Here is a 56,980-nt window from a genome sequence, read left to right as displayed (position 1 = left end):
ACGGCGTCCTGGCTGTTTCCCACTACGGCCTGGACCACACGTCCGCACTGAGCGACAACCTCGCGAAGAACGTCATCGGGCTGGCGATGGCGAGCCTGTTCCGCTTTTGGGCCTACCGGACCTGGGTGTTCCGGCCGTCCGCCGAATCCGCGGTGCGGCAGCCCGAACCGGCCAACTCCTCCGCGCCCGGCCACTGAGCGGAATGCGGACCCGGTCCCCGACCACAGCGCACTCCGGCGCATTCCACCTCCGTCCGGCGCGCAGGGCCCGCGCTATTCCCTTCCGCGCGCCGGCTCCGGCGGCCGGGACCACCGGCCGCCGGCCCACCCGGTGTTCGAGGTCGCACCGCGCAGGACACGGGTCTCCCGGCGCGAAGCCGGGGTGTTCCGCGCATGGTCGGCGAGACGGGCGAACAAGGCCGGGGGAACCCGAGAACCGGGCATTCCGCAAGGCCGCCGGACGGACAACGGCTGAAACCCTCCACGCCCTCCGAGCCCTTACCCGATCAGGTGGCGGCTCTGTCTGTTTTCTCGGGTGATCGAATGGGGAGAGCCCCGGTAGGCTGGTCCAAACGTTGGCCTTGTGGAGCGGAAGTAGGTGTGTACTTTGCCGACTGGCAAGGTCAAGTGGTTCAACAGCGAGAAGGGCTTCGGCTTCCTCTCCCGCGATGACGGCGGCGACGTCTTCGTCCACTCCTCCGTACTGCCCGACGGGGTCGACGCCCTCAAGCCGGGCCAGCGCGTCGAGTTCGGCGTCGTGGCCGGTCAACGCGGCGATCAGGCCCTGTCCGTGACGATCCTCGACCCGACCCCGTCCGTGGCCGCCGCGCAGCGCCGCAAGCCGGACGAACTGGCCTCGATCGTGCAGGACCTGACCACCCTGCTGGAGAACATCACCCCGATGCTGGAGAAGGGGCGCTACCCGGACAAGGCGTCCGGTGCCCAGATCGCCGGACTGCTGCGGGCGGTCGCCGACCAACTCGACGTCTGACCGACCCACTCGACGCCCCGCCGACTCCGGTCAGCTCCGGTCGACTCCGGTCAGGGGAACGCCAGCGCGTCCGGGCCGAGGGGCGGTACGAGTCCCTCGGCCGCCGCACGCGTCAGCAGCGCCCGTACCGCCGCGTACCCCTCGTCCCCCAGGTCGGCGGTGAACTCGTTGACGTACAGCCCGATGTGCTGGTCGGCGACGGTCGGATCCATCTCCTGTGCGTGCGCGAGGACGTAGTCACGGGACGCCGACGGGTCGTCCCAGGCGGCGCGCACGGAGGCCCGGGCGCTCTCGGCGAGGCGGCGCAGCACCGCACCGCCGAGCGCACGCTTGGCGATGATCGCGCCGAGCGGGATCGGGAGCCCGGTCGTCGCCTCCCAGTGCTCGCCCAGGTCGACCGCGGCGTGCAGCCCGTAGTTCCGGTAGGTGAAGCGGGCCTCGTGGATGACGAGCCCCGCGTCGACCTCGCCGTCCCGCACCGCCGGCATGATCCGGTCGAACGGCATCACCACGACCTCGCCCACCCCGCCGGGCACCTGCTCCGCCGCCCAGAGCCGGAACAGCAGGTACGCCGTCGAACGTTCGCTCGGCACCGCGACGGTGCGCCCCGCGAGGTCCGTACCCGGCTCCCGGGTCAGCACCAGCGGACCGCAACCCCGGCCCAACGCCCCGCCGCACGGCAGCAGCGCGTACTCGTCCAGCACCCACGGCAGCACCGCGTACGACACCTTCAGCACGTCCGACTCGCCGCGCTCGGCCATGCCGTTGGTGATGTCGATGTCGGCGAACGTGACGTCCAGGGCGGGGGCGTCCGGCAGCCTGTCGTGCGCCCAGGCGTCGAAGACGAAGGTGTCGTTGGGGCAGGGGGAGTAGGCGATCCGCAGCGGTACGGGGCCCGTCGATCCCGTCGGTGCCGGGTCGGCGGGGTGCGTGATACCAGTCGTCATGCCCGTTCCCAACGCTCCAGGGCCGGCGCGCATTTCCCGAACGCCGTCGTCAGCGCGGCCAGCGCGTCCCCGATCCGCCAGGCGTCCCGGTCTCGCGGGCCCACCGGGTTGGAGACCGCGCGGACCTCCAGGACCGGACGGCCGTGCGCGGCGGCGGCCTCGGCGACCCCGAAGCCCTCCATGGCCTCGGCCAGCGCCCCGGGGTGCCGGGCGCGCAGGGCGGCGGCCCGACCGGTGGACCCGGTGACCGTGGACACCGTCAGCACGGTCCCCGCGGGGCAGCCGATCGCGGCGGCGGCCTCCCGGACCAGGTGCGCGGGCGGCACGTGGGTGACCGTGCCGAAGCCCAGCGCGGTCACCGGCAGGAAGCCGTCGGGATCGTCGTCGCCGCCCTGGGCCCCGAGGTCCGCGACGGTGATCGCATCGGCGACGACCAGGGAGCCCACCGGGGCCAGCGGGGCGAAACCGCCCGCGATCCCGGCCGACACCACCAGGTCGTAGGGGGCGCCGTCGAGGTCGGCGGCGGTCAGCGCCGAGGCGGCGCCGGTCGCGGCGGCGGCCGGGCCGACGCCCGCGGCCAGCAGGTCCCAGCGGGCGCCCGCGGTGGTGATCCGCCGCAGGTCGACGCCCGGCACCCGGACCTCGCGCTGCTCGGACAGGAACGCGAGGGCCACCGCGTCCCGCTCGGCGGGTACCGCGGTGGCGACCAGGACGCGGACGGGCCGGGTCATCGTGTTGACGTCGTCACTCGGCCTTCTTGAGGCGGAACGACCACAGCCCGGTCACCTTGTTCTCGCCGCCCTGGGCGATGCTCACGGTGGTCGAGGTGCCGCCGCTGGCGCCGTACTGCTCGTTGAAGAAGACGCTGCCGGGGACGGCGAGGTACGTCTTCTTGGTGTAGTCGGTCAGCCGCTGGCCGTCCAGGAGGACCGTCCACTCCTTGTCGGCGATGCCCACGTCCACGCCAAAGCGGACGGTCTCGTCCGGGTCGACGGTGATGGACTTGACGTCCTTGTCCTTGAGGCAGTCCGCCACCTCGGCGGGCTTGATCGCCTTGCCGTCCTGGTAGCAGACCGCTTCCGAGTTCACGGACTCGTCCCCGACGGTGACGGTGGCGACGGCGGTCGGCTTCTCACAGGCCGACAGGACCAGCAGGCCGGCACAGACGACGCCGGTGACGGCGACGGCCCGGCGGTACCGACGGGGGCGCTCGGCGGCCGGGGCTGACTTCAGGTGCGGCTCAGCCGCGGACAGGGACGTCATGGCGGAAAGGCTAGCGGGCGACCCGTACGCGTGTGTGACGCGGGTACGGCGCGCCGTACCGGTGCCGGGTGGTGCTGGTGGGGCCAGTGGGGGTCGGTGGGGCCGGATCAGGCGACGCGGGGCCGGGGCGCGCCGCCCCGGCGGGCCGCGTCGAGCAGCCCCCGCGCCGTCGACAACCAGCCGACGGCGACGATCCCGGCGGCGACGAAGAGCCCCAGCGTCCCGTTCAGCGGCAGACAGATCCCGATGGCGCCGCCCACCACCCACGCCATCTGGAGCAGGGTCTCCGAACGGGCGAACGCCGAGGTGCGGACGAACTCGGGCACGTCCCGCTGGATCAACGCGTCGAGCGACAGCTTGGACAGGGCCTGGGCGAAGCCGGCGACCGCCGCGAGACACGCCACCAGCACCGCACCGAAGAACACGGCCGCCGTGATCGCCATGGTGAGCACCCCCGCGATCACCGTGACGATGATGACCTCCGGCGCCCGGGTCCGCAGCCACGCCCCCACCGTGGTGCCCAGCGCGTTGCCCGCCCCCGCGGCGACCCCCACGATCCCCAGGGACACCGCGGCGCTCTGCCCCGTCATGGGGTGCTCGCGCAGCAGGAACGCCAGGAAGAAGATGAGGAACCCGGACAGGCACCGCAGGGAGGCGTTCGCCGCCAGGGCGTGCGTCACCGCGGGGCCGACGGTGCGCAGGCCCGGCCGGCGGTCCTTGCGGTACGGGTGCCGCAGCCGCTCCGGGTCCGCGGTGAGCAGCGCCCGCGCCTCGCCCTTGGCCGAGTCGACCTTGGGCGGCATCCGGAAGGACAGGAACGTGCCCGCGACGAACAGCACGAACGCCCCGTACAGCGGCCAGCGCGGGCCGACGAGCTGGAGCCCCGCGCCGATCGGGGCGGCGATGCCGGTGGCGAGCAGCCCGCCGAGGGTGACGCGTGAGTTGGCGCGCACCAGCGAGAAGTGCGGTGGCAGCAGCCGGGGCACCACGGCGCTGCGCACCACCCCGTACGCCTTCGACGCGACGAGCACCCCGAGCGCCGCCGGATACAGCTCCAGACCGCCCGTGATGACCGCCCCCGACAGCAGCAGCGCGAGGACCGCACGGGCCAGCATCGCCCCCGCCATCGCCGCGCGCCGTCCGTGCGGGAGCCGGTCCAGGAGCGGGCCGATCACCGGGGCGAGCAGGGTGAAGGGGGCCATCGTGATCGCCAGGTAGAGGGCCACCCGGCCGCGGGCCTCGTCGGTGGGGACGGCGAAGAAGACCGTGGAGGCGAGCGCCACGGTGATCATCACGTCGCCCGCGCCGTTCACCGCGTGCAGTTCGATCAGTTTGCCGAGCCCGGACTCGCCGGCGCCGTGCGCGTGGGTGGCCTTGCGGATGCCCCGAGCGGTGCCCGTGAACGGGAGGTGCAGCGCACGACCCACCGCGCGCCCGGCCCGTCGCACGGGGCCGGGCTCGCCCGGACCACGGGACGACCTGGCTGCTGCCACCCCGTCATAGTGCCCCCAACAGGGTGCGCGTAGTGCGGATACGGCGTCCACCGGACGTGGCGTGGCCCACGTGTCGCCCTGATCGGCGGGGGGTACCGGAGGCGGTCGTGACGGTGCGCGGCGCGGCCGGGCGGGGCGCACGGAGGTCTCGGCCCGGGAACGAACGCGTGCCGCACCGTACGCCGGTGTGGGCGCGGGCCGCCGGAGAGGGTAGCGTGCGTTACGCGCCTGCGGTGATTGGTCCTGGCCGCGCGCCTCTCGCTCATCACGCAGAATGGATGACACAGGTGCGCCCGGGTGGCCGGGCGCGGACGTCGACGCGGCCCACAGGTCCGCTCCGTCCGCGTTCCCGGTGGAACCGGTCCGCCGCCCGACAGGAGGGCGCACCCGTCAGTCGGCGTAGGAGAGAAGCGATACCCGTGACCGCAGCGACAACGCGAAGCCGCACCCCCGACCGTCAGTGCGCCGAGGCGGTCGACCTCGCCCGCATCGCCGCCGAGGAGGCCGCCGCGCCGGGAGTGGTCGGCGAGCACGTCGGGACGGTCGTCGAGGGCGACCGGGTGCTCACTCACCTGTTCGAGTGCAAGGACCCCGGCTACCGGGGCTGGCGCTGGGCGGTCACGGTGGCCCGCGCGTCCCGTGCCCGGATCGTGACGATCGACGAGACGGTGCTGCTGCCCGGCCCGGACTCGCTGCTGGCACCCGAATGGCTCCCCTGGAGCGAGCGGCTGCGCCCCGGTGACCTCGGCCCCGGTGACCTCCTGCCGACGGAGGACGACGACCGGCGGCTGGAGCCCGGGGTCCCCGAAGCGGTCGGGACCGAGCCGGAGGCCCCCGCCGAGGAGGCGCCCGGGGCGGCCGGTGACCCGCGGCTCGCCGGTGGGTGGACCGGGGCGGACGAACCCGCGCCGAACTCCGTCCGCTCGGCGGACGCCGAGGAACTCGCGGCGGCCGAGGACGCGGCCCGGGCCGCGGGCGGCGTCGACGGACCGCCGCCCGCCGTGCCGGTGGAGCCCTCGCGGGCCGCCGTCGCCTCGGTCGCGAGGGAGCTGGGGCTCGGACGGGCGCGGGTGCTGTCGCAGTACGGGTTGCGGGAGGCCGCGGAGCGGTGGGACCTGGCGTTCGGCTCGGCCACGCCGATGGCGCAGGCCGCGCCCGCGAACTGCGGTAGCTGTGGTTTCCTCGCCCCGCTGGGCGGGGCGCTCGGTCAGGCGTTCGGCGTGTGTGCGAACGAGTTCGCTCCTGCGGACGGGCGGCTGGTGTCCCTCGCGTACGGGTGCGGGGCGCATTCCGAGGCGGCGGTCGTTCCGCGGAGTACCCGGGTGGGTACGCCGGTGCTGGACGAGACGATGGTCGAGGCGTTCCCCCTCCACCCCGCCGCGGAAGACGTCGGCCACTCGTAGCGCGATGCCCGTGCGGGGTGCGATGCCCGTGCGGGTGCGCTCCGCTGCACGTGCGCTATTCCTGTGCGGGTGCGCTGTGGTTGCTCGCGCAGTTCCCCGCGCCCCCTTCGGGTGCGCTCCGGTGCACGTGTGCTGTTCCTGTGCGGGTGCGCTGCGGCTTTGCGCAGTTCCCCGCGCCCCTATCGGGCGCGGTCTGGTGGGCGTCTGGTGTTTCCTGCGGGTGGGCTGTGGCTGGTCGCGCCGTTCCCCGCGCCCCCTTCGGGGCGCGACCTGGTGGGCGGGTCGCGGCGGGCGGATCTGCTCCGGCGAGACGCGCCCCGATAGGGGCGCGGGGAACTGCGCAAAGCGACAGCGCACCCGCACAGGGCCAGCGCACGCCCGCCAGGACGCCCCCGATAGGGGCGCGGGGAACTGCGCAAGACCACCGCACACCCGCACAGGGACAGCGCAGGCGCAGCGGAACGCACCCGAAGGGGGCGCGGGGAACTGCGCGAGCAACCACAGCGCAGCGCACCGTACCCCCCTGAGGGCCCCCGCCCCAGGGAAGACGGTACGTTCGGGCCCGCACGCCCGGAGCCACTGGCCGCGGGCCGAAGGACCAAGGACAAGGAGCCCCCCGTGACCCCGTTCGCGAGCCCCGCCGCCCCGGGACCCGGAGCCCCGGACCCCTTCGGCACGACCCGCCTCCGCCAGGAGGTCCTCACCGCGTGGCGCACCACGCCCACCCGCTTCCGCGAGGACGCCAACGCGGAAGAAGACCTCGCCCTCGGCGGCCACCGCGACCGCCTCATCGTGGAACTCGCCCAGAACGCCGCCGACGCCGCCGCCCGCACCGGCGCCCCCGGCCGCCTCCGCCTCACCCTCCACGACGACGGCACCCCGCACGGCGCCCTCGCCGCCGCGAACACCGGCGCCCCCCTGGACGAGGCGGGCGCCCTCTCGCTGTCCACCCTGCGGGCCTCCGCGAAGCGCGACACCCCCGCGGACACCCCCGCATCCGGCGCCGTCGGCCGCTTCGGCGTCGGCTTCGCCGCCGTGCTCACCGTCACCGACGAACCCGCCGTGCTCAGCCGCACCGGCAGCGTCCGCTGGTCCCTCGTCCAGGCCCGTGCCCTCACCGAGGACACCGCCGCCGGCGACACCGCCCCCGGCACCCTCGCCGACGAACTCCACCGCCGCGAGGGCCACGTACCGCTGCTGCGCCTGCCGTTCCCGGCGGAGGGCTCCGCACCCGAGCCGTACGACACGGTGATCCTGCTGCCGCTGCGGGACGCCGCCGCCCGGGAGCTCACCGAACGCCTGCTGGCCGGGGTCGACGCGGCCCTGCTGCTCACCCTCCCCGGCCTGGCCGAGGTCGTCGTGGAAACCCCGGACGGCACCGTCCGCACCCTCACCCGCCGCGCCGAGGCCCCGTACACGGTGATCGAGGACTCCCGTGACGGCACCACCCGCTGGCGCACCGTCAGCCGTGGCGGCGCGCTGACCCCCGCCCTGCTGACCGGGCGCCCCGTCGAGGAACGACTGCGCCCGCACTGGTCCGTCACCTGGGCCGTTCCGGTGGACGACGAGGGCGCCCCCCGACCGCCCCGCACCGCGCCGGTGGTCCACGCGCCCACCCCCAGTGACGAGCCCCTCGGCATCCCGGCCCTGCTCATCGCCTCGTTCCCGATGGACCCGACCCGCCGGCACACCGCCCCGGGGCCGCTGACGGACTTCCTCACCACCCGCGCCGCCGACGCCTACGCGGAACTGCTGGCCGCCTGGCGCCCGGTGGGCCCCGGCGTCATCGACCTGGTGCCCGGCCCGCTCGGCCGCGCCGAACTCGACGGGGCGCTGCGCGCGGCGATCCTGGAGCGGCTGCCCCGCACCGCGTTCCTGCCGCCGGTCGCCCGGACCGCCCCCGTCCCCGATCTCGCCCTGGACGAGTGGGGCGGCGACGGCGAACGGGCCCCGGAGGACGGGCACGCCCTGCGCCCCCGGGACGCCGAACTGGTCGAGGGCGCCGGCTCCGACACCGTCCGGGTGCTGGCCGAGGTGCTGCCGACCCTGCTCCCGGCCGGCCTGGAACGCCGGGCGGAACTGCGCACCCTCGGGGTGGCGCGGGTGGCCCTCACGGACGCCGTCGACCGGCTGGCCGGCCTGGAACGCGACCCCGCGTGGTGGTGGCGGCTCTACGACAGCCTCGCCGGAGTCGACCCGGACCGGCTGACGGGCCTCCCGGTGCCGCTCGCGGACGGCCGGACGACGATCGGGCCCCGGCAGATCCTGCTGCCCGCACCCGGCCAGGGTGCCGGCCCCGTCGAGGGACCGGACACGCCCGCCGCGCTGGCCCGACTGGGCCTCAAGGTGGTCCACCCCGATGCCGCCCACCCGCTCCTGGAGAAGCTGGGGGCCCTGCCCGCGACCCCGCGCGCCGTCCTCACCACCCCGCAGGTCAGGGCCGCGGTCGCCGCCTCCCTGGACGACGAGGCGTGGGACGACCCGTACCCGCTGGACGACCCCGCGGACGGTACGGGGGCCGACGGGCCGTGGGGCGCGGAGCAACTCGCCGAACTGGTCCTCGGGCTGGTCCGGGACGCCAACCTGGCGCCGGGCGACGAACCGTGGCTCGGCGCACTGGCCCTCACCGACGAGGACGGCGAACCGGCCCCGGCCGGCGAACTCGTCTTGCCCGACAGCCCGTTCGCCCAGGTCATCCGGGAGGGCGAGCTGGCCGCCGTCGACGCGGAACTCGTCGAGCGGTGGGGCGAGCAGCCACTGACCGCCTGCGGGGTCCTCGCCGACTTCGCCCTCGTCCGGGCCACCGACGTGGTGCTCGACCCGGACGAATTGGAGCCCCGTGACGGGGACTTCGCCGAGCCGGACGACGCGGGTCTGCTGGACGCGGTCGACGTGTGGTGCGAGGACGTCCTCGACCGGCTCCCGCACACCCCGGTCCCGCCGGTGGCCACCGAACTCATCGCGGTGCGGGACCTCGACCTGGTCGACGACGACCGCTGGCCGCAGGCCCTCGCCCTGCTGTCCCGCCCGCCGCTGCGCGACGCGCTCACCCAGCCGGTGCGCGTCCTGCTGCCGGACGGCACCACCGAGTCCGTCCGTCCGTACACGGCCTGGTGGCTGCGCGGGCACCCGGTGCTGGAGGGCCGGCGCCCGGCGGGACTGCGCGCGGCCGGTTCGGACCCGCTGCTCGCCGGTCTCTACGAGTCGGCCGACGCGACGGGCTTCGAGGACGCCCAGGTGCTGCGGGCCCTCGGGGTGCGGACCTCGGTGGCCGCGCTGCTCGACGAGCCGGGCGGCGCCGCCGAACTCCTCGACCGGCTGGCGGACCCGGAACGGGACGTCACCGCGGCCCAGTTGCACGCCCTCTACCGTGCGTTGGCGGAGCTCGACCCGGGGCAGGTGACCCTTCCCGAGGAGCTGCGCGCGGTGGTCGACGGCCGGGTGACCGTGGTGGACGCGACGGACGCGGTCGTCGCTGACGCCCCGGACCTGCTGCCGCTGGCCGCCGGGTTGCCGCTGCTGCCGGTCCCCCCGGCCGGCGCCGCCGCGCTCGCCGAACTGCTCCAAGTGCGGCTGTTGGGCGCGGTGGTCGAGGCCGGGGTGCCGGACGACGGGGTGGTGCGGACGGTGCCGGAGTCGGTCCGTACGCTGCTCGGCACGGCGACCCCGACCACGTACACGGAGCACGAGGAACTGACCGTCGGGGGTGCGGAGGTCGACTGGCGCCGCACGTCGGACGGGACCGTGCACGCGGCGACCCTGGAGGGCGTGGCGGCGGGTCTCGCCTGGGCGGCGGGCCAGTGGCCGCGACGGTTCGAGGTCGCCGCGCTGTTGGAGGACCCCTCGCGGACGGACGAGTTGGCGCGGGACCGCTGGTTCGACTAGACCGGTACGCCCCGTCTTGCACTGATTCGCCGGGCGGGGCTCGGGCGAGAAATTCTTGTTAACGCGGCTCACACGGGAAAAAAGTGTGGACGACTGCAACCGTTTAATGGCATGGTGTGTGTTGTCAGTTGAGCCGACCGGCTCCGCAGACCAAGACGAAGTCGGGCTCCCGCAAGGCCCCGCGCCCCAGGATTGGGGGGTGGCGTGGAAGGCCCCGGGAGCCCCTGAACACCTGGGGAATCCATGCGTAAGCGCGTATCCGCCGCCGTGGCCACCGGCGCACTCGCCCTGACCGGCCTGGCCATTCCGGCCGCGCACGCCGCTCCGGCCGAAGAGGAGATCAAGCTCAGCAACATCAAGGTCAACGGCGGCAAGGACGTCGCGATCGGCACCGGCAACAAGAAGTTCACGCTCACGTTCGACGCCAGCCACAGCTCGAACATCGAGGCCAACCCGTCGATCTCGGCGTGGAAGGGCTCGTCGGGCATCCTCCTGCCGGACGGGTTCCTGCGCGACCAGTGCAAGGAAGTCTCCGCCACCAAGTCCTCCTGCACGGCGACGTTCAACGTCAACCCGCAGGACTACGACATCGACAACAGCGAGGCCGGGACCTGGAGCACTGAGGTCTTCATCAGCGCGCAGTACCCCAGCTCGGCGTACCTCGACAAGAGCAACATCAAGAGCTTCAAGGTCCTGCGGGCGGCGAAGCTGACGACCAACGCCGCGCCGGAGCCGATCAAGAAGGGCAAGACCCTCACGGTCACCGGCGCCCTGACCCGCGCCAACTGGGACACGTTCAAGTACGGGGGCTACACCGCCCAGTCGGTGAAGCTCCAGTTCAAGAAGCAGGGCGCCGCGACCTACACCGATGTGAAGACGGTCAAGTCGGACAGCCGTGGCAACCTGAAGACCACGGTCAAGGCCACCGTTGACGGTTCGTACCGTTACAGCTTCGCCGGCACCTCGACCACTCCGGCGGTCAACGCGTCCGGCGACGCCGTGAACGTGACCTGATCTGATCTGACTCGGGGGTGATCGATCCGGCGGCGTGGGCAAGCATCGGCCCGCCCCGCCGGGACGGTTCCCCTCCGGAACGGTGACACCGGGCGCCGTCGCGGTGCCGCCCCCGGCTCCGGCCGGTGGCGGGGAGCACCCGCGGCGGCGCTCCCACCGGTGAGGTACCCGCGGGCCGAACGGGTGCACGAATTCGCACAACCATTCTCCCAGGTGGTGGGTCTGTTGGGGTGGAGTCATCGGACTCCGCGACCGACCGGGCCTTCGGGAGGCGGCGCGCCCCGTGATGTGGGGGGTTGGTGTGCCGCACCGCTGGCCTATGAGCAAGTGGGGAAAACATATGCGCATCCGTGCCTCTGTCGCCGTGGTCACCGGCGCTCTGGCCCTTTCCGCCCTCTCCGTCCCGTCCGCGCAGGCCGCGGACGGCGGAGTGGACCTGCCGAAGGCCCAGGACATCGTCAAGTCCCTCGGCCCGTCCGCCTTCAGCTCGGGCGCCGGCAAGATCACCAAGGTCACCATCAACGGTGGCAAGAACATCGCCGTCGGCACCGCCAAGAAGAAGTTCAGCGTCGAGATCAGCGCTACCGACAAGAAGGGCGTCGAGTTCGCCCTCGGCTTCCTGTGGCGCGGCAACACCCTGGAGAACGCCACGGCCATGCTGGGCCCCGAGGAGCCCACGAGCGACCCGTGCAAGTACACGGCGACCACCGCCACGTGCAAGTTCACCTACGTGGCGGACCCCAAGGCCGACCTGACCAACAAGGACGCCGGCACCTGGAAGTTGCTGGCCATGGCCTTCCGCCCCACGGACCCCTCGAACCCCGATGACGACGGTCTCATCGCGGCGGAGGAGAACTTCAAGTCGGCCAAGGTCCTGCGGGCGTCGAAGCTGACGGCCAAGGCGACGCCGGACCCGATCAAGAAGGGCAAGACCCTGACCATCGGTGGCGCCCTGACCCGCGCCAACTGGGACAACCTGAAGTACGCGGGCTACACCGCCCAGCCGGTGAAGCTCCAGTTCCAGAAGAAGGGCACCACCACCTGGACCACGGTGAAGACGATCAAGTCGGACAGCCGTGGCAACCTGAAGACCACGGTCAAGGCCGAGCGTGACGGTTCGTTCCGTTACAGCTTCGCCGGAACCTCGACCACTCCGGCGATCAACTCGTCCGCCGACGCCGTGGACGTGCGCTGACCTAGCGGCACCGGGCGCCGTCACAGTGCGCCCCGGGCTCCGGCCCGGGGCGGGGAGCACTGCGGCGGCGCTCACGTGTGTCCGACACCTGTCGGGAAAAAGATGCATGAACTACTACAACCTTTTTCCGGGGTGCGGGTCTGTTGGGGTGGAGTCATCGGACTCCGCGACCGACCGGGCCTGCGGGAGGTGGTGCGCCCCGTGATGTGGGGGTGGTGCGCCACATCGCTGGCCTATGAGCAAGTGGGGAAACACATGCGTATCCGTGCCTCCGTCGCCGTGGTCACCGGCGCTCTGGCCCTTTCCGCCCTCTCCGTCCCGTCCGCGCAGGCCGCGGACGGTGGTCTGGACTTCCCGGGAACCTCCGGCCCGTCCGCCTACAGCTCGGGCGCCGGCAAGATCACCAAGGTCACCGTCAACGGTGGCAAGAACGTCGTGGTCGGCCTCGGCAAGAAGAAGTTCACCGTCGAGGTCAGCGCCTCCAGCAAGGGTGGCGTCGCATTCGCCCTCGCCATGCTGTGGCGCGGCAGCAACGCGGACGTCCCCGCGAACTACCTGAACTACGAGCCGCTGACGTCCGACCCGTGCAAGTACACCCGGACGACCGCCACCTGCAAGTACACCGTCGTCGCTGACCCGAAGACTGAACTCGCCAACGAGGACGCGGGCAAGTGGAAGGTCTACGCGGCCGCCGCCGACGAGGACATGATGGTGGTCGCCGAGAAGGAGAACTACAAGACGGTCAAGGTCCAGCGGGCGGCGAAGGCGACGGTCAACGCGTCGCCGGAGCCGGTCAAGAAGGGCAAGACCCTGACGGTCACCGGTTCGGTGACACGTGCAAGCTGGGACAACAACAAGTACAACGGATTCGCGAGCGGTTCGGTGAACTTGCAGTACAAGAAGCTGGGCACCAGCCGGTGGAAGACGCTGAAGACGGTGTCCGCTGACAGCCGCGGCAAGATCAAGACGACCACCAAGGCGACGAGCGACGGTTACTACCGCTTCCAGTACGCCGGTTCGACCACCACGGGTTACGCGGCCTCCGTCGCTGACAAGATCGACGTGCGTTGATGCTCGCCCACGCGGGTTGAGTGGCCCGTGACGGAGGGTTCCGTCAGGGTGGAGTGAAGCCGAGCGCTGTTCGGGGCGGGGCCTTCTGTGGGGGACCTCTGCCCGCCCCGGGCGGCGCTCCGGCGTATCCAGAGGGCGCGTACAACCATTGCGTGCGCCGGTGCGTCTACCCCGCGGAGCCCCTGGCTCCACTCTCAAGTCTTCGGCCCCCGCGGTCGCACGCCCCCGGTCCCCGGGAACTGCGTGCGCTGCGTTTCGTGGGCCCACAGTGACAGGAACATGCATGAGAACTCGTGCCTTCGTCGCGCTGACGACCGGCGCCCTCGCGCTCACCGCCGTGACCGTTCCGGCCGCGCACGCCGCTGGCGGGTCCACCGGCCCGAAGATCAGCAACGTCTCGGTGAACGGCGGCAAGGACGTGGTGGTGGGCGTCTCCAAGAAGACGTTCACGGTCAAGTTCACCGTGAAGCACAGCTCCCCCATCTACGACGCCCTTGCGGCCATGTGGCGCGGCCCCAATGAGGCCGTGCCCGAGCGGATGATGTTCCCGGACATGGGCCTGGAGCACCCGTGCAAGAAGGTCAACAGCACCACCTCCACGTGCTCCTTCAAGCTGGTCGCCAACCCGAAGGCATCGTTCCCCGAGGGCGACCTCAAGAACGTGGACACGGGCCGTTGGAACCTCATGGCCATGGCGTCGGACTCCAAGCACGAAACCCAGAAGATGAAGGCCGCGACCGCCCTCGTGAAGCGGGCGGCGAAGGCGACGGTCAACGCGTCGCCGGAGCCGGTCAAGAAGGGCAAGACCCTCACGATCACCGGCGCCCTGACCCGCGCCAGCTGGGACACCAACAAGTACGGCGGCTTCGCGAGCGGTGCGGTGAAGCTCCAGTTCAAGAAGAAGGGCACCAGCCGGTGGACGCCGGTCAAGACGGTGTCCGCGGACAGTCGGGGCAAGGTCAAGACCTCGGTCAAGGCGTCGGCGGACGGTAGCTACCGCTTCACCTACGGCGGTTCGGCCTCCACCGGTTCCGCCACCTCCACCGGGGACTTCGTCGACGTCCGTTGACGCCCACTGCTGCGGTGACGTGAGTCGGGCGCCGTTCGGGGCGGGACCTCTTCGGGGGACCTCTGCCCGCCCGGGCGGCGCTCCGGCGTATCCGGGAGGCGCGCGTGCAACCATTGCGCCCCCTGGGATGTCTGTATCTACGGAGTCTCGACTCCGCTGTTTCAGACCATTGGGCCGCCGCGACCGCACACCTCAAACTGCCGGGGGGCAGCGTGCGTTCGTCGCGATGACGGCCCCACAATGACGGGAAATCCATGCGAACTCGTGCCTTCGTCGCTCTGACGACTGGTGCCCTGGCGCTCACCGCCGTGGCCGTTCCGGCGGCGCACGCCGATGACCGCCCCACCGGGTCGGCCCTGCCGTTCAGCTCCGCGTCCGCTGCTGCGGCGCCGGGCGGCCCGAAGATCAGCAACGTCTCCGTCAACGGGGGCAAGACCGTGACCGCGGGCGTCTCCAAGAAGACGTTCAACATCAAGTTCACCGCGAAGGACCCGCAGGGGATCGACTTCGGCATCGCGGCCCTCTGGCGCGGCGGCCCCAACGCCGACCGGGCCGAGAAGCTGCTGTCCATCGCCGATCACACCAACCTCGACAACCTGTGCAAGCGGGTCGACTCGACGACCTCCACGTGCACGATCAAGGTGCTCGCCGACCCGAAGGCTCCGATCCCCGAGGGCGACCTCGACAACGCGAACGCGGGTCGCTGGAACATCGCCGTCTACGCGGAGGACAAGCGCGGCAATGGGACGGAGAACCAGAGGTACGGGACGCACTACGTGAAGCGTGCGGCCAAGGCGACGGCCAAGGCGACGCCGGACCCGATCAAGAAGGGCAAGACCCTGACAGTCGCGGGTTCGCTGACCCGTGCGAACTGGGACACCAACAAGTACGCGGGTTTCGCCGGCCAGTCGGTGAAGCTCCAGTACAAGAAGAAGGGCACCGACACCTGGACGACCGTCAAGACGGTCTCCTCGAACAGCCGGGGCAAGGTCGAGGCGACGACCAAGGCATCGGCCGACGGTAGCTACCGCTTCACGTACGGCGGTTCGACCTCGACGGGTTCCGTGTCGTCCAAGGCCGACGCCGTCAACGTGACCTGATTGTCGCGGTGGTGTGAGCCGAGCGCTGTCCGGGGCGGGACCTCTTCGGGGGACCTCTGCCCGCCCCGGGCGGCGCTCCGGCGTATCCGGGAGGGGCGCGTGCAACCGATGCGCCCCCTGGGATGTCTGTTCTTATGGAGCCTCGTCTCCGCTGTTTCAGACCATTGGGCCGCCGTGACCGCACAGTTCAAGCTGCCGGGGGGCAGCGTGCGTTCGTCGCGATGACGGCCCCGCACTGACAGGAACATCTCATGAAGGCTCGTGCCTTAATCGCTTTGACGACTGGTGCCTTGGCGCTCACCGCCTTTGCTGTTCCGGCCGCCCACGCCGATTACCAGCCCACCGGATCGGCCGCCGCCGCCGCGCCGAGTGGCCCGAAGATCAGCAACGTCTCCGTGAACGGCGGCAAGGACGTGACGGTGGGCGTCACCTACGGGACGTTCACGGTCAAGTTCACCTTGCAGGACCCCGACGGGGTCAAGGGGGGCATGGCGGCCCTGTGGCGTGGTGGCCCCGATGCCTATCGGTCGCACAAGCTGCTGGCTCCCGGGGAGTACTTCACCCCGGAGAGCCTGTGCAAGCGGGTCGACGCCACCACCTCCAACTGCACCGTCAGGGTGCTCGCCGACACGGACGCTCCGCCCGAGATGCCCGATGACAACCTCCAGAACGCGGACGCGGGTCGCTGGAACCTCTACGTCTACGGGGAGGACCGGAACGGAAAGAAGACCGAGAACCACAAGGTCACGACCCATCTCGTGAAGCGTGCGGCGAAGGCGACGGCCAAGGCGTCGCCGGACCCGATCAAGAAGGGGAAGACCCTGACGGTCGCGGGTTCGCTGACCCGTGCGAACTGGGACACCAACAAGTACGCGGGTTTCGCCGGCCAGTCGGTGAAGCTCCAGTTCAAGAAGAACGGCGCCACGCGCTGGGAGACCGTCAAGACGGTGTCCGCGGACAGCCGGGGCAAGGTCAAGGCGACGATCAAGGCATCGGCCGACGGTAGCTACCGCTTCACGTACGGCGGTTCGACCTCGACGGGTTCCGTGTCGTCCAAGGCCGACGCCGTCAACGTGACCTGATCGTCGCGGTGGTGTGAGCCGAGCGCTGTCCGGGGCGGGACCTCTTCGGGGGACCTCTGCCCGTCCCGGGCGGCGCCCTTCGTGCGCCCCTGCACTCCTGCACCTCTCAACCATCGTGGCCCCCGCGGGGTCTTGGGACATGGAGCCGTCCGGCTCCCTGACTCGACCGTCGGCCCCGGCCGTACGCCCCGGAGCGGGGGGTGGCGTACGTCCCCGGTGGCCTGCACCGACAGGGGAAGAACGATGAGAAGCCGCGCCTTACTCGCACTGACGACGACCGCACTGGCGCTGACGGCCGTGGCCGTACCGGCCGCGCACGCCAACGACGGCCCCGCCGCAGTTCCGGCGCCGGGCGAACCGCAGCTCACCGACGTGTCCGCGAACGGCGGCCAGGAACTCGTGGTCGGCCTCACCCGCAAGACGTTCGACGTCACCCTCACCGCCACGGACGACTCCGGCATCGCCTACGGGCAGGGGGCCGCTCTGTGGTTCGACGCGGGCAGCCTGTACCGGCTGCTCATGCCGTACGGTGTCCGGCCGGTCTGCACGGAGGTCAATGCGACCACCTCCACGTGCGTCACCCGCAACATCGCCGACCCGAACCATCCCGATGACCGGCGTGACCTGACCAACGAGTTGGCGGGACGCTGGGACGTGTACGCCGCTGCGCAGGGTCGCGACGGCGGCGTGACCGAGAACCCGCAGGCCGCCACCGTGACGTTCAAACGGGAGGCGAAGCTGAGTGTGGACGCCTCGCCGGAGCCGGCGGGGCCCGGGGAGGTCCTGACGGTCACCGGTTCGCTGACCCGCGCGGACTGGGACGCCAACAAGTTCCGCGGCTTCGCCAGTAGCGCGGTGAACCTTGAGTACCGGAAGAAGGGCACGGACGTCTGGACCACGGTGAAGACCGTCCAGGCCGATGCGCAGGGCAAGCTCACGACGACGGTCAGCGCGTCGGAGGACGGCTACTACCGTTACGTCTACGGTGGTTCGCGGACCACCGGCGCGGTGATTTCACCCGCCGACTTCGTCGACGTCACCTGACCCGTCCCCCAGGGTGCGTTCACCTGGCGGTGGGCCGGTCCTGTGCGGGTGCGTCGTGGTTGCTCGCGCAGTTCCCCGCGCCCCTGGGGTACGCCCCCGTGGACGTGCCCCGTGGACGTGCCCCGTGGACGTGCCCCGTTAGGGGCGCGGGGAACTGCGCGAGCAACCACAGCGCACCCGCAGGGAACCCGCACCCAAGAACAGCGCACCGCGCCTACTTCGGGAACCGTCGGTCGACCCACCGCCAGGTCCCCTCCAGCACCGCCGCCGCGACCCCCGCGACCCCCACCGCGGCCCACGGCATGGCCACCCCCACCAGGTCCAACGCGAAGAACCGCTGGAGCCAGGGCACCACGAGCACCAGCCCGAACCCGCTCGCCATCGCGACGACCAGCGCCACCCGCCACCAGGTGTACGGCCGGGCGATGATCGCCAGCACCCACAGCGAGATCAGGAAGAGCGTCAGCGTCGCCGCACTGGTCTCGGCCTCCAAGGACCCCGCCCCGGTGTAGTAGCTCCGGGCCAACAGGTACGTCACGAAGGTGGCCGTCGCCGCGATGATCCCGCCCGGGATCGCGTACCGCATGACCCGCCGGACGAAGTGCGGCCTGGCCCGTTCCGTGTTGGGCGCGAGCGCGAGGAAGAAGGCGGGGACGCCGATGGTGAGCGTGGACAGCAGCGTCAAGTGCCGGGGCAGGAAGGGGTACTCGACCTGCGAGACCACCACCAGGATCGCGAGCAGTACCGAGTACACGGTCTTGACCAGGAACAACGTGGCGACCCTGGTGATGTTGCCGATGACCCGGCGGCCCTCCGCGACGACGGACGGCAGCGTCGCGAAGCTGTTGTTCAGCAGGACGATCTGCGCGACCGCCCGGGTGGCCTCCGAACCGGACCCCATGGCGACGCCGATGTCCGCGTCCTTGAGGGCCAGCACGTCGTTCACGCCGTCGCCGGTCATCGCCACGGTGTGACCGCGGGACTGGAGCGCGCCGACCATCTCCCGCTTCTGCTGCGGGGTGACCCGTCCGAACACGGTGTGCTCGTCCAGCGCCGAGGCCATCGCGTCCCGTTCGGCGGGCAACGTCCGGGCGTCCACCGTGGCGTCGGCGCCCGCGAGCCCCAGCTTGCCGGCGACCGCGCCGACCGACACCGCGTTGTCCCCGGAGATGACCTTCGCCCGGACGTCCTGTTCGGCGAAGTACCGCAGGGTGTCGGCGGCGTCCGGCCGCAGCCGCTGTTCCAGGACGACCAACGCGGTGGGCCGGGCCCCTTCGGTGACCGCTCCGTCCTCCAGGGCGTCCAGTTCGCGGACGGCCTTGACCAGCAGCAACACCCGTAGGCCCTGCCGGTTCAGCTCCTCGGTGGCGGCGAGCGAGGGATCGCCGGTCGGCAACAGCACGTCGGGCGCGCCCAGCAGCCAGGTACTGGACTCGCCGTCCGCCTCGTCGAAGCTCGCCCCGCTGAACTTCCGGGCCGACGAGAACGGCAGGGACCGGGTGCAGCGCCAGCCCGCGGGCACCGGATGGGCCGCGATGATCGCCTGGAGGGAGGCATTGGGCCGCGGGTCGGACTCGCCGAGCGCACCGAGCACCCGACGCACGTACGCCGGGTCGGCGCCGCCCAGCACCCGCAGTTCCGTGACGTCCATGCCGCCCTCGGTGAGCGTGCCGGTCTTGTCCAGGCAGACCGTGTCGACCCGGGCCAGCCCTTCGATCGCCGGCAACTCCTGGACGAGGCACTGCTTGCGGCCCAGCCGGATCACGCCGATCGCGAAGGCCACCGAGGTCAGCAGCACCAGCCCTTCGGGGACCATCGGCACGATCCCGCCGACCGTCCGGGCCACCGAGTCCTTGAAGTCGTGGTTCCGTACGACGAGTTGGCTGATGATCAACCCGGTCGCGGTCGGGATCATCATCCACGTCACGTACTTGAGGATCGTGGAGATCCCGGAGCGCAGTTCGGAGTGGACCAGGGTGAAGCGGGACGCCTCCTCGGCGAGCTGCGCCGCGTACGCCTCCCGCCCGACCTTGGTCGCCGTGAACGCGCCGCCGCCCGCGACGACGAAGCTGCCGGACAGCACCGCGTCCCCGGGCCGCTTCACCACCGGGTCCGCCTCCCCGGTCAGCAGCGACTCGTCGATCTCAAGACCGTCGGCCTCGACGCACGTCCCGTCCACCACGACCTTGTCCCCGGGCCCCACTTCGATGAGGTCCCCGAGCACGATCCCCGAGGTCGGCACCTCGACCGCGGCCCCGTCCCGGCGGACCGTGGGCCGGGCCTCCCCGATCACGGCGAGCGAGTCCAGGGTGCGTTTGGCCCGCAGCTCCTGGACGATCCCGATGCCGGTGTTCGCGAGGATCACGAAGCCGAACAGGCTGTCCTGGATGGGCGCGACCACCAGCATGATCGCCCACAGCACCCCGATGATCGCGTTGAAGCGGGTGAGGACGTTCGCCCGGACGATCTCCGCGAGCGAGCGGCTGCTGCGCACCGGGACGTCGTTGACCTCGCCCCGGGCCACCCGTTCGGACACCTCGGCCGAGGTCAGTCCGCCGGCCCGGACCCCGCCCGGGAGCGGAACGGGGTGCACCGGGTCGAGTTCGGCGCCCGCATCGATGTGCGTCATGGTCCGACGGTACGGAAGGAAGGCGCTCCGCACCCGTCGGGCACGGCAAAGGGCCGAGAACGATCCGCGGTCCGGCCCACCGGGTCGGTGCGGGCCGGGGGCCTCGGAACCGCGGGGGCGTGCGTCACGGACCTACGGGGTACGGGGGCGTGCGCGCCGGTGGGTCAGCCCTGATCGTCCTGCGCGGGGGTCCCCGGCGCAGCGGCCCCCGGTACTGCGGCCTGCCCTGCCGCGTGCTGCTTGAGCGCGGCGTCCCGCTTGCGCACGTACCAGATGCCGATGAGTCCGAGGCCGGCGCCGGCCAGGCACGTCCACAGCCACCACAGATGGCCGTGCTCGTCGAACCAGCCGTAGAAGGGAAGCTGCACCAGGAAGAGGACGAACCACAGGATCGTGCCGCCCGTGATGGTGCCGACCACGGGGCCCTCCAGGGGCTCCGGAGCCTCGCGCTTGGGGGAACCCGCAGAAGGATCGGACATGCGGGGAGTTTATCGGGGGCGCGGCGGCACGGGCCGGGGCGTCCGGGGCGTCGTCCGGGGACGGGGAGCGGGTAGGGCCCTACGGGTGGCCACCAGGTTGTCTACGCGCGGAGATAGCGTTCATGTGCCTCATATGTTCATACTGAAACGGTTCTCGACCGGCCCGTTTTGTTCGTAGGAATCTACAACTGAGGTCCCGTATGTCCCCCTCGGCCACCGCTCAGGTCGACGCGTCCGGAGATTCTCCGGCCCCCAAGCCGCCGACCAACGGCCTTGACCGCTACTTCCGGATCTCGGAGCGCGGTTCCAGCCTGCCGCGCGAGATCCGCGGCGGCTTCGCCACCTTCTTCGCGATGGCCTACATCATCGTGCTGAACCCGATCATCCTGGGCAGCGCGAAGGACATGTACGGCCACCAGCTCGACAACGGCCAGCTGGTCACCGCGACCGCGCTCACCGCCGCCTTCACCACCCTGCTGATGGGGGTCATCGGCAACGTCCCGATCGCGCTGGCCGCCGGGCTCGGCGTCAACACGGTCGTCGCCCTCCAGCTCGCGCCCCGGATGTCCTGGCCGGACGCGATGGGCATGGTCGTCCTCGCCGGCTTCCTGGTGATGCTGCTGGTCGCCACCGGTCTGCGGGAGCGCGTGATGAGCGCCGTGCCGCTCGGGCTGCGCAAGGGCATCGCCATCGGCATCGGCCTGTTCATCATGCTGATCGGCCTGGTCGACGCCGGCTTCGTGTCCCGCATCCCGGACATCGCCCAGACCACCGTCCCGCTCACGCTCGGCAGCGGTGGCCACCTCACGGGCTGGCCGGTCCTGGTCTTCGCGCTCGGTGCGCTGCTCACCCTGGTGCTGATCGTGCGCAAGGTGCCCGGGGCGATCCTCATCTCGATCGTGACGATGACCGTCGTCGCCGTGATCATCGAAGCGGTCGCGGAGGTCCCCTCCTGGGGCCTCACCACCCCGAAGTGGCCCGGCAACCCGGTCTCCACCCCCGACTTCGGGCTGATCGGCGAGGTCAGCCTGTTCGGCGGGTTCGAGAAGGTCGGCATCCTCACCGGCGTGCTCTTCGTCTTCACCGTGCTGCTGTCGTGCTTCTTCGACGCGATGGGCACGATCATGGGCGTCGGCGACGAGGCCAAGCTGACCGACTCCAAGGGCAACCTCCCCGGCATCAACAAGGTCCTGTTCGTGGACGGCATCGCGGTCGCGGCCGGGGGCGCCTCGTCCTCCTCGGCCACCACCTGCTTCGTGGAGTCCACGGCCGGGGTCGGCGAGGGGGCGCGCACCGGGTTCGCGAACGTCGTCACGGGCAGCCTGTTCGGCCTGGCGCTGTTCCTGACCCCCATCGCCACGATGGTGCCGTCCCAGGCGGCCACCCCGGCGCTGCTGGCGGTCGGGTTCCTGATCCTGTCGGGCTCGATCCGGTCGATCGACTGGGACGACTACACGATCGCCATCCCCGCGTTCGTGACCATGATGATGATGCCGTTCACCTACTCGATCACCAACGGCATCGGGATGGGCTTCATCACCTTCACCGTGCTGCGGGTGGCCGCGGGGCGCGCCCGTGAGGTCCCGGTCGCGATGTACGCGGTGTCCGGCGTCTTCGTCTTCTACTACCTGATGCCCGCGCTCGGGCTGCTCTGATTCGGTTCCGTCCGTGCGGGACGGTAGAGGCCGGTGGTCGCCCTGGTGGCACCACCGGCCCCGTTCGTTCCGGGGGCGTTCCGGGCGGCGGGGTTGCGCAGGGCGGTGAGCGGCCCGCCCGTTCCCGTGCCGCTGACGGTTCCGCCGTTCGCGCGGGGGGCGGTGTCCGGCGGGTCGGCGGCCCCGGTCGTCCTCGTGGGACGGGTCCCCGTGGGGTGCGTGCTCGCGGAGGCGGTGCCCGGGGCGGACCCGGCGCGTGGGACGGAAGCGGTGTCCGTGGCGGACCCGGTGGCGGGTCTCGCTCCCGCGCCCGCGGTCGGCCCTCTGCGCGGGGCGGACTCCCTGTCCGGGGCGGACCCCGTACCCCGGGTGGACCCCGTACTCCTGGCGGACCCGGCGTCCGCGGTCGATCCGGGACCCGGGTTCGATTCGGCACCCGGGTTCGGTCCGGGAACCGGGACGGGTTCGTGCCGCGCGGCGGAACCGACACCCGGGGTGGCGCCGGGATCAGGGGTGGCGCCGGAGTAGAACCGTTCCGTCTCTTCCACCGCCGAGCGGAACCTTTCGTCGAAGTCGTCGCGCACGAGCGTCCCCATCACGTAGTCCTGAACGCTCATGCCCCGCTTCGCCGCATGGCCCCGGAGCCGCTCCAGGAGCTCCCCGTCTATCCGCAGGCTCAGTACGTGTGTCCCCATGGTGTGAGGGTCCGGGCCGAGGGGGTAGGTTGTATCACTTTCCGGCATCCGCTCACCCGTACGGGTGACGAGTGGGCGGCGTGTCCGGGATCACCGTGTAGACAGTGGTGTTTAGGTAAGGTAATGAGTTACGCTAACAACATGCCTGACCTTACCCATGGCGACGATGCAGCGGCGGTCAACGCCCTCCGCTCGTCGGTCATGCGACTGTCCCGGCGGCTCAAACACCAGCGGGTCGACGAGTCGCTCAGTCCGACGGAGATGTCGGTGCTGGGCACCCTCGCCCGCTGCGGATCCGCCACCCCCGGCGAGCTGGCCCGCAAGGAGCACGTCCAGCCGCCCTCGATGACCCGCATCGTGGCGCTCCTGGAGGCCAAGGGCCTGGTCAGGCTGGAGCCACACCCCGACGACCGCCGCCAGAAGGTGGTCACCCAGACCGAACAGGCCGAGGCCATGCTCGAAGAGAGCCGCCGCCGGCGCAACGCCTGGCTGGCCGGTCTGGTCGAGGACCTGGACGAGGACGAACGAGCCAAGCTGCGCGCCGCCGCCCCCGTACTGGAGAAGCTCGCACACCTGTAGTACCGAGCCGAGGAGGCGAATCTTTTTGAGTACGGGATCCGGAGCAGACTCCGCCCCCGCACCGCACACCCACTCCGACCCCGCCGCTCCTGACGGCACCCGACGCACCCCCGCCCGCGCGGGCAGGTTCGGGTTCCGGATCCGGCGACCGTTTCGCCGGCCCGCCGCCGGACGACTCATACCCCGTACCGTCCCCGCCCCCCGCTCGCAGCGGCCCGCTGCCGATGCGGCCGACGGGGCACCCGTGTCCCTGGCCAAGGCCACCGACACCACGGGGACCACCCACATCACCGATACCCCTGTTACCCCTGATATCTCTGACACCTCTGGAACCACCGGGACCGACAGCGGTCGGGGCGGCACCTTCTCCTCCCTGGCCATCCGCAACTACCGGCTGTTCGCCATGGGCGCCGTCGTCGCCAACGTCGGCGTCTGGATGGCCCGCATCACCCAGGACTGGCTGGTCCTCAGCCTCACCGGCTCCTCGACCGCCGTCGGGATCACCACGGCGATGCAGTTCCTGCCGATGCTGCTGTTCGGCCTCTACGGCGGGGTCATCGCCGACCGCTTCCCCAAGCGGACCCTGCTCTTCCTCACCCAGGGCGCGATGGGGATCGGCGGACTGTTCCTCGCCGCCCTCACGCTGAGCGGACACGTCCAGGTGTGGCACGTGTACATGACGGCGCTGTTCACCGGACTGGTGACCGTCGTCGACAACCCGACCCGGCAGTCGTTCGTCTCCGAGATGGTCGGCCCCGGGCAGGTCCGCAACGCCGTCGGCCTGAACTCCGCGAACTTCCAGTCCGCGCGACTGGTCGGCCCCGCGGTCGCCGGCGTGGTGACGGCCGCCTTCGGTCCCGGCTGGGCGTTCCTCGCCAACGGCCTGATGTTCCTCGCCCCGCTCCTCGGACTGGCGCTGATGCGCACCTCCGAACTGCACCCCACCCCGCGCCGGCCGCGCGGCAAGGGCGAACTCCGCGAGGGCCTGCGGTACGTCTCGCGCAACCCGGAGTTGATCTGGCCGATCGTGCTGATCGGCTTCGTCGGAACGTTCGGCTTCAACTTCCCGATCTGGCTGAGTGCCTATGCGCACGACGTCTACGACGGCGGCTCGGGCATGTACGGACTGTTCAACACCCTGATGGCGTTCGGCTCGCTGGTCGGCGCGCTGCTCGCGGCCCGGCGCGCCAGCACCCGGCTGCGGATGCTCGTCGCGGCGGCGGTGCTCTTCGGCGCCCTCCAGATCGTGACGGCGTTCGCCCCGTCGCTGTGGACGTTCCTGCTGCTCCTGGTGCCGATCAGCATGCTGGGCCTGACCGTGAACGTCACGGCCAACTCGTTCGTGCAGCTCGCCACCGACCCCGAGATGCGGGGCCGGGTGATGAGCCTGTACATGATGGTCTTCGTCGGCGGCACCCCGCTGGGCGGCCCGCTGTTCGGCTGGCTCACGGACGCGTACGGGGTGCGGTTCAGCTTCGCGGTCGGCGGCCTCGTCTGCGCGGTGTCCGCGCTGTTCGTCGGGCTGATGCTGGCCCGTGCCGCCGGGCTGCGCGTCCAGGTCGACCTGCGCCGGGGCCACCAGCACGTCCGGTTCGTGCCCCGACGGGAGCTGGCCACCGCGGCCTGAGCGGCCGTTCCGGAGGCGGGCCGGGCGGGTGACACTGGGGCGCATGAGACTCTACGCCGGCGTACTGCCCCCGCCCTCCGTGAACGACGAGCTCGGCCGGGCGGTCGACGCGCTGCGGGACCTGCCCGGGTACGAGTCGCTGCGCTGGACGGGACGGCCCGGCTGGCACCTCACCCTCGCGTTCTACGGTGAGGTGCCCGAGGAGTCCGTCCCCGAGCTGACGGAACGGCTCGCCCGGGGCGCACACCGCTCGGAACCGTTCACCCTGGCGCTCACCGGGTCCGGCACCTTCGGCGGACGGTCCCTGTGGGCCGGGGTGAGCGGCGACACCCGGGCGCTGCGGCTGTTGGCCGACCGGGCGGAGGCGGCGGGGCGCCGGGCCGGGCTGTCGCTACGGGAGCACCGGCGGTTCCGCCCCCACCTCTCGCTCGCCCGGAACCGGGACAGCGCCGCCGCCTCGGGCGTCGACCTCGCCCCGTACCTCGACGGGCTCGCCGACTTCGCCGGTGCGGCGTGGACGGTGCGCGAGCTGACGCTGGTCCGCAGCAACCTGCCCACCGGTGGGGTGCGCGGGGCGCGGCCCCGGTACGAGACGGTCGCCGCCCTGCCGCTGGGCGCCGCCGGTTAGGCTCGGGGGTGTGGACCCGAAGACCCGAAACCGGATCATGGCCGGTGTGCTCGTAGTGATGTTCCTCGTCGTCGCCGTCGCCTCGGCGGTCGGCGGGTAACGAGCGGTGCCCCGGTGGTGGCCGCCCGTGCGGGGTTGCGCGCGGGCGGCTCCGGCGTGCGCGGGGCGCGGTGACGGGTCAGGCACGGTGATCGTCTACCCGACAACGTGAATATCGGCGTCCCCGCATGGACGGCCGACCCTGCTCCTCCGTACCTTCGGGGCACCACTCACAGCCCAGGGGGTAGCACCATGGCGCGCGAGGAACTGATCCGACTCACGGGCAACGGCAATGGCAACGGCAACGGCGGACCCTGCGGGAAGGACGACTGCCCGAACGTCTACCGCACCCCGTCCGGTTCCCTCCTCGTCCAAGGGGATGCGTCCGACGCCTTTCGGCCCCCGGCGGGAGAAGCACTTGTGGAGATCCCCGAGAGCGTCCTGAGGGAGGCCGCCCGTGCTCTTGGCTGGTGAGCAGTGGGCGGCACGGTTCGAGGGTTTCCGGCGGGAGGCCTGGCGCCTGGAGACCCTGCCGCAGTACCTCATGCCGCAGGAGGAAGGCGAGCTCGCAGCGTTCCGTGCCGGTGTTCGCATCGATGCCCGTACGGTCTCGAACGAATACACCGACCGGCTCCGCCGACAAGCCGCGGAGGGTCGGCCGCAGGGACGTGTGCACATCGTGACCAGGCCGCTGTCCGAGTACCTGAGGTTTGAGTTCTCCCAGTACTACGCACCGCACGCGCTGGCGGGAGAACGGATCCGGATCCTTGACGTGACCGACCGGGAGAACCCCCTCGAAGGGGTCCAGGACTTCTGGATGTTCGACCGTACCGAGGTGGTGCTCATGAACTACCACCCGGACGGGAGGCAGATCAATCGAGAGGTCCACGAAGGGGACGTGTCCCCGTTCGTCGAGTACCAGCGAATCGCGGTGGCCGAGTCGGTGCCCATTGAGGAGTACGTGAAGGGCCTTGACGTTTGAGCCCGGACGGCTGGGTCAATCCAGGTCGGACCTGGCCGAAGCGCTGAGGGGCGAGCGCTTGCGAGCCGGGAAGACGCAAACCTGGCTCGCTCGGCGTTGCAACATGTCCCAAACCAAGGTGAGCAACATTGAGGGTGGCAGGCTCACGCCCTCGCTGGTCGACGTCGAATTGATGCTCGATGCCCTGGGGGTGGACGGGCCGTTCGCTGCGAGGGTTTCCGCGCTGGCGAGGACTGCACATACGGAATGGCAGGACCACTGGTCCTCGCCCTGCCCATCGAGGGTGCCGTGTTTCGTAGTGCATGTGGTGGCAACACGCACCCTGACGGCGAGTCTTGCGTGACGCTTGCCTGCATCGGCGCGGACACGTGGGCCCTGGGGGACAGCAAGCGCCCCGGGGGCGAGCCGTTGCGGTTCAGTACAACCGAACTTGACGCCGCCGGCATCGACCCCGCCCGGTTCGGTTTGCGCGTCTGATCTCCGTACCCGCTCTGCAGCGGCCCTCGGCCCGTCCTCTCGGGCCGGGGGCCGCTCTCAGCTCGCAGGAAGAGCGTTCGTTGCACATCCATGGCTACCTGTGGGTCGGACCCAAGGCGCACTTCGACGACGAGGGGCTCAGACGCCCGCCGCATCCTGAACCACCGCCACCCCCGGCGGGCACGGAGGACAAGGACGGACAACGGCTGATCGAGCGCTACCGGCAAGTGGTGGCCGAGTTCCCCCTGACTGGCATCCCCCCGATCCAGACGGCGCACTGGCTCATCAAGCAGCCCAACCTGATCAGGGGCACCTGGCAAGATCCGAAGGAAGCGGAGCAATGGCTCGGATGCCAACTTGCTGTGTACGCACCTCGGTTCGCCTCGGAGCAGGATCGTGATGGTGTGCGGCTGGCCGCATGTAGAGCGTTCGCAGTCGAGACTTTGGGCCGGGGTGGGGACGTGTCCTTCGGCTACTTCCTCACGCGTCCGACGTTCCTGTCCCTGGCCCTGGTGGTGTGCTCACCGAACCGTGCCGCACCCGAACTGTCGTGCCCGATCAAGTAGATCCGAACGGGCTTCGAAGCGGCGGGTAACGAGCGGTGCCCCGGTGGTGGCCGCCCGTGCGGGGTTGCGCGCGGGCGGCTCCGGCGTGCGCGGGGCGCGGTGAGCGTTACCAGGCGAAGGCTTCCGGGGACGGGCCCGGGCCGGGGAACAGGGACTCCAGGGACTCCAGCAGGTCGTCCGGGAGTTCCAACGACACCGCCCGCAGCGCGGAGACGAGCTGTTCGGAGGTGCGGGGGCCGATGATCGGGCCGGTGACCCCGGGGCGGGTCAACAGCCAGGCGAGGGCCGTGTCACCCGGCTCCAGACCGTGCTTGTCGACCAGGTCCTCGTACGCCCCGATCCGCTCCCGCACCGTCGGGTCCGCGAGGGCCTGCGCCGCCGTGCCGGACACCCGGCGCCCGCCGTCGGCCTCCTTGCGCAGCACCCCGCCGAGCAGCCCGCCGTGCAGCGGCGACCAGGGGACGACCCCGAGGCCGTACTCCCGGGCCGCCGGCAGGACCTCCATCTCGGCGCGCCGCTCGTACAGGTTGTAGAGGCACTGCTCGCTGACGAGCCCGAGGCGGCCGTGGCGGTCCGCGGTCTCGTTGGCCTGGGCGATCTTGTAGCCCGGGAAGTTGGACGAACCCGCGTACAGGATCTTGCCCTGGGTCACCAGGACGTCGATGGCCTGCCAGATCTCCTCGAACGGGGTGTTCCGGTCGATGTGGTGGAACTGGTAGAGGTCCAGGTAGTCGGTCTGGAGGCGCTTCAGGCTGGCGTCCACGGCGCGCCGGATATTGAGCGCGGACAGCTTGTCGTGGTTGGGCCACGCGGTGCCGGGGTCCTGGCTCATGTTCCCGTAGACCTTGGTCGCGAGGACGACCTTGTCCCGGCGGTCCCCGCCCTTCGCGAACCAGTTGCCGATGATGCTCTCGGTGCGGCCCCTGGGCTCGCGGCCGTACGCGTTGGCCGTGTCGAAGAAGTTGACGCCCGCGTCCAACGCGGCGTCCATGAGGGCGTGGCTGTCGGCCTCGTCCGTGTAGGGGCCGAAGTTCATCGTGCCGAGGACCAGCCTGCTGACCTTGAGTCCCGTGCGTCCGAGCTGCGTGTACTCCATGGTTCCCCAGCCAACGCGGTCGGGGCCGCTCCACGCAAGGGCGCCGTGCGGCGGGGCGTCGACGTACCGCCTTCCGGGGGCATTCGGTGGCTGGCGTCACGCTCCGCAGAAGTACCGTTCTTGGCAGAGGAAGGGACGGGCGCCATGGCCGGGGACGGACGCGGTGGAGTCGGGCGGCGGGTGCACGAGCTGCGGTTGCTGCGCGGCCACACCCTGCGGGAGCTGGGCCGAAGAGCGGCCGTGTCCCCGTCGATGTTGTCCCGCATCGAGACCGGCGAACGGGGCCCGAGCGCGCAGGTCGTGGCCGCGTTGGCGCGGGCGCTCGGCGTGACCGTCTCGGTGCTGCACGGCCAGCCTTACATCGAGCAGTTGCGCAGGGACCAACTCGACCGGCTCATCTCCCCCCTGGGCACCGCCCTCGACAACTGGGGCATCCCGCCGGACGAGGACGACCCCGTTCCGCGCGGGCTGCCGCTGCTGGGTTCCGACGTTGCGGAGGTCCGGCGGCTGCGGACGGACTCCGCGTACGCGGCGCTGGCGGAGTTGCTTCCCGGGCTGCTGGGGGAGTTGTCCCACGCCACGATGGTGCACTCGGCGGGCGGCGACTGCGAACGGGCGCACTGGCTCCAGGCCGAGGCGGCCTTGGGCGTGTTCAGCGTCGCGTACAAGTTCGGCTACATGGACCTCGCCCGGCTGGCGCTGAGCCGGATGGCGATGGCCGCGGCCCGGTCCGGGGACCCGCGCCAGGTGGCCGCCGAACGGGTGAAGCGCGCGCAGCTCAGTGCGGACGGGCCGGCGATGGAGCAGGGGCTGCGTCTCGTCCGCCAAGGGCTGCGCGACCTGGACGACGACGGGACGCCCGAGACCCGTGCCGTGCGGGGCGGGCTGATCCTGAAGGGCGTCCAGATGCACGGGCTGCTCGGCCGGGGCGACGAGACGAACACCTGGCTGGACGAGGCGCGGGGCCTCGCCCGCGAGTTGGGCGAGACCAACCACTACACGTTCGTCTTCGGTCCGACGAACACGGAACAGCACGCGATGGCCGCCGCCGGGGACCGGGACGAGCACGGTGAGGCGGTGGCGATCGGTGAACGGGTCCGGCTGCCGGACGGCTACCCCGCGGCGCGGGCCGGGGCCTACTGGATCGACCGGGCGCGTTCGTTGGCCCTCGTCGCCCGGTCCGAGGACGCGTTGGCCGCGCTCCAGGAGGCCCGTCGGGTGTCACCCCAGCAGGCTCGCTACCACCCGACGACGCACGCCACGGTCGGCGTGCTGCTGAGGGCTCGACCCTCCGTCCCGGAGCGGCTGCGTACGTTCGCCCAGTGGAGCGATGGGTAACCAACGGGGGCTTTTCGCCCGGGACTCGGGCTCGCCGCACCGCCGCGGTGTGACGTTCCGTAGGAGTACCGTTACTGGCGAGAGGGATCGGAGGGGCCCATGTCCCAGCAGGAGGAACGCGTCGGCGCGCGGATCGCGTCGAACCGGAAACTGGCGGGGTACACACAGGCGGGGTTGGCCACCGAGGCGCACGTTTCCCTGGGGGCGGTGCGCAAGGTGGAGCGGGGGGAGCGGTTGCCCACGCACGGGTTCCTGATCGCGGTGGCCCGCGCGCTGCGGGTCCCGGTCGAGGAGCTGACCGGACAGCCGTACCGGGCCGAAACGCCCACGGAGCAACGTACGCACGCGCCCGTCCAGGGCATCCGCACGGCGGTGCGCAGGTTCGACCTACCGGCGGACTGGTACACGGAGCCGAGGCCGATGGAGGAACTGGCACGGGACGTGCAGACCGCCGCCGCCCATCGCACAGCGGCGCGGTACGCCCAGCTCGGTGCCGTGCTCCCGGGTCTGCTTGAGGAACTGACCGCCGGGGTACATCTGACCACCGGACGGCAACGGCGACTGCACGCGCGGCTGTTGGCCTCCGCTTACTACATGGCGCACGGGCTGGCCCATCGGCTCGGGTACAGCGATCTGATCGGACAGCTCGAAGACCGGATGCGGTGGGCCGCGGGGCTGTCGGAGGATTCGCTGATGCGGGCGCTGGCCGAGTGGACGCGTTCCTACTCGTTCGACGCGTTCGGCGACTACGACGGTGGGCTGCGCGTACTGGCGGCGGCCCGAGCGGAGTTGGAGGACGCTGCGGGCGTGGCGGGAGGCGCCGAGCTCCCGCGGATCGCGCTGTTGGGCAGCCTGCACCTGCGTGAGTCCACGTTCGCTTCGCTGGCGCGCGATGAGGCGGGCACCGAGTACCACCTGGCCGAGGCGCGCCGGTTGGGCGAACTGGTACCCGGTGGGCGGGACCAACTCCACTACCACATGACCTTCGGGCCGGCGAACGTCGCGGTGCACGACGTCGCCGCTTCGGTCGAGCTGAAGCGGCCCGAGGAGGCGGTGCGCAAGGCCCGGGGGCTGCGCTTCCCCTCGGACATGGCGCGTACTCGGCAGGGTCACCATCATGTGGCGGTGGCTCGCGCCCATGTGGACCTGGACCGGCGGGAGGACGCGTTGAGGCACCTCCAGAAGGCGCGACGCCTCGCCCCCGAGCTGACCCGCGTCCACCCGACGGCCCGGGAGACCGCTCGCGTCCTCACGCACAAGTACCGCCGCACGACTGAGGAACTGCGCAGCCTCGCCACCTGGTTCGGGGTCCAGAAGTAGCGGTCGACGTCAAGGCGGTAGCGGGTACCCCAGTGCGGGGTACTTGCGCCCTTTCCGTGACGGCATCCTTACGGTCAGTAAGGAACCCCCGCGACCGTGCGACCGGTCCGGGGGCGTGGTCATCAACAAAGGGGAGTCGACGACATGGCTCAAGGTACCGGGGAAGCGGACGGCGCGGGCGCGGGTGAGGGGGCGCGGTTCGTGCGGCTGTTGCCGTGGAGCACCGAGGAGGGCAAGCCCTGTTTCCTGGTGAGCGATGAGGGCGGGGCCGCGGGCGACGGGCGGGGCGGGTTGCGCCGGATCGCGGACGAGATGGAGCGGACGCAGTTGGGGCAGGCGGTCACGTTGCTGGAGCGGGCCGGTTGCCTGGTCGCCGATGAGCGGTCGGGGGAGCGGGAACTGCGGTTCGTGGTGGAGCAGTTGTGCACGTCGTTGCGGGAGGTGTCCCGGGTCGCGGAGAGCCGGGGCGCGCGGTTGGCGGCGGTGCGGGACCTCAGTGCGGGGTAGCCGTCCCGGCCGGGGTAGCCGTCCCGGCCCGGCCGGCCGCGCGGACCGTGCCGGAGCCGTCACCACCCCGAGTGACCCCAGTGCTCCGCGTGGCCGGAGTACCCCGTGCTCCCCGCGCCGCGGGACTCCTCGGCGGACTCGTACGACTCGCCCCAGCCCCACTCCTCGTGCAGGGCGCGGGCGAAGGCGGCGGCCAGTTTGTGTGCGCCGGAGGCGCCCGGGTGGGTGCCGTCGTGGGTGTCGGTGGCCAGGTCGTAGTCGGTGGGCGGCGCGGCGAGCAGGACGGGGGAGCGGGGGGTGTCCAGGTCGGCGGCGGTCTTCGCGAGGAGTTCGTTGAAGTGGGCGAGCTCGGCCCCGAAGGGGGTGTCCGTCTGTGCGCGGACGTTCGGGACGACGGGCAGGATCAGGAACCGTACGCGCGGGTTCGCGGCGCGGGCCTCGGTGACGAAGGCGCGGACGTTCGCCGCGGTCTGGCCGGCGTCGGTGTAGAAGCCGAGGTCGATCAGGCCGAGCGAGACGAGCAGGACGCCCGGGCGGTGCGCGGTGACCGCCTCGCGGATCAGCGGGGCCATGTGCAGCCAGCCCTCGCCCCAGCCGGCGAGGTGCGCCCGGGGGAAGGCGGGGGCGGTGTCCGGGGGGTACTCCAGGGAGACGGGGGCGTCCTGCGCCGTGTCGTACAGGGTCTCGCGGGGGCCCACGAACCGGAACGGTGCGTCGAGGGTGTCCCGCAGGTGTTCCCACAGGCGGTAGCGCCAGGTGTGTTCGCCGGCGCTCCCGATGGTCTGCGAATCTCCGACGCACATGAACCTGAGCATCCGCTCATCATCGCCGATGGGCAGGTGGGGCGGGGTGTGAGGTCCGGCACCCGGGCGGTGTACCGGGACGGTGTTTGCCGGTGGCCGGAGTGAACCGCCCTGCGGGGTGGCAGTCTTGAGGGCATGCGTTCGTTTTCGTCGGTGGCCGGTGCCGCCTGCCTCGCCGTCCTGACCACCGTGCTCACCGCCGGACCCGTCTCCGCCGCCGGACCCGCCTCGGCGGGGGACATCGGTGCCGACGGGTTCACCATCGAGGACCCTCGGATCAAGGAGTCCAGCGGGCTGGCCGCGTCCCGCCAGCACCCGGGGATCTACTGGACGCACAACGACAGCGACGACGGTGCGTTCCTGTACGCGGTGGACGCCCGCAGCGGCAAGACCGTCGCCACGCTCACCCTGACCGGGGTCGGCCGCCCGCGGGACGTGGAGGCGATCTCGCTGGGCCCGGACGGGAACCTGTACGTCGGCGACATCGGGGACAACCTCGGCGGCACCTGGAACCACGTGTGGGTGTACAAGGTGCCGGAGCCGAAGAAGCTGGTCGACCGGACGGTGAAGGCCACGCAGTACGTGGTCAAGTACGCGGACGGGCCCCGGGACGCCGAGGCGCTGATGGTCCACCCGAAGACGGGGCGGGTCTACATCACGGACAAGAAGGACGACGGGGCCACCCTGTACGCGGGACCGGCGAAGCTGTCGCCCTCGGGCACCAACGTCTTCCGCCGGGTCTCGGACATCGACCTGTGGGTCACCGACGGGGCCTTCTCGCCGGACGGTCGACAACTGGCCCTGCGCGGCTACCTCGGCGGCGTCCTCTACGACTGGAAGGGCGACAAGCCCAAGCGCGTGGACCGGCTCCGCATCCCGCTCCAGCGTCAGGGCGAGTCCCTGACCTGGACCCCGGACGGCAAGACCCTGTTGTACGGGTCCGAGGGGCTGGGCAGCGACGTGGAGCCGCGGAAGGCGCCCGGCGGGTCCGGGGGCGGGCCAGACGGGGACGGCTCGGACGGCTCGGACGGCTCCGCCGCGGGCGACGGCAGCGGGGACGACGGCGGCGGCTTCACCCAGGGCGCCGCCCTCCTCGTCGTGCTGCTCGTGGCGGTGTTCGGGGTGCGGCGGCTGCGCCGCGGCAAGGGCTGAGCCGGGACCCGTCCGCCCAGGCAGGTAGTGGGCGGGTTCAGGCGTCGGCCGCCCGCGCCGCCGCCCGCCGCTCCACCAGGACCTCCAGGCCCTCCAGGATGCGCTGGAGCCCGAACGCGAAGTGGTCGAAGTCCATGCCGAAGGTGTCCTCGGACAGGCTCGCCATCACGGGGAAGCGTCCGCTCTTCATGACCCGTTCCAGGTAGGGAGCCTGGGCCGCCCAGAAGTCCTGGTCGGTGAGGCCCGTCCGCTTCTCCACCTCCACGGCGTGGACGTTCGTGCGGGCGACCCCGGACACGTAACCGTCGACCATGATGATCACGGACAGCAGCTCGGGGTCGGTGAGGCCCATCGGACGGATCCGGCTGAGCACCCGGTCCATGGTGGCGAGGGTGGCGGGCCCGAGTACGGGGCGGACCTGGTTGACCTGGAGCAGCCAGGGGTGGCTCTGGTAGAGGGCGAGCGCTCCGCGGGCCATGGTCTCGACGGCCTCCCGCCAGGTCCCGGTGGGCGCCTCGCTGTCGAGCGGGGTCTCCTGCACCCGGTCGAGCATCAGGTCGAGGAGTTCCGCCTTGCCGGGGATGTACCGGTAGAGCGACATCGTGCCGGTGCCCAGTTCGGTGGAGAGCCGGCGCATCGACACGGCGTCCAGGCCCTCTTCGTCGGCGACGCGGATCGCGGTCAGCACGATGCGGTCGACCGTCAGGGTCGGTTTGGGCCCTCGGCTCGGCCTGCGTTCGGGCTCCCAGAGCAGTTCGAGAGTGCGCTGGATGTCGCCGCTGCCACTGGTCTCGGTGCTCTCCATGGTGCGCATTTTAGTCTCACCCCTTTAAAACTGAGTACACCGTACTCGACATGAGGTACGGTGTACTCAGTTAGTCGGTCGACGCGATGTCGGAATCGGCTCGAACGGGCGTGGTCACGGGGTGGAGGGGTCATGAGTGCATACGCGGTACAGGCCGAGGGGCTACAGAAGAGGTACGGCGAGAAGCACGCCCTGGCCGGCTTCGACCTCGCGGTCCGACGGGGGACCGTGCACGGACTGCTGGGGCCGAACGGCGCCGGCAAGACCACCGCCGTCCGCATCCTGTCCACGCTGGTCAAGCTGGACGGCGGCCGGGCGACGGTGGCCGGGCTCGACGTACGGGAGAACGCCCGCGCGGTCCGCGCCAGGATCGGACTGACCGGCCAGTACGCGGCCGTGGACGAGGTGCTGACGGGTCGGCAGAACCTGGAGATGTTCGGCCGCCTCTTCCACCTCGGCGCGAGCGGAGCCAGGCGCCGGGCCGCCGAACTGCTGGCACAGTTCGACCTGGTGGAGGCGGGTGACCGGGGCGTCGACAAGTACAGCGGCGGCATGCGCAGGCGGCTCGACCTCGCCGCCTCGATGATCCTCACGCCGGACGTCCTCTTCCTCGACGAGCCCACCACCGGGCTCGACCCGCGCAGCCGGGGCGAGGTCTGGGAGTCGGTCCGCGCCCTGGTGGCGGGCGGCACGACCGTCCTGCTCACCACCCAGTACCTGGAGGAGGCCGACAAGCTGGCCTCCCGCATCACCGTGATCGACCGCGGCCGGGCCATCGCCGACGACACCCCCGACGGACTGAAGGACACCGTCGGCGGCGACCGCATCGAGGTCGTCGTCACCGATGCCGCCGACCTGGAGCACGCGGTGCAGGTCGTGGCCCGGGTCGGTGAGGGGCAGCCGGAGACCGATGCGGCCGAACGCCGGGTGCACGCCCCGGTGACCGACCGGGTGGCGGCGCTCACCGAGGTCGCCCGGACCCTCCAGGACGAGGGCGTCCAGGTCGAGGACATCGGACTGCGCAGGCCCAGCCTCGACGACGTGTTCCTGCGGTTGACGGGACACCGCGCCGAGAAGCAGCAGGAGCCGCCGACGGCGGACGCCGAGGGCGACCGGAACGAGCCGAAGGGGGGCGGTCAGCGATGAGCGCGACCACCACGACCACCGAGGAGCACACCACGACCGGGGCCGCCGCGCCCGTCCCGTCGGGGGGCGGGACGGGCGCGGTGGACCACGGGCGGGTCTACTGGGTCTTCGCGGACTGCTGGAACGTGGTCCGCCGCGGCCTCACCCACTACCAGCGCCAGCCCGTCAACATCGCCTGGCAGCTCGGCTTCCCGATCCTGTCCGTGCTGCTCTACGGGTACGTGTTCGGCAGTGCGATGACGGTGCCGGGCGGCGGCGACTACCGGGACTTCCTGATGCCCGGCATGTTCGCGATGACGATGGCCTTCGGGTTCATCAACACGGCGACCGTCGTGGTCTACGACGCGACCAAGGGCGTCACCGACCGGTTCCGCTCCATGCCGATGGCCCCCTCGGCCGTCGTCGCGGGCCGCGGCGTCACCGATCTGATCGTGGCCTGCGCGGAGCTGACGATCCTGATGCTCACCGCGCTCGCCATGGGCTGGCGGCCCGACGGCGGGATCGGCGGCGCGGTCGGGGCCTTCGGGCTCCTGCTGCTGCTCCGCTTCAGCCTGATCTGGCTGGGCGTGTGGCTCGGGCTGATGGTGCCGAACCCGGAGGCCGCGGGCGGTCTGTTCGCGGTCGCCTTCCCGCTGACGATGATCTCCAGCATCTTCGTCGCGCCCCAGCTGATGCCCGACTGGCTGGGACACGTCGCCGCCTGGAACCCGATCTCCTCCACCGTCGCCGCCTCCCGGGAACTGTTCGGGAGCCCCGTCGGCAGCGGCGGCTCCTGGGTCGAGCAGAACGCCTTGCTGATGGCGGTCGTCTGGCCGCTGGTGCTCACCGCGGTGTTCCTGCCGCTGGCCGTGCGCCGCTTCCAGCGACTCAGCCGCTGACGACCCCGCCCGTGCCCCCACGCGACTGCGCCTCCTCCCGCTCGGCGGGAGGAGGCGCAGTCGGTGCAGGTGCAGGTGTCAGAGCTGCTCGATGACGTAGTCCACGCAGGCCGTCAGGGCCTCGACGTCGGACGGGTCGATCGCCGGGAACATCGCCACCCGCAGCTGGTTGCGACCCAGCTTGCGGTACGGCTCGGTGTCCACGATGCCGTTGGCGCGCAGCACCTTCGCCACGGCGGAGGCGTCCACCTCGTCAGCGAAGTCGATGGTGCCGATGACCGCGGAGCGCTGCGCCGGGTCCGCCACGAACGGGTTGGCGTACTTGCTGGCCTCGGCCCAGCCGTACAGGGTCCGCGCGGAGGTCACCGTGCGCCGCACCGCCCAGTCCAGACCGCCCTGGCCGTTGATCCAGTCGAGCTGGTCGGCCAGCAGGAACAGGGTCGTCAGCGACGGCGTGTTGTACGTCTGGTTCTTGCGGGAGTTGTCGATCGCCGTCGGCAGCGAGAAGAACTCCGGGATGTGCCGCCCCGAGGCGTGGATGCGCTCGGCGCGCTCGATCGCGGCCGGCGAGAACACCCCGAGCCACAGTCCGCCGTCCGAAGCGAAGGACTTCTGCGGCGCGAAGTAGTAGACGTCCGTCTCCCGGACGTCGACCGGCAGGCCGCCCGCGCCGGAGGTCGCGTCGACCAGCACCAGCGCGCCCTCGTCGGCGCCCTCGACCCGCTTCAGCGGCATCGCGACGCCCGTGGAGGTCTCGTTGTGGGTGTACGCGTACACGTCCACGCCCGCCTCGGCGACCGGCAGCGGGTGCGTACCCGGTTCCGACGTCACCAGGGACGGTTCGCCGAGCCACGGGGCGAGCTTGGCCGCCTTGGCGAACTTCGAGGAGAACTCGCCGAAGGTGAGGTGCTGCGAGCGGGAGTCGATGAGCCCGTGGGTCGCGATGTCCCAGAAGGCGGTGGACCCGCCGTTGCCGAGGATCACCTCGTACCCGTCGGGCAGGTCGAAGAGTTGGCTCACGCCGTCCCGGACCCGGCCGACCAGGTTCTTCACCGGGGCCTGTCGATGGGAGGTGCCGAGCAGTGACGTACCGGTGGCGGCCAGGGCGTCCAGCGCCTCGGTCCGCACCTTGGAGGGGCCCGCGCCGAAACGGCCGTCCGCGGGCTTGATGTCAGCGGGAATCTGGATCTCAGCCACGTGCGGAGCCTAGCCCGTCGTCGAACGCTCCCGGGACGGGTGTCCGGCGGCTGAGACGCGATCTCCGGATCTTGGACGGCCGCCCCGGTACGCGACGGTCGCCCCGGTGCGCGGGTACGCGACCGGCGCCGATCAGCGGCGGGGGCCGATCGCTGCCGCGGGGGTGAAGCGGACCGGGAGCCGGGACACGCCCCGCAGCCAGGGGGACGGCCGCCGCGTCAGCTCCTGGGGCGCGAGGTCCAGATCCAGGTCGGGCAACCGGTCGAGGAGCACCTCCACCCCCGCCCGCGCCACGACCTCCGCGATCTCCCGCGCCGGGAACGGACAGCGGTGCTCCCCGTGGCCGAAGGAGAAGAACGCGTTGTTGCCGCCGGTCAGCGCGGCCCGGTCGGCCCGCACCTCCGGGTCCGAGTTCGCTGCCGCCAGGCCCAGGACCACCAGATCACCGGCGCGGATGTGCCGCCCCCCGAGCACCGTGTCCCGCGCGGCCCAGCGCCCGGGAACGTTCTGCGCGGGCGGGTCCTCCCACAGCACCTCGTTCATCGCCTCGACCACACTGCGGCGCCCCCCGGACAGGGAGGCCGCGAACCGTTCGTCGGTCAGCATCAGCCGCAGCGAGTTGCCGATCCAGTCGGTGGTGGGCCGGTGCCCCGCGATCAGCATCAGCGTCAGGTCCCGGGCGATCTCCTCCTCGGGCGGCCCCGCCGGATCGGCCAGCATCCGCGAGGCCACGTCCTCGCCCGGCGCCCGACGACGCTGCGCCACCAGTTCGCCGACCGCCGCCGTGAGCCGCCGCCGTCCGTCCACCGCCCCCTCGCGCCCGCCCGCGACGGCGTTCAGCGCCGCCTCCAGCTCCGGGGCCGACGCCTCGGCGAAGCCGAACAGCCGCGCCAGCACCCGGACCGGCAACGGCACCGCGTACTGCCCGATCACATCGGCCCCGCCCCGGGTGCAGAACCCGTCGACCAACGCGTCGGCGAACCGCTCCGCGTGCTCCCGCAGCCGGTACGGGCCCTGCGCGGTGAGCGCGTGCGCGATGACCGCAGCCCGCTCGGTGTGCCGCGGCCCGGTCGTGTGCAGGACGGTGGTGTGCGGGGCGGGCGGGTGCGGGCCTGAGGTCTGCGGGCCTGCGGTCTGCGGCGCGGGCGGGGCGTCCCGTCCGACGTCCGGAGGTAGTGGCCAGCCGTCGGGGATGGTGCCCGGCCGGTTCCACAGGCCGGGGTCCCGGCTGAACAACTGCGGGTCCGCCGTCACCTGGTGCAGTTCGCGGTAGCCGAGGACCAGCCAGGCCGGCACCCCGTCGTCCAGCAGTACGGGCGCCACCGGTCCGTGGGTGCGGCGCAGTTCGTGGTGGAGCGCGGCGCTGGCCCCGGGCTGCCGCAGCCGACCCAGCGGGACCGGGGGCGGTCCCTCGGGGACGGCGGACGTCACGGCGCACCGTCCGGGCGCACATCGGGCCACGGCCCGTCCAGCGGGCCGGTGGACGGGCCGAACCGGGTCGTCAGGAACTCGACGAGGGTGATCAGGACCCGGGCCGCGGACTCCCTGGACCGGGCGTCGCAGTCGATCACCGGAACGTCCCTGTCGAGGTCGAGTGCCTCGCGCAGTTCCCGGGGCGTGTACGGGGGCCCGCCGAAGTCGTTGCGGGCGACGATGAACGGCGTGCCCGACTGTTCCAGCCGGTCGATCGCGTACCAGCAGTCGTCGACGCGCCGGGTGTCCACGAGGACGACCGCACCCAGCGCCCCCGTGAACAACTGGTCCCACAGGAACCAGAACCGGGGTTGGCCGGGCGCCCCGAACAGGTACAGCACGTGGCGGGGGCCGAGCGTGATGCGGCCGAAGTCGAAGGCGACGGTCGTCTCCGACTTCGCCTTCACTCCGGTGAGGTCGTCCACCTCTTCCCCGGCGGAGGTGAACGTCTCCTCGGTGGTCAGCGGGCGGATCTCGCTCACCGAGCGCACGAGGGTGGTCTTGCCGACGCCGAAGCCGCCGACGACCACGATCTTCAGACCGGTCTCGGCGGTCGGTTCCAACGCCGGACGGTCCTCCGGCCCCGTGACGTACGGCCCGGTGGCGTCCGGGCCCGGCGGGGTGGTGCCCCGACGGGCGGACGGACGTCTGCGCGCCGGTGATGCTTCAGATCCTTCGGAGTCCAACGAGCACCTGCTCCAGGAGTTCGAAATCGGGAAAGCTCTCACGCGGCACCGGCGGACGCGGGTGCCGTGCGCTGATCCGGCCCGCCGCCAGCAGATCGGACAGCAGCACCCGCGTGATGCTCACCGGGAGCCGCAGGTCCGCCGCGATCTCCACCACCGCCATCGGCAGCCGGCACATCCGCAGGATCGCCGCGTGCTCCGACTGCATCCCGGGACGCGGTTCGGACTCCGCGACGATCAGCGTCACCAGGTCGAGCGGGGTGTCCGTCGGGGACCTGCTGCGTCCGCCGGTGAGCGTGTAGAGCCGGTCCGGTACCTCGTCCCGGCCGGGCCGGCTCACTGGCCGGGCGCGGTGCGCGGCCCCTCCGCGGCCCGGGAATCGTCCACCGCGTCGTCCACCGCACGGCCCTGGGGGGCGAGGTGCGCGCCGAGTTGACCGACGAGTTCGCTCATGTTGTGGCCGATGATCCCGGCCTCCGCGTCCTCGTCGGCGATCACCGCGATGTGGGCGCCCTGCCCGGCCTCCACGATGAACAGCACCCCGCCGTGGAACTCCGCCATCGCCGAGCGCACACCGCCCCCGCCGTCGCCGAACTCCACGGAGGCGCCGTGGGACAACGAGTGGATGCCCGCCGCGATGGCCGCGAGCTGGTCGGCCTGGTCCACGGAGAGTTCCGGGGTGCGGCACAGCTTGAGGCCGTCGCGGGACAGCACCAGCGCGTGCCGGGCGCCCGGGGTGCGGGCGAGCAGCCCCTCCAGCAGCCAGGCGAAGGTGTCGTCCACGGTGGTCGTGGCGTCCGGCGCGGGGGTCTGGTGCGCCATGCCCGCGTGGTACGTGGCCATCGGGTAGGCCGCGTCGAACGCGTGGAGGGAGCCCGCGCGTTCGGCGTCGTCGGCGGAACTGGTCGGGTGCGAACGGGCGGTGCCGGTCATCGGGTGGTGTCGCCTTCCTGGTGGTGCGGGCCGTCGACCTGGTGCGCCGGTGGCGCCGGCGCCGGGTCGGGGGTCGGGGGAGCGGGGCGCACGGCGGCGCGGAAACTGCTGAAACGGGCTGCGCGGGCGGCGACGTCCACGGGGTCGGCCGCGCCGGGGCGTTCGGCCTCGGCCCGCCGGGCCTCGGGGGCGGGCAGGGTGCGGCCCCGGGGGCGCCGGGGCAACGGCTGCGGCCGGGCGGTGGCCGCCGGGGCGCGGACGGGCGCCGGGTCCCGGTGGTCGGGACCGGGTCGGACCTCGGCCCCGCCCGGTTGCCCGTGGGGCGGCAGGGGCTCCGGGTCCACGCCGTCCTCCGCCAGGCCGCGGGCGGCGGCGTACGAGAACGACAGCGGGTGCGGTGGTACGGAGGCGGGCTGCACCTCGTCCGCGGGGGCCAGCTCCGGTCGGCTCCGGTGCGCGGGCCCGTCCGCGACGGGTACGGGGCCGTCCTCGTACGAAGGTGGTTGGGCGGGCGGAAGCCCCGCGTACCGTGCGGGCACCGCGTCCGGCCCGGTGAGCAACTCCCGCGGGACCATCATCACCACACCGGTGCCGCCGCGCGCCGACGGGCGGAACGAGACGGTCAGCCCGTGCTTGCGGGCGAGCCGCCCCACCACCGCAAGCCCGAGCCGGTTGCCGGACAGACCGCCCAGCTCCGAGGAGTCACCGGACACCGCCCGTTCAGCGCGCCGGAGTTGGTGGTCGCTCATGACCAGCCCGCTGTCCTCCACGGAGATGACCGCTCCGGCCGGCACCTCCTCCACGTACACATGGACCTCGGCGTTCGGCGGGGAGAAGTTCGCGGCGTTGTCGAGGAGTTCGGCCAGTGCGTGCATGACGCCCTCGGCGGCGTGCCCGGCGACGGCCGTCTCACTGGTGGAGTGGAGGTGCACCCGCTGGTAGGCGCTGATGCGGCCCATCGCGCCGCGCAGGATCGACTCCATCACGATCGGACGTGCCCAACGGCGGCCGGAGCGCGCCCCGGTGAGCAGGGCGATCGAGTCGGCGAGACGACCGGTCTGGGCGGTGCGGTGGTCGATGTGGAGGAGGTCGGCAAGCACGTTCTCGTCGCCGTGTTCGTCCTCCATGCGGCGCAGGTCGGCGAGGGTGCCGGTGGCCAGGGCCTGGAGTCGCCCGGCGGCGTTCGCGCAGGCGGCGAGGGTGGCGGCCCGGTCGGTGGCGGCGCGGTCCGCCAGCTCGGCGAGGCGGTCCGTCTCCACGGCCAACAGTTCGCGCTCACGGGCGAGTTCACCGTGCAGCCGGTCCCGTTCCGCGGCGACTGCGGCGGCTGCGCGCGCCTGCTCGGTGCGGAGTTCCGCCCCGTGCCGTGCGTGTTCGCCGGCGAGGTCGTCGGCGAGGGACGCGGCCTCGTCGTGGGCCCGGTCCGTCTCGGCCCTCGCCGCGGCGAGGTGGGCGCGCAACGCGGTCGCGGTGCGCAGGGCGTGGTGGACGAGGGCGAGGGCGACGGCCAGCAGCAGGGCGCCCGCCGCCGCGCCGCCCAGGGCGACCGCGCCCCGGGCGTCGGCCGGTGCGGTCCGGGCGGCGACGACCGCGGCGGCTGCGGCGAGCAGCAGGGTGAGCAGTCCGCACAGGGCGGAGACGAGCGGCCGGGGCCGCGCGGGCACCGGCCCGGTGGCCGCGCGGGGGGCGGTGGTGCCGACCGGGGGAGTGGGGCGGGACAGCCGGTACGGGACGGGGTGGGCCGCGAAGGCCGGAGTGGGGGCGTCGTCGGCGACGGGCGTCGACGGCGCTGACGGGCTCGCTATCGACGGGCTGGGCGACGCCTTCGTCGGGGTGGGCCCGGAGTGCCCCGGCGTGCGCCGGGGCGTGGATATCCGGGGGGTCGAGGGCGGTCGGGCGGCGGGGAACTGGCTGCTGGGCGCGGTGGCTCCTTGGTCGGAGGGGCCGGGGGCGGTGGGGCGCGAGGCGCTGGCCGGTGCGGACGGGACGCCACCGGACGAGGGGGCGGGGTGCGGCGCGGGGGACGGGGGTGCGGGCCGGGGCCCGGGCGCTGCGGGGGACGGGGGTGCGCCGGTGAGCGGGGACGTCGAGGTGCGGGGACGGCGCTGCGCCGCGGCCGTGCGGTGCCGGTCGGTCGCGGGCGCGGGGCGCGGCTGGTCGGTCGCGGGACGCGCGTGCGGCGGGGGCGCGGTCATCAATCGTGTCCTCGGGTCATGTCCTCGGTGGGCGAGTCCACGGGCTGGTCAGTGGGGGTGGTGCGGGTGGCGCGTGCGCTGGGGGGACGAGGGGCGGATGGGCCGGGGGGCCGGTGCCTGCGCGGGGGGCCGCCACCGGTGTGCGCCACGGGCGGGCCGCCACGGGTGTGGGCGTCGCCCGGGGGACGCCCCCAGCGGGTCTGGCCCCGAGGTGGTGGGCCGCTGGGGCGGGTGAGGAGTGGGCCGTATGTCCCTCTGCCCCGGGAGGAAACACGCTGCGCTCAACTTGCCGTCACTATAGGAGAGTTCCTGATCGGATTGGGAAGATTCGACCGGCGCAATACGGGATTTCCCGGGGCCGTGTCGGGGAATTGGTCTGCACCACAGTCGCCGTTGTGGGGTTCTTGTGTGCGTCATGAGCGACCCGTGGGGTGGGGGTGATGTCCCGGTGACGGGGTCCGCCGAACATTTCCCCGTCGTCCACCGGCCGTACGTCCGTGGTCAGCCGCACGTCCCGCCTCGCCACGGCGGTCGTGCCGCCGCTTCGCTCACCTCTCACCGTGCCACCCCCGTCCCACTCGTTTCCTCCGTAGCTTGTTTCTCTTCCGTTTCTCGCTATCCCTCCCCCTCCCCATCCGGCGGCTCTGTCATGCGGGACATACCGACCGCCTCGTATACGGCGATCGGATTCCCCGTCCGGATCGAAGTGGACGGCCCGACTACGTACATGGCCGTTGGCACGTCGTGCCATTCCCCGGAACGGCCCGTATCCCCGAAGTGCGGCGCCCTCCCGTCCGCGAACCGACCCGCCTCCCCCGCCCGGGACGTCCGGCGGGGGATGCTGGAGCCATGACGGATCACGGCACCGGGACCGAACCCGACGGCCTCAGGGCGGCGCTGCGCGCGGAGGTCGCCGGCGAGGTCGACTTCGGGACCACCGCGCGCGCCCTGACCACGATGGACGCGTCCAACTACCGTCGGGTGCCGCTGGGCGTGGTCTCGCCCAGGGACGCGGACGACGTCGTCGCGGCGCTCGCGCTCTGCCGGGAGTACGGGGTGCCGCTGGTCGCCCGGGGCGGCGGCACATCGATCGCGGGCCAGGCCACCGGCACGGGCGTGGTCCTCGACTTCACCCGGCACATGAACCGGGTCCTGGCGCTCGACCCGGCGGGGCGCACCGCCACCGTGCAACCCGGTCTGGTCCTCGACCGGCTCCAGGAGGCCGCCGCACCGCACGGGTTGACGTTCGGACCCGACCCGTCGACCCACGGCCGTTGCACGATCGGCGGGATGATCGGCAACAACGCCTGCGGAGCGCACTCGGTGGCCTGGGGCACCACCGCCGACAACGTCACCGCCCTGACGGCCGCCCTCTGCACTCCCTCCGCCCATGCCCCCGCCCTCAGCCGGCTCGGGCGCGACTGGGCCGGCGCGCCCGCCGGCCTGCGCCCCCTCGTGGAGTCGCACCTCGCCCTACTGCGCGCCGGCTTCCCCGCCCTGCCCCGCCGCATCTCCGGTTACGCCCTCGACGCGCTGCTCCCCGAGAACGGGGCCGACGTGGCGCGGGCGTTCTGCGGTTCCGAGGGCACCCTGGGGCTGCTCACCGAGGCCACCGTGCGGCTCGTGGAAACCCCGGCGGCCCGGGCGCTCGCGGTGCTCGGATACGCCGACGAGGGCGCCGCCGCGGACGCCGCGCCGGGGCTGTTGCCGCACGCCCCGCTCACCGTCGAGGGCATGGCGGCGGACCTGGTGCCCCGTGCCGCGGTGGACGGGCTGCCCCGGGGCGCGGCCTGGCTGTTCGTGGAGACGGGCGGCGAGACGCGGGCCGCGGCGCGGGCGGCGGCCGACCGGATCGTGCGCACCGCCGATGCGCTCGACGCCCGGGTGGTCACCGACCCGGTCGCCGGGCGGGCGTTGTGGCGCATCCGGGAGGACGCGGCCGGCACGGCGACCCGGATGCCGGACGGCTCCGAGGCGTGGCCCGGATGGGAGGACTGTGCGGTGCCCCCGGCCCGACTCGGCGCGTACCTGGGGGAGTTCCGGGCGCTGCTGTCCGCGCACGGGCTGCGCGGCGCCCCGTACGGGCACTTCGGCGACGGCTGCGTACACGTACGGATCGACTTCGACCTGGTCACCCCGGAGGGGATCGCCCGCTTCCGGACCTTTTCGGAGGCGCTGGCCGACCTGGTCGTGGCGCACGGGGGCTCGCTGTCCGGGGAGCACGGCGACGGGATGGCCCGCGCCGAGCTGCTGCCGCGGATGTACGGGGCCGAACTGGCCGCCCTGTTCGCGCGGGTGAAGGCGGTGTGGGACCCGCCCGGCCTGCTCAACCCGGGGGTACTGGTCCACCCGGCGCGGCTCGACGAGAACCTGCGGTTCGGAGTGCTGCCCCGCGCACCGGTCCCGGTGGAGTTCGGGTACCCGCAGGACGGCGGGGACTTCGCCGCGGCGGTCCGTCGCTGCGTCGGCATCGCCAAGTGCCGTACGACGACGCCGGGTCAGGACGTGATGTGCCCCTCGTTCCGGGCCACCGGAGAGGAGGAGCACTCCACCCGCGGCCGGGCCCGGCTGCTGCACGAGATGCTGGCCGGCCGGGCGGGCGCGCCCGACGCGGTCATCGCGGACGGCTGGCGGTCGACCCAGGTGCGCGACGCGCTGGACCTGTGCCTGTCCTGCAAGGGCTGCCGGTCGGACTGCCCGGTCGGCGTCGACATGGCCACGTACAAGGCGGAGTTCCTGCACCACCACTACGCCGGCCGGGTCCGGCCCGCCGCGCACTACACGATGGGCCGTCTCCCGCGGTGGCTGCGGCTGGCGGCGGCCACCCGGACCGCCCCGCTGGTGAACGTGCTGGCCGGCCGCGAGCGGTGGGCGGCGCTCGGCAAACGGTTGGCCGGCGTGGCGCCGCAACGGGAGCTGCCCCGGCTCGCGACGCAGCCGTTCAGCCGCTGGTTCGCCCGGCGCCCCGTGCCCTCGGGCACCCGCATCCTCTCCTCTGGCCAGGTCACGTTCCTGTGGCCGGACACCTTCACCGAGCACCTGGCGCCCGGGGTGGGCCGGGCGGCGGTCCGGGTGCTGGAGGCGGCGGGGCAGGTGGTCCTGCTGTCCCCGCCGGGGGTGTGCTGCGGCCTGACGTACGTCTCCACCGGCCAACTCGACCTGGCCCGGCGGGTCATGACCCGCACCCTGGACCTCCTGGACGCGGACGTCGGCCCGGACACCCCGGTCACCGTCCTGGAACCCAGCTGTGCGGCGACCCTGCGCACCGACCTCCCCGAACTGCTCCCCGACGACCCGCGCGCCGCCGAACTGGCCGGAGCCGTGCGCACGTTCGCCGAAACGCTGGAGGCCCAGACGCCCGACTGGCGTCCGCCCCGGCTGGACCGGCCGGTCGTCGGCCAGACCCACTGCCACCAGCACGCCGTCCTCGGTGACGCCGCCGACCGCCGGGTGCGCGAGGCGGCCGGGCTCACCGGGGCGCTCAGCGGCGGCTGCTGCGGTCTCGCCGGCAACTTCGGCTTCGAGCGGGGCCGCGGCCACTACGAGGTGTCGGTGCGGTGCGCCGAGGAGCAGTTGCTGCCCTCGGTGCGGTCGGCGCCGGCCGACGCGGTGGTCCTCGCGGACGGCTACTCCTGCCGCACCCAGCTCGACCAGCTCGCGGGGGTGCGGGGCCGACACCTCGCCGAGATCCTGGCGGACGCACTGCCGCCGGGGGCGTGAACCTACCGAGGAGACGACACATGGCCGACTATCCGACCGTCACCCGGCCAGAACGTCACCTCCACCCGCGAGGTGCTGGCGTCGGTCGGGCTCGTCCCGCACACGGTGCTGCTGGTCACCAAGCCGACTGGCCGACTACGTCAAGGGCATCGGTGACGACTGGCTCGTGGTGGACATGCTCGTCGGTGACCACCAGCGGGTGATCGAGTACCCGGAGCGCGGGTTCGCCATCGCGCAGGACGTGCCGGAGGAGGTGCGGGGGGGCGTACGAGGCCCTCGTCCGGGACGGTTTCACCAGCCGCCTGATCAACCGCTGACCGCTGACCGACGCATCGGCGGTCACCCGGGGCGCTGGGCGACGACCTCCCGGGCCAGCGCCAACAGCTCCCGTACCGGCGGCCCGTCCGTACCGGCGCGCCAGGCGAGGAACACCGGCACGGGCGGCGCGTCGATCAACGGGACGTAGGTGACGCCCTGGTGGGGGTGCATGTCCGCAGTCCCGGTGGCCGAGACGCCGACCGCCCGGTCGGCGGCGATGGCGCTCAGCCAGTCGTCGGTGTTGGCGACCGTGATCACCGAGCCGGGGCGGATCGCGTCGGGCCACAGGTCCAGGGAGGTCAGCCCGGAGACGGTGTTCAGGGCGATCGTCCGGTCCGTGAGGTCGGCGAGCCGCAACGCGTCCCGTCCGGCCAGCGGCCCGTCCGAGGGCACCGCGGCGACCTGGCCCTCCTCGTACAGTCGGGTCCACTCCAGGCCGGGCGCCCGCACCGGCCCCCGCAGGAACGAGGCGTCGACCAGCCCCCGGGTCAGCCCCGCGGTGCGGTCGTCGATCCGCAGCAGTTCCAGGGGCGTGTCCGGGTGGTCGGTGCGCCAGCGCCGCAGCAGCGGGGTCGTGTACGGGCCGAGTGCCGACCAGGGGTGGCCCACCCGCAGGGGGCGCGGGGTGCCGCGCCCGGCCGTGAGGGCGTCCTCGAAGGCGGTCACCGCGGCCCGCGCCCGGTCCCGGAAGGCGCGGCCCCGGGCGGTCAGGGCGAGGTGGTGCGTCGAACGGTCGACGAGCCGCACGCCGAGCGCGTCCTCAAGGGCCGCGAGGGTGCGGGACACGGCGGGCTGGGTGAGCCGTAGCCGGGTGGCCGCACGGGTGATGCTGCCTTCCTCGGCGATGGCGAGGAAGCAGCGCAGATGCCGGACCTCCAGGGTGCGCAGACTGCCGGGGCGGCCCGTTACGGCACCGTCCCCGAAGTCCTCGGGGCGTGCTCCACCGCCGCTGTCAGCGCTCATGTCGATGAAGCATAAGCGGGGACCGATCGGCATTTCACGGGCGCGCGCGGGGCGCCTAGCGTGGGGTGGAGTGTCGGCGGGGCGACGTGTCGGCGGGGCGGACCGTTCCCGGTCGGCCCGTCCGGGCCCCGGACAAACGAGTGTCGCACCGCCATAAGGTGCACTATGGTGCACTGAACAGTTCACTGTGATGATCTATGGAGGGAGTCCCGTGGACGTCCTGCCCGCCCGCGGAGCCGCCGACGGAAGCCCGGCTGCTGCGACCACCTCCGGCGCGCTGCCCGGCACCCCCGGTCCCGAGGGCGCCGCGTCTGCCGAACCCGGCGGCCTCGCCGGTCGCCTCGGCCCGGTCGGGCTGGTCCTGGCCGGCGGGATCTCCGTCCAGTTCGGCGCGGCCCTCGCCGTCGGGCTGATGCCCCGCGCGGGCGTGTTCGGCGTGGTCACCCTGCGCCTGGTCGTCGCGGCGCTGATCCTCGCCGCGGTGTGCCGCCCCCGACTGCGCGGGCACTCCCGCGCCGACTGGGGCACGGTCATCGCCTTTGCCGTCGCGCTCGCCGGCATGAACGCCCTCTTCTACCAGGCCGCCGCCCGCATCCCCATCGGCCCCGCCGTCACCCTGGAGGTGCTGGGCCCGCTGGTCCTCTCGGTGATCGCCTCCCGCCGACTGGTCAACCTGCTGTGGGCCGGCCTCGCGCTCGCCGGAGTGTTCCTGCTCAGCGGCGGCGGCTTCGGCACCCTCGACCCGGTCGGCATGGTCTACGCCCTCGCGGCGGGCGTGATGTGGGCGGCGTACATCGTCTTCTCCGCGCGCACCGGCCGCCGCTTCCCCAAGGCCGACGGGCTCGCCCTCGCGATGCTCGTCGCATCGGTGCTGATCCTGCCGTTCGGGATCGTCGACTCCGGTGCGAAACTGCTCGACCCGTCGATCCTGCTCCTGGGTTCGGCCATCGCCGTACTGTCCTCGGTGCTCCCGTACACCCTGGAACTCCTCGCGCTGCGCCGGCTGCCCGCCTCCACCTTCGCCGTGCTGATGAGCCTCGAACCGGCGATCGCCGCGGCGGCCGGCTTCCTCGTCCTCAGCCAGACCCTGACGCTGTCCCAGTCGGCGGCCATCGCCCTGGTCATCGCGGCGAGCGTGGGTGCGGTGCGCACCCAGGTGGGGCGGGGGAAGGGGCGCGTGGCCCGGGCCGACGGTCCGCGACGCTGGTCCCGGATCGTCCGCACGTCACGGCCCGCGGAGCCGCGGCCCGCGGAGCCGGGACCCGGCGAGCCGCGATCCGCTGAGCCGCGGCCCGCCACATCACGGCCCGCCCAGGAGTGAGCGGGTCCGTCGATCCGCTGGAACGCTCCCACCCGCTGGCCCGTCCCGGCCTACTGGAACGCCCCTCCGGGCTGCTGGAGCGCCCCCACCCGCTGGCCCGTCCCGGTCGAATACGCCGGACGGGTGTCCCCGGAGTGCGCCCCGGGGACACCTGCCGCCCCCTGTGACCCACGGCACCTCAGGAGCGTCCCGCTCCGCAGTACGCTGGCGACATGTCTCCGCTCGTACGCCGTCGCCACGTGGACTACGTCCGGGTCACCAGCACGAGCTGTCGGTCCTCCGCCTGACTCCGGCCCCCATCAGCTCAGGCAGCCGGTGCTCGCCCCACCCCGGCGCAGCGCCGTGCCGTACCCCAGCGGACACACCATGACGCACTTCCCCAGGCCCGTGCCCCCGACCCACCCGTCGACCGAGGCCACGGCGCCGCACGCACACCAGCTGACCGATCTCCCCGTCATCGACCTCTCCGCGGCGGACCGCGGCCCCCAGGCCCGCGCCCTGCTGCACGCGCAACTCCACGACGCGGCCCACCGCGTCGGCTTCTTCCAACTCGTCGGACACGGGATCACCGAGGCCCGCACCACCGCACTCACCTCCGCCGTGCGCCGGTTCTTCGCCCTCCCGGAAGCCGAGCGCCGAGCCCTCGACATCGTCAACTCGCCCCACTTCCGCGGCTACACCCGTACCGGAGACGAACGCACCGGGGGCAGCCGGGACTGGCGCGACCAACTCGACATCGGGGCGGAACGATCCGTCCGCGCACCGGACCCCGGTCAGCCCGCGTACTGGTGGCTCCAGGGTCCCAACCAATGGCCCGACGCCCTGCCCGAGCTGCGGACCCTCGCACTGGCCTGGATGTCCCACCTCGGGGCCGTCGCGAACCGGCTGCTCCGGGAACTGCTCACCGCCATCGGGGCGCCGCCCGACTTCTACGCCCCCGCCTTCGGGCCGGGCGCCCACCCGCAGTTGAAGCTGGTCCGCTACCCCGGCAGCGCCGACGACGGCACCGACCAGGGCGTCGGCGCCCACAAGGACTACGGGTTCCTCACCCTGCTGCTCCAGGACCAGGTCGGCGGGCTCCAGGTCCAGCGCGAGGACGGGGCCTTCCACGACGTGCCGCCCATGCCGGGCGCCTTCGTCGTCAACCTCGGCGAACTCCTGGAAGTCGCCACCGACGGCTACTTGGTGGCCACCCGCCACCGGGTCGTCAGCCCGCCCGGCGCCACGGAACGCTACTCCGTCCCGTACTTCCACAATCCGCGACTGGACGCCCGGATCGATCCGCTGCCGTTCCCGTACGCACCGTTCGCGCCCGGGGTGACGACCGATCCCGCCAACCCGCTGCACGCCGAGTTCGGCCGCAACGAGTGGAAGGGCAAGCTGCGCGCCCACCCCCAGGTCGTCACCCGGCACCACACCGGGCTCCTGGTCCCCGCGTAGGAGGGCTCCGCACGTTCCGAGGCACTCAGTGCCTCGGAACGCGCGTCCGCTCAGCCCGCCGCGACGTCCGCGTACCCGTCCACGCCCCGCGCGCCGCGCACCCCGGGCCCCACGTAGTGCGCGGACGGTCGCACCAACCGTCCGGTCCGCTTCTGCTCCAGCACGTGCGCCGACCAGCCGGCCGTGCGCGCACACGTGAACATCGAGGTGAACATGGGCGCCGGGACCTCCGCGAAGTCCAGCACGATCGCCGCCCAGAACTCGACGTTGGTGGCCAACACCCGGTCCGGTCGGCGGGCGTGCAGCTCCGCCAGGGCCGCCTTCTCCAACGCCTGGGCCACCTCGAAGCGCGGCGCACCCAACTCCCGCGCCGTGCGCCGCAGCACCCGCGCCCGCGGGTCCTCGGCCCGGTACACGCGGTGCCCGAAGCCCATCAGCCGCTCGCCCCGGTCCAGCACGCCCCGGACGTACGCCTGCGCGTCGCCGGTCCGCTCGATCTCCTCGATCATGCCGAGCACCCGGGAGGGCGCCCCGCCGTGCAGCGGTCCGGACATGGCGCCGACCGCGCCGGACAGGGCGGCGGCGACGTCGGCGCCGGTGGAGGCGATCACCCGCGCGGTGAACGTGGAGGCGTTCATGCCGTGCTCCGCGGCCGACGTCCAGTAGGCGTCCACGGCGGCCACGTGCCGGGGGTCGGGCTCGCCGCGCCAGCGGATCATGAACCGTTCCACCACGGAACCGGCCCGGTCCATCTCGCGCTGCGGAACCATCGGCAGCCCCTGGCCCCGCGCGGCCTGCGCCACGTACGACAGGGCCATCACCGTGGTGCGCGCGAGGTCGTCACGGGCCTGCTCGTCGCTGATGTCGAGCAGGGGTTTCAGCCCCCAGGCGGGCGCCAGCATGGCCAGCGCCGACTGGACGTCCACCCGGACGTCACCCGAGTGGACGGGGATCGGGAAGGGCTCCGCCGCGGGCAGCCCGGGGGCGAACGCCCCGTCGACGAGCAGGCCCCAGACGTTCCCGAAGGACACGTGCCCCACGAGATCCTCGATGTCGACGCCCCGGTAGCGGAGGGCACCGCCCTCCTTGTCCGGTTCGGCGATCTCCGTCTCGAACGCGACGACTCCTTCGAGTCCGGGTACGAAATCGGACATGAGGCGGCTCCTCTGTGTGGACGGCGCACGGTCGCGGGGGTGCCCCGGGGGTGACCGTGCGGATGGCCGTGTGCGGCGGCCGGGCGGGGTACGCGACGGCCGGGGGATCGTGCTGCGCGCTATGAAAGTGCTGGTGGACGGTTGCGGCGGGGTCCGTCGCCGGTTCCACGGCCGTCCCGGGGCGCACGGGACCGACCCGTCCTCCCGGTGATGCCCCGTGGAGGTGGCCGTCCAACCGGTTCGACAGGAAGACCGTATCTCTTGGTGCCACCGAACGGGAGAGTTTGCGGCACTGAGTGCCATGTTCTTGTTCCCGGGGCGGCCGGTCCCGTCCCGCCGACGCCCCGCCCCCTCGTACCGTCGCCCGTCGCAGTACGGCAGGATGACGGCGTGAACCGCGACTCCGTCGATCATCCGAACCCGGCCGTGATGCGCGAGCACTACCGAGCCCGAGGTCTCACCGAGGCCGAACTGGCGGCCCACCCCGTGGAACAGTTCGCGCGCTGGTTCCGGGACGCCGTCCGCACCGCGGACGAGGGTTCCCTGTACGAACCCAATGCCGTGATCGTGTCCACCGCGGACGCCGAGGGCCGCCCCAGCTCCCGTACGGTCCTGCTGAAGCAGTTCGACCACGAGGGCTTCGTCTTCTACACGAACTACGGCTCCCGCAAGGCCCGCGACCTCGACGCCAACCCGCACGTGGCGCTGCTCTTCCCCTGGCACCCGATGGCCCGGCAGGTCCACGTCACGGGCACCGCGACCCGGACCACGCGTGACGAGACGGCCGCGTACTTCCGCACCCGGCCGCACGGCTCCCAACTCGGTGCCTGGGCGAGCAGTCAGTCGACGGTGGTCGCCTCCCGCGCCGAGCTGGACCGGGCGTACGAGGAGCTGGCCGCCCGTTACCCCGAGGGCGAGCAGGTCCCCGTACCGCCGCACTGGGGCGGCTTCCGGGTGGTTCCCGAGACGATCGAGTTCTGGCAGGGCCGCGAGAACCGGCTCCACGACCGGCTCCGCTACGTGCGCGGTGCCGCGGGCGACGACGCGTGGCACGTGGAGCGCCTCGGCCCTTGAGCCCCCGGGCCGCCGCTCGCCTCAGCCCACCGCAGCCAGGGCGAGGACCCCGCCGAGCACGGCGAGCAGGCCGACGCCGACCAGCGCCACGAGCAGCGGTCCGGCCCCGGCGCGCGCCCACCCGGCCAGCCGTCGGCCGCCCCGGCGCGGGTCCCGCCGGTGCCGGACGGGTGCCCGGGGCGTACCGCTGGGGGCTGCTCCGGCTCGGACGGCGTTCCTGCGCCGGGTCACTCGCCGCGCGCCGTTCGCTCGGTCCCGTCCGACCCCGTCGCGGCGGTCAGTCGGGCGCCCCGGCTGTCCGCGATCCGGGTCACTTCCCGCAAGGACGTGCGCAGTTGGTCGGCCAGGAACCGCAGTTCGCGTCTGTCGGCCCGCTGGTCCGCGATCAGCTCCCCGGCCCGGTCCAGCAGCACGGTGGCGTGTCGGAGGTGCATGCGTTCCAGGTCGTCCGCCACCCGTCCGAGCCCGCTGTGCCCGCCGTCGGTCGCACCGCCCGCATCGCTCACCAAGAAGCATGGTTTGCCCTGGTCGGTACTCCAGGGCAGCAACCGCACGAGGCGTGATCCGTTGTCGGCCGGTGGCCCTGACCTGGTCGTTTCCTCGGCGTCTCGGTCCACGTTGTCGACTCCCTTTCAGGATGACCAACCCGAACCGGTGACCCCGGTCGCCGGGTTGTGTTCGATCGTGTACAGATAGTCAACGGCGCCCCGAAGTGGCCGGACTTGCACCTGGGTTGCACAAGGCTCGTGGGTCGGGAAAGCGGTCCATGACCATGGGGTGAGTACGCACATCGCGAGGAGGGTGGAAGTTATGAGCGCACCGGGCCACTCCGAATTCACAGCCGGGCTGGCGCCCGGCGAGAACCTGGCGGTCCTGCGCAAGGCGCACGGGCTGACACAGGCCCAACTGGCACGACGAGCCGCAGTGTCGCTCTCGCTCTTGTCCAAGATCGAGGTGGGGGACAGAGCCCTGACCCCCGCGGTTGCCGCTGCGCTCGGCAAGCCCATGGGGTTGACCGTCGCGGAAGTGCTGGGAAAGGCCGCTGTGCACCAGGAGGCGGAAGAGTCGCTCACTGATCTGCGCTCGGCGTTGCGTGACTACGACGTACCCACGGAACGGACGGTGACGGATGGTGACCTGCGCGATGGGGTGATGCGCGCAAGTGCCCTTCGCGACGCCTTCGACGTGGCCCGCCTGACGCAACTGTTGCCGAACCTGCTCCGGGACGCGACGGCCCACGCGTTCGCTGTGCATTCGGCCGAGGCGTGGAACTCGCTGGCCGAGGCGTACAGCGCCGTCTACTGGTTGGCGGCCCGACACCGCTGGATGGACATGGCGGAGCTGGCCGTCACTCGGCAACGCTGGGCCGTGGACCAGCGCGCCGATCCGTTGGGGGCGGCCATCGCTGACCGGGACCGGGCCGGGGCGTACCTGAACGGAGGCGACTACGAGGGAGGACTGTCCTTGGTGGAGCGCGCGATCGTGGCCGCCCAGTCGGGTCCGTCGCTCTCCGGACGGGAGCGGGCCTTCGCGGTGGGAGTCCTGAACCTGCGGGGCATGACCCTTGCGGGCCGGTTGGAGGACAAGAGTGAAGGCCGGCGGGAGGCCGAACGACACATCAGGTCCGCCTGGAACGCGGCTGAGGAGCTTGCGGGGGTCGAGTGGAACCGCCACTCCATGATCTTCGGCGTGCGGAACACCACCACACACGTCCTGGCCACGAGGTTGGACCTGGGCAGTCCCCGGGAGGCCCTGGCGATGGCCGCAGACGTCGACGCCGCGCTGGTCGATCTGACTCCGACCCGGGTGGCCGCGACCCGCATCAACCTGGCTCGGGCGGGACTCGACGTCGGCGACCGGGACGGGGCGTTGACCAACCTCCGGATCGCCTGGGAGACCGCCCCGCAGATGGCCCGGATGAACCCGATGGGACGCGAAGTGTTCCGGGTCGTGTCCTCCCTGCACCGGCGCAGCAACCCGGAGTTGCTGCGCATGGCGAAGCTCGCCGGCATCCCCCTCTGACCTCCTGACCCGCCGCCGGGCAGCAGACGGGAGCCGTTCGACGCGGCACCCCCGACCGAGCGCCGTGCAGCGTACGCGCGGAATCGGCCAACCGCCCGCAAATGATTCCCTCGTGGGGCACTCGTGCAGTCCGTTCCCCTGAGCCGCGGGTATTCAGATCAACTTCTCTTCATACAAGTCAATTAATGATCCACAGAACTCCCCACATTCGGTCATTCATGAGAGGTCATCTCATGCGATGTGTTCGAGGTGGATAGTGTCGATATGCAATCGTCGGCGCAGAGTTGTGCATGCGTCATCCGGGGGGAGGCGAGTGCACCCTTCCTCCGCATTTCCAGGTGGTTCCGCCCGGGATCGCCAGACAGGGGGAAAGGCATGAGTGCGAAGGTGCGACGTGTTGCGCGTGGTGTGATCGTGAGCGCTGTGCTGCTGGGGGTCGCTGGTGTGGTCCCCGCGCACGCCGAGGGGAGTTGGTCCTCGTACATCTCGGCCTGGCAGCCGGGGGACGAGTCGCGCCGTTGGACGGACGGCAACCGGGACTCCGTCAAGACCTCCGTCCGCTTCCGCGGCTGCGAGTCCGACGGGGGCGGCGGGTTCCGGAAGGCCCAGCTCAAGTTGTGGCGCGACGTCTTCGGGCCGGACAAGCACCAGGGAACCAGGACCAACACCTGCAAGACCTCCACCTGGAAAGACGTGTCGAAGGGCACCTACTACTTCGAACTCTGGGGTGTCTGGAACGGGGGCTTCCTCTGGGTGGATTCCGTGACGACGAAATACTGATCCCGCCATACTCGGGACGTCCCGGAGTGAGTCGGCAGCCGGGGCGTCCCCCATTGCCGCTGACTAGCCGCCTCCGCCGTGAGGTCGGCGGATTGTGCGACCCATGGCCTTGGTATTTCGTGATCTTTCCTTTCGCTACCACCGGAACGCGGAGGTGTTCTCCGGCCTGGACCTGTGCCTCGCGGGTCCGTCCACGGTGCTGCTCGGACCCAACGGCGCGGGCAAGTCGACCCTGATGGCGCTCGCCGCCTCGCAGTTGCGTCCCCTGCGTGGGGCGGTCACCTGGGCGGACGCGGCGCCCACCGGTCGACGGGCCACGGCCCGGTACCGGCGGGCGGTCGCCTGGATTCCCCAACAGGTCACCGCCGTACCCGGATTGACGGTCCGGGAGCAGGTCGCGTACGCGGGGTGGCTGAAGGGCCTGTCGCGCGGGTCGGCGTGGGAGGCGTCGAGTCGGGCGCTGGAGCGGGTGGGGCTCCAGGCGTTGGCGGGCCGCAAGAGCCATCAGGTCTCCGGCGGGCAGTTGCGGCGCATGGGCATCGCCGCGGCGCTGACCCACCGCAGCGAGCTGATCCTGATGGACGAACCGACGGCCGGCCTCGATCCCCAACAGCGCGGCGTGTTCCGCACGTTGGTGGAGGAGCTGAGCGCCACGGTGCAGGTCGTGGTGTCGACGCACCAGACGGAGGACCTCGCCGCGCTCTACGAACAGGTCGTCGTCCTCGACCGGGGACACGTCCGCTTCCA

Annotated in this window: 52 protein-coding genes and 2 pseudogenes (1 of these 54 cut by a window edge); 34 read left to right on the top strand and 20 right to left on the bottom strand. The window is 72.2% G+C overall.

The genetic code is table 11. The annotated features are described in order from the left end of the window. Together ACFV88_RS13000 and ACFV88_RS12995 are read left to right on the top strand one after the other, a co-directional pair. Positions 1–197: the end of a GtrA family protein gene (locus ACFV88_RS13000; RefSeq protein ID WP_385489546.1), read on the top strand. The gene continues 295 nt to the left of window position 1, outside the view; the window shows 197 of its 492 coding nt (coding positions 296–492); the start codon falls outside the window, past its left edge; it ends in the stop codon at positions 195–197. A 409-nt stretch (positions 198–606) separates the two neighbouring features. Then, positions 607–990, top strand: coding sequence for a cold-shock protein (locus tag ACFV88_RS12995; RefSeq protein ID WP_385489543.1), 384 nt, complete (start codon positions 607–609; stop codon positions 988–990). Between the two features lie 50 nt (positions 991–1,040). Here the strand turns inward: ACFV88_RS12995 and ACFV88_RS12990 are convergent, their stop codons facing one another. The 4 genes from ACFV88_RS12990 to ACFV88_RS12975 form a co-directional block, all read right to left on the bottom strand. Next, positions 1,041–1,937, bottom strand: coding sequence for a 1,4-dihydroxy-6-naphthoate synthase (locus ACFV88_RS12990; protein ID WP_385489540.1), 897 nt, complete (start codon positions 1,935–1,937; stop codon positions 1,041–1,043). Continuing rightward, entirely contained in the window at positions 1,934–2,668 is a 735-nt protein-coding gene (locus ACFV88_RS12985; RefSeq protein ID WP_385489538.1) for a futalosine hydrolase, read from the bottom strand. Before ACFV88_RS12985 ends, ACFV88_RS12990 begins: the two co-directional genes overlap by 4 nt. Positions 2,669–2,681: 13 nt before the next feature. Further along, on the bottom strand, positions 2,682–3,200 hold the full coding sequence (locus ACFV88_RS12980) for a DUF2771 domain-containing protein (protein ID WP_385489536.1): 519 nt from the start codon (positions 3,198–3,200) through the stop codon (positions 2,682–2,684). 107 nt (positions 3,201–3,307) lie between these two features. Then, positions 3,308–4,693 (bottom strand): MFS transporter, encoded by a 1,386-nt coding sequence (locus tag ACFV88_RS12975; RefSeq protein ID WP_385489533.1) that lies wholly within the window; start codon positions 4,691–4,693, stop codon positions 3,308–3,310. A 419-nt stretch (positions 4,694–5,112) separates the two neighbouring features. Here ACFV88_RS12975 and ACFV88_RS12970 point away from each other — a divergent pair, with 419 nt between their 5' ends. From ACFV88_RS12970 to ACFV88_RS12930, 9 genes are all read left to right on the top strand, one after another. Continuing rightward, complete coding sequence (locus ACFV88_RS12970) at positions 5,113–6,096, top strand: DUF3027 domain-containing protein (protein WP_385489531.1); 984 nt, start codon at positions 5,113–5,115, stop codon at positions 6,094–6,096. Positions 6,097–6,714: 618 nt separating this feature from the next. Next, positions 6,715–9,981, top strand: a complete 3,267-nt coding sequence (locus tag ACFV88_RS12965; RefSeq protein WP_385489529.1) for a sacsin N-terminal ATP-binding-like domain-containing protein — start codon at positions 6,715–6,717, stop codon at positions 9,979–9,981. A 243-nt stretch (positions 9,982–10,224) separates the two neighbouring features. Continuing rightward, a complete protein-coding gene (locus ACFV88_RS12960) occupies positions 10,225–10,995 on the top strand; it encodes a calcium-binding protein (RefSeq protein WP_385489526.1) in 771 nt (256 codons plus the stop codon). A 340-nt stretch (positions 10,996–11,335) separates the two neighbouring features. Further along, complete coding sequence (locus ACFV88_RS12955; RefSeq protein WP_385489523.1) at positions 11,336–12,190, top strand: calcium-binding protein; 855 nt, start codon at positions 11,336–11,338, stop codon at positions 12,188–12,190. Between the two features lie 255 nt (positions 12,191–12,445). Continuing rightward, positions 12,446–13,261: a calcium-binding protein gene (locus ACFV88_RS12950; protein ID WP_385489520.1), complete on the top strand. Its 816-nt coding sequence runs from the start codon at positions 12,446–12,448 to the stop codon at positions 13,259–13,261. A gap of 283 nt (positions 13,262–13,544) precedes the next feature. Further along, positions 13,545–14,330, top strand: a complete 786-nt coding sequence (locus ACFV88_RS12945) for a calcium-binding protein (protein ID WP_385489517.1) — start codon at positions 13,545–13,547, stop codon at positions 14,328–14,330. A 254-nt stretch (positions 14,331–14,584) separates the two neighbouring features. Beyond that, positions 14,585–15,430 (top strand): calcium-binding protein, encoded by an 846-nt coding sequence (locus ACFV88_RS12940; RefSeq protein WP_385489515.1) that lies wholly within the window; start codon positions 14,585–14,587, stop codon positions 15,428–15,430. A 275-nt stretch (positions 15,431–15,705) separates the two neighbouring features. Next, a complete protein-coding gene (locus ACFV88_RS12935) occupies positions 15,706–16,512 on the top strand; it encodes a calcium-binding protein (RefSeq protein WP_385489512.1) in 807 nt (268 codons plus the stop codon). Positions 16,513–16,755: 243 nt separating this feature from the next. Then, positions 16,756–17,556: a calcium-binding protein gene (locus ACFV88_RS12930; RefSeq protein ID WP_385489509.1), complete on the top strand. Its 801-nt coding sequence runs from the start codon at positions 16,756–16,758 to the stop codon at positions 17,554–17,556. 214 nt (positions 17,557–17,770) lie between these two features. On the opposite strand, the gene ACFV88_RS12925 is transcribed toward ACFV88_RS12930, so the two are convergent. After that, the gene (locus ACFV88_RS12925; protein ID WP_385489507.1) at positions 17,771–20,185 is read right to left on the bottom strand and encodes an HAD-IC family P-type ATPase; all 2,415 of its coding nucleotides are present in this window, start codon (positions 20,183–20,185) and stop codon (positions 17,771–17,773) included. Between the two features lie 164 nt (positions 20,186–20,349). Continuing rightward, positions 20,350–20,664 carry a DUF2530 domain-containing protein gene (locus tag ACFV88_RS12920; RefSeq protein ID WP_385489504.1) on the bottom strand — a complete coding sequence of 105 codons (315 nt, stop codon included), beginning with the start codon at positions 20,662–20,664 and terminating at the stop codon, positions 20,350–20,352. 200 nt (positions 20,665–20,864) lie between these two features. On the opposite strand from ACFV88_RS12920, the gene ACFV88_RS12915 reads away from it, so the two are divergent. Continuing rightward, complete coding sequence (locus ACFV88_RS12915; protein ID WP_385489501.1) at positions 20,865–22,319, top strand: NCS2 family permease; 1,455 nt, start codon at positions 20,865–20,867, stop codon at positions 22,317–22,319. A 524-nt stretch (positions 22,320–22,843) separates the two neighbouring features. On the opposite strand, the pseudogene ACFV88_RS12910 reads toward ACFV88_RS12915, so the two are convergent. Beyond that, positions 22,844–23,014: pseudogene (locus ACFV88_RS12910) on the bottom strand (ribbon-helix-helix protein, CopG family); the annotation flags it as partial. A gap of 141 nt (positions 23,015–23,155) precedes the next feature. Here ACFV88_RS12910 and ACFV88_RS12905 point away from each other — a divergent pair. The 8 genes from ACFV88_RS12905 (at position 23,156) to ACFV88_RS12870 (ending at position 27,912) form a co-directional block, all read left to right on the top strand. Continuing rightward, on the top strand, positions 23,156–23,593 hold the full coding sequence (locus tag ACFV88_RS12905) for a MarR family winged helix-turn-helix transcriptional regulator (protein ID WP_385489499.1): 438 nt from the start codon (positions 23,156–23,158) through the stop codon (positions 23,591–23,593). 25 nt (positions 23,594–23,618) lie between these two features. Next, the gene (locus ACFV88_RS12900) at positions 23,619–25,220 is read left to right on the top strand and encodes an MFS transporter (RefSeq protein ID WP_385489496.1); all 1,602 of its coding nucleotides are present in this window, start codon (positions 23,619–23,621) and stop codon (positions 25,218–25,220) included. Positions 25,221–25,263: 43 nt separating this feature from the next. Further along, a complete protein-coding gene (gene thpR, locus ACFV88_RS12895) occupies positions 25,264–25,848 on the top strand; it encodes an RNA 2',3'-cyclic phosphodiesterase (RefSeq protein WP_385489493.1) in 585 nt (194 codons plus the stop codon). Between the two features lie 291 nt (positions 25,849–26,139). Next, complete coding sequence (locus ACFV88_RS12890; RefSeq protein ID WP_385489490.1) at positions 26,140–26,361, top strand: hypothetical protein; 222 nt, start codon at positions 26,140–26,142, stop codon at positions 26,359–26,361. Continuing rightward, positions 26,345–26,869: a DUF6879 family protein gene (locus ACFV88_RS12885; protein ID WP_385489487.1), complete on the top strand. Its 525-nt coding sequence runs from the start codon at positions 26,345–26,347 to the stop codon at positions 26,867–26,869. The genes ACFV88_RS12890 and ACFV88_RS12885 overlap by 17 nt, the downstream gene beginning before the upstream one ends. Next, a complete protein-coding gene (locus ACFV88_RS12880; protein WP_385489484.1) occupies positions 26,859–27,212 on the top strand; it encodes a helix-turn-helix domain-containing protein in 354 nt (117 codons plus the stop codon). Before ACFV88_RS12885 ends, ACFV88_RS12880 begins: the two co-directional genes overlap by 11 nt. Then, positions 27,116–27,346, top strand: a complete 231-nt coding sequence (locus ACFV88_RS12875) for a DUF397 domain-containing protein (RefSeq protein ID WP_385489481.1) — start codon at positions 27,116–27,118, stop codon at positions 27,344–27,346. The genes ACFV88_RS12880 and ACFV88_RS12875 overlap by 97 nt, the downstream gene beginning before the upstream one ends. An 80-nt stretch (positions 27,347–27,426) precedes the next feature. Next, a complete protein-coding gene (locus tag ACFV88_RS12870) occupies positions 27,427–27,912 on the top strand; it encodes a hypothetical protein (RefSeq protein ID WP_385489480.1) in 486 nt (161 codons plus the stop codon). A gap of 106 nt (positions 27,913–28,018) precedes the next feature. Here the strand turns inward: ACFV88_RS12870 and ACFV88_RS12865 are convergent, their stop codons facing one another. Continuing rightward, positions 28,019–29,008, bottom strand: coding sequence for an aldo/keto reductase (locus ACFV88_RS12865; protein WP_385489478.1), 990 nt, complete (start codon positions 29,006–29,008; stop codon positions 28,019–28,021). Positions 29,009–29,128: 120 nt separating this feature from the next. Here ACFV88_RS12865 and ACFV88_RS12860 point away from each other — a divergent pair, with 120 nt between their 5' ends. From ACFV88_RS12860 to ACFV88_RS12850, 3 genes are all read left to right on the top strand, one after another. Beyond that, positions 29,129–30,346 (top strand): helix-turn-helix domain-containing protein, encoded by a 1,218-nt coding sequence (locus tag ACFV88_RS12860; RefSeq protein WP_385489476.1) that lies wholly within the window; start codon positions 29,129–29,131, stop codon positions 30,344–30,346. Positions 30,347–30,445: 99 nt separating this feature from the next. Beyond that, a complete protein-coding gene (locus ACFV88_RS12855) occupies positions 30,446–31,666 on the top strand; it encodes a helix-turn-helix domain-containing protein (protein ID WP_385489473.1) in 1,221 nt (406 codons plus the stop codon). Between the two features lie 144 nt (positions 31,667–31,810). Further along, positions 31,811–32,173 carry a hypothetical protein gene (locus tag ACFV88_RS12850; protein ID WP_385489471.1) on the top strand — a complete coding sequence of 121 codons (363 nt, stop codon included), beginning with the start codon at positions 31,811–31,813 and terminating at the stop codon, positions 32,171–32,173. Positions 32,174–32,232: 59 nt separating this feature from the next. Here ACFV88_RS12850 and ACFV88_RS12845 read toward each other — a convergent pair whose 3' ends face one another. Further along, positions 32,233–32,988: an SGNH/GDSL hydrolase family protein gene (locus ACFV88_RS12845; protein WP_385489469.1), complete on the bottom strand. Its 756-nt coding sequence runs from the start codon at positions 32,986–32,988 to the stop codon at positions 32,233–32,235. A 123-nt stretch (positions 32,989–33,111) separates the two neighbouring features. Here ACFV88_RS12845 and ACFV88_RS12840 point away from each other — a divergent pair, with 123 nt between their 5' ends. Further along, entirely contained in the window at positions 33,112–34,128 is a 1,017-nt protein-coding gene (locus ACFV88_RS12840) for a WD40 repeat domain-containing protein (RefSeq protein WP_385489466.1), read from the top strand. Positions 34,129–34,165: 37 nt separating this feature from the next. On the opposite strand, the gene ACFV88_RS12835 is transcribed toward ACFV88_RS12840, so the two are convergent. After that, positions 34,166–34,933: a TetR/AcrR family transcriptional regulator gene (locus tag ACFV88_RS12835; protein ID WP_385489465.1), complete on the bottom strand. Its 768-nt coding sequence runs from the start codon at positions 34,931–34,933 to the stop codon at positions 34,166–34,168. A 132-nt stretch (positions 34,934–35,065) separates the two neighbouring features. On the opposite strand from ACFV88_RS12835, the gene ACFV88_RS12830 reads away from it, so the two are divergent. Beyond that, positions 35,066–36,079, top strand: a complete 1,014-nt coding sequence (locus tag ACFV88_RS12830; protein WP_385489463.1) for an ATP-binding cassette domain-containing protein — start codon at positions 35,066–35,068, stop codon at positions 36,077–36,079. Further along, positions 36,076–36,957 (top strand): ABC transporter permease, encoded by an 882-nt coding sequence (locus ACFV88_RS12825; protein ID WP_385489461.1) that lies wholly within the window; start codon positions 36,076–36,078, stop codon positions 36,955–36,957. Before ACFV88_RS12830 ends, ACFV88_RS12825 begins: the two co-directional genes overlap by 4 nt. A gap of 78 nt (positions 36,958–37,035) precedes the next feature. Here the strand turns inward: ACFV88_RS12825 and serC are convergent, their stop codons facing one another. The 6 genes from serC to ACFV88_RS12795 all read right to left on the bottom strand — a co-directional run bounded on the left by serC (position 37,036) and on the right by ACFV88_RS12795 (position 43,441). Then, entirely contained in the window at positions 37,036–38,154 is a 1,119-nt protein-coding gene (serC, locus tag ACFV88_RS12820) for a phosphoserine transaminase (RefSeq protein WP_385489460.1), read from the bottom strand. Positions 38,155–38,286: 132 nt separating this feature from the next. Next, positions 38,287–39,585: a cytochrome P450 gene (locus tag ACFV88_RS12815; RefSeq protein ID WP_385489457.1), complete on the bottom strand. Its 1,299-nt coding sequence runs from the start codon at positions 39,583–39,585 to the stop codon at positions 38,287–38,289. Next, the gene (locus ACFV88_RS12810; RefSeq protein WP_385489455.1) at positions 39,582–40,190 is read right to left on the bottom strand and encodes an ATP/GTP-binding protein; all 609 of its coding nucleotides are present in this window, start codon (positions 40,188–40,190) and stop codon (positions 39,582–39,584) included. The genes ACFV88_RS12815 and ACFV88_RS12810 overlap by 4 nt, the downstream gene beginning before the upstream one ends. Before the next feature lie 103 nt (positions 40,191–40,293). Then, positions 40,294–40,653 (bottom strand): DUF742 domain-containing protein, encoded by a 360-nt coding sequence (locus ACFV88_RS12805; RefSeq protein ID WP_385489453.1) that lies wholly within the window; start codon positions 40,651–40,653, stop codon positions 40,294–40,296. Next, positions 40,650–41,135, bottom strand: a complete 486-nt coding sequence (locus ACFV88_RS12800; protein ID WP_385490163.1) for a roadblock/LC7 domain-containing protein — start codon at positions 41,133–41,135, stop codon at positions 40,650–40,652. The genes ACFV88_RS12805 and ACFV88_RS12800 overlap by 4 nt, the downstream gene beginning before the upstream one ends. Positions 41,136–41,242: 107 nt before the next feature. Beyond that, a complete protein-coding gene (locus tag ACFV88_RS12795) occupies positions 41,243–43,441 on the bottom strand; it encodes an ATP-binding protein (protein WP_385489450.1) in 2,199 nt (732 codons plus the stop codon). 849 nt (positions 43,442–44,290) lie between these two features. On the opposite strand from ACFV88_RS12795, the gene ACFV88_RS12790 reads away from it, so the two are divergent. Further along, on the top strand, positions 44,291–47,161 hold the full coding sequence (locus tag ACFV88_RS12790) for an FAD-binding and (Fe-S)-binding domain-containing protein (protein ID WP_385489448.1): 2,871 nt from the start codon (positions 44,291–44,293) through the stop codon (positions 47,159–47,161). A gap of 45 nt (positions 47,162–47,206) precedes the next feature. Then, positions 47,207–47,478: pseudogene (locus ACFV88_RS12785) on the top strand (YdcF family protein); the annotation flags it as partial. A gap of 22 nt (positions 47,479–47,500) precedes the next feature. Here the strand turns inward: ACFV88_RS12785 and ACFV88_RS12780 are convergent. Beyond that, positions 47,501–48,442, bottom strand: a complete 942-nt coding sequence (locus ACFV88_RS12780) for a LysR family transcriptional regulator (protein ID WP_385489445.1) — start codon at positions 48,440–48,442, stop codon at positions 47,501–47,503. A 277-nt stretch (positions 48,443–48,719) separates the two neighbouring features. Here ACFV88_RS12780 and ACFV88_RS12775 point away from each other — a divergent pair, with 277 nt between their 5' ends. Both ACFV88_RS12775 and ACFV88_RS12770 read left to right on the top strand, forming a co-directional pair. After that, complete coding sequence (locus tag ACFV88_RS12775) at positions 48,720–49,763, top strand: DMT family transporter (RefSeq protein ID WP_385490161.1); 1,044 nt, start codon at positions 48,720–48,722, stop codon at positions 49,761–49,763. Positions 49,764–50,129: 366 nt separating this feature from the next. Beyond that, the gene (locus ACFV88_RS12770) at positions 50,130–51,203 is read left to right on the top strand and encodes an isopenicillin N synthase family dioxygenase (RefSeq protein WP_385489442.1); all 1,074 of its coding nucleotides are present in this window, start codon (positions 50,130–50,132) and stop codon (positions 51,201–51,203) included. A gap of 50 nt (positions 51,204–51,253) precedes the next feature. Here the strand turns inward: ACFV88_RS12770 and ACFV88_RS12765 are convergent, their stop codons facing one another. Continuing rightward, on the bottom strand, positions 51,254–52,357 hold the full coding sequence (locus tag ACFV88_RS12765) for a citrate synthase 2 (RefSeq protein WP_385489440.1): 1,104 nt from the start codon (positions 52,355–52,357) through the stop codon (positions 51,254–51,256). A 429-nt stretch (positions 52,358–52,786) separates the two neighbouring features. Here ACFV88_RS12765 and pdxH point away from each other — a divergent pair, with 429 nt between their 5' ends. Further along, positions 52,787–53,431, top strand: a complete 645-nt coding sequence (gene pdxH, locus ACFV88_RS12760; RefSeq protein WP_385490158.1) for a pyridoxamine 5'-phosphate oxidase — start codon at positions 52,787–52,789, stop codon at positions 53,429–53,431. A 21-nt stretch (positions 53,432–53,452) separates the two neighbouring features. Here pdxH and ACFV88_RS12755 read toward each other — a convergent pair whose 3' ends face one another. Together ACFV88_RS12755 and ACFV88_RS12750 are read right to left on the bottom strand one after the other, a co-directional pair. Continuing rightward, entirely contained in the window at positions 53,453–53,662 is a 210-nt protein-coding gene (locus tag ACFV88_RS12755; RefSeq protein ID WP_385489437.1) for a hypothetical protein, read from the bottom strand. Continuing rightward, entirely contained in the window at positions 53,659–53,937 is a 279-nt protein-coding gene (locus tag ACFV88_RS12750; RefSeq protein ID WP_385489434.1) for a hypothetical protein, read from the bottom strand. The genes ACFV88_RS12755 and ACFV88_RS12750 overlap by 4 nt, the downstream gene beginning before the upstream one ends. Before the next feature lie 304 nt (positions 53,938–54,241). On the opposite strand from ACFV88_RS12750, the gene ACFV88_RS12745 reads away from it, so the two are divergent. From ACFV88_RS12745 to ACFV88_RS12735, 3 genes are all read left to right on the top strand, one after another. Further along, complete coding sequence (locus ACFV88_RS12745; protein WP_385489431.1) at positions 54,242–55,453, top strand: helix-turn-helix domain-containing protein; 1,212 nt, start codon at positions 54,242–54,244, stop codon at positions 55,451–55,453. A 414-nt stretch (positions 55,454–55,867) separates the two neighbouring features. Beyond that, positions 55,868–56,233: a hypothetical protein gene (locus tag ACFV88_RS12740; protein ID WP_385489428.1), complete on the top strand. Its 366-nt coding sequence runs from the start codon at positions 55,868–55,870 to the stop codon at positions 56,231–56,233. 103 nt (positions 56,234–56,336) lie between these two features. Next, positions 56,337–56,980: ATP-binding cassette domain-containing protein (locus ACFV88_RS12735; RefSeq protein WP_385489426.1), on the top strand; the 644-nt coding region annotated here is incomplete at its 3' end.

The organism is Streptomyces sp. NPDC059816 (assembly GCF_042732055.1).
Taxonomy (GTDB): Bacteria; Actinomycetota; Actinomycetes; order Streptomycetales; family Streptomycetaceae; genus Streptomyces.
The sequence above is the reverse complement of the archived record's forward strand: the minus strand, read 5'-3'. Positions and strand labels throughout refer to the sequence as shown.

Coding starts and splice junctions, on each gene's coding strand:
- ACFV88_RS12830 (WP_385489463.1), top strand. CDS start 35,066: ATGAGTGCATACGCGGTACAGGCCGAGGGGCTACAGAAGAGGTACGGC.
- ACFV88_RS12865 (WP_385489478.1), bottom strand. CDS start 29,008: ATGGAGTACACGCAGCTCGGACGCACGGGACTCAAGGTCAGCAGGCTG.
- ACFV88_RS12790 (WP_385489448.1), top strand. CDS start 44,291: ATGACGGATCACGGCACCGGGACCGAACCCGACGGCCTCAGGGCGGCG.
- ACFV88_RS12890 (WP_385489490.1), top strand. CDS start 26,140: ATGGCGCGCGAGGAACTGATCCGACTCACGGGCAACGGCAATGGCAAC.
- ACFV88_RS12825 (WP_385489461.1), top strand. CDS start 36,076: ATGAGCGCGACCACCACGACCACCGAGGAGCACACCACGACCGGGGCC.
- ACFV88_RS12875 (WP_385489481.1), top strand. CDS start 27,116: ATGGCAGGACCACTGGTCCTCGCCCTGCCCATCGAGGGTGCCGTGTTT.
- ACFV88_RS12950 (WP_385489520.1), top strand. CDS start 12,446: ATGCGTATCCGTGCCTCCGTCGCCGTGGTCACCGGCGCTCTGGCCCTT.
- ACFV88_RS12960 (WP_385489526.1), top strand. CDS start 10,225: ATGCGTAAGCGCGTATCCGCCGCCGTGGCCACCGGCGCACTCGCCCTG.
- ACFV88_RS12845 (WP_385489469.1), bottom strand. CDS start 32,988: ATGCTCAGGTTCATGTGCGTCGGAGATTCGCAGACCATCGGGAGCGCC.
- ACFV88_RS12940 (WP_385489515.1), top strand. CDS start 14,585: ATGCGAACTCGTGCCTTCGTCGCTCTGACGACTGGTGCCCTGGCGCTC.
- ACFV88_RS12945 (WP_385489517.1), top strand. CDS start 13,545: ATGAGAACTCGTGCCTTCGTCGCGCTGACGACCGGCGCCCTCGCGCTC.
- ACFV88_RS12840 (WP_385489466.1), top strand. CDS start 33,112: ATGCGTTCGTTTTCGTCGGTGGCCGGTGCCGCCTGCCTCGCCGTCCTG.
- thpR (WP_385489493.1), top strand. CDS start 25,264: ATGAGACTCTACGCCGGCGTACTGCCCCCGCCCTCCGTGAACGACGAG.
- ACFV88_RS12800 (WP_385490163.1), bottom strand. CDS start 41,135: ATGGCGCACCAGACCCCCGCGCCGGACGCCACGACCACCGTGGACGAC.
- ACFV88_RS12765 (WP_385489440.1), bottom strand. CDS start 52,357: ATGTCCGATTTCGTACCCGGACTCGAAGGAGTCGTCGCGTTCGAGACG.
- ACFV88_RS12920 (WP_385489504.1), bottom strand. CDS start 20,664: ATGTCCGATCCTTCTGCGGGTTCCCCCAAGCGCGAGGCTCCGGAGCCC.
- ACFV88_RS12855 (WP_385489473.1), top strand. CDS start 30,446: ATGTCCCAGCAGGAGGAACGCGTCGGCGCGCGGATCGCGTCGAACCGG.
- ACFV88_RS12955 (WP_385489523.1), top strand. CDS start 11,336: ATGCGCATCCGTGCCTCTGTCGCCGTGGTCACCGGCGCTCTGGCCCTT.
- ACFV88_RS12930 (WP_385489509.1), top strand. CDS start 16,756: ATGAGAAGCCGCGCCTTACTCGCACTGACGACGACCGCACTGGCGCTG.
- ACFV88_RS12905 (WP_385489499.1), top strand. CDS start 23,156: ATGCCTGACCTTACCCATGGCGACGATGCAGCGGCGGTCAACGCCCTC.
- ACFV88_RS12780 (WP_385489445.1), bottom strand. CDS start 48,442: ATGAGCGCTGACAGCGGCGGTGGAGCACGCCCCGAGGACTTCGGGGAC.
- ACFV88_RS12795 (WP_385489450.1), bottom strand. CDS start 43,441: ATGACCGCGCCCCCGCCGCACGCGCGTCCCGCGACCGACCAGCCGCGC.
- ACFV88_RS12980 (WP_385489536.1), bottom strand. CDS start 3,200: ATGACGTCCCTGTCCGCGGCTGAGCCGCACCTGAAGTCAGCCCCGGCC.
- ACFV88_RS12745 (WP_385489431.1), top strand. CDS start 54,242: ATGAGCGCACCGGGCCACTCCGAATTCACAGCCGGGCTGGCGCCCGGC.
- ACFV88_RS12850 (WP_385489471.1), top strand. CDS start 31,811: ATGGCTCAAGGTACCGGGGAAGCGGACGGCGCGGGCGCGGGTGAGGGG.
- ACFV88_RS12925 (WP_385489507.1), bottom strand. CDS start 20,185: ATGACGCACATCGATGCGGGCGCCGAACTCGACCCGGTGCACCCCGTT.
- ACFV88_RS12835 (WP_385489465.1), bottom strand. CDS start 34,933: ATGGAGAGCACCGAGACCAGTGGCAGCGGCGACATCCAGCGCACTCTC.
- ACFV88_RS12770 (WP_385489442.1), top strand. CDS start 50,130: ATGACGCACTTCCCCAGGCCCGTGCCCCCGACCCACCCGTCGACCGAG.
- pdxH (WP_385490158.1), top strand. CDS start 52,787: ATGCGCGAGCACTACCGAGCCCGAGGTCTCACCGAGGCCGAACTGGCG.
- ACFV88_RS12990 (WP_385489540.1), bottom strand. CDS start 1,937: ATGACGACTGGTATCACGCACCCCGCCGACCCGGCACCGACGGGATCG.
- ACFV88_RS12985 (WP_385489538.1), bottom strand. CDS start 2,668: ATGACCCGGCCCGTCCGCGTCCTGGTCGCCACCGCGGTACCCGCCGAG.
- ACFV88_RS12915 (WP_385489501.1), top strand. CDS start 20,865: ATGTCCCCCTCGGCCACCGCTCAGGTCGACGCGTCCGGAGATTCTCCG.